Annotated in this window: 46 protein-coding genes and 1 riboswitch (1 of these 47 running past the window's edge); of the genes, 37 read left to right on the top strand and 9 right to left on the bottom strand. The window is 58.6% G+C overall.

Annotated features, from left to right (window positions below; all coding sequences use genetic code 11):
* Positions 1 to 2,298, bottom strand: the 5' portion of a protein-coding gene (aceE, locus tag KDX37_RS15535) for a pyruvate dehydrogenase (acetyl-transferring), homodimeric type (RefSeq protein ID WP_231653567.1). 348 nt of this gene lie to the left of the window's left edge; 2,298 of the gene's 2,646 nt are visible here — the first part of the coding sequence; the start codon lies at positions 2,296 to 2,298; its stop codon lies beyond the left edge, outside the window.
* A gap of 384 nt (positions 2,299 to 2,682) precedes the next feature.
* Between aceE and glnE the strand changes: the two genes are divergently transcribed.
* The 8 genes from glnE to KDX37_RS15495 all read left to right on the top strand — a co-directional run bounded on the left by glnE (position 2,683) and on the right by KDX37_RS15495 (position 12,798).
* On the top strand, positions 2,683 to 5,640 hold the full coding sequence (glnE, locus tag KDX37_RS15530; RefSeq protein WP_231653566.1) for a bifunctional [glutamate--ammonia ligase]-adenylyl-L-tyrosine phosphorylase/[glutamate--ammonia-ligase] adenylyltransferase: 2,958 nt from the start codon (positions 2,683 to 2,685) through the stop codon (positions 5,638 to 5,640).
* Between the two features lie 174 nt (positions 5,641 to 5,814).
* On the top strand, positions 5,815 to 6,849 hold the full coding sequence (waaF, locus tag KDX37_RS15525) for a lipopolysaccharide heptosyltransferase II (RefSeq protein WP_231653565.1): 1,035 nt from the start codon (positions 5,815 to 5,817) through the stop codon (positions 6,847 to 6,849).
* A 2-nt stretch (positions 6,850 to 6,851) separates the two neighbouring features.
* Positions 6,852 to 7,916, top strand: coding sequence for a lipopolysaccharide heptosyltransferase I (gene waaC, locus KDX37_RS15520; protein ID WP_231653564.1), 1,065 nt, complete (start codon positions 6,852 to 6,854; stop codon positions 7,914 to 7,916).
* Positions 7,916 to 9,040, top strand: coding sequence for a glycosyltransferase family 4 protein (locus KDX37_RS15515; RefSeq protein ID WP_231653563.1), 1,125 nt, complete (start codon positions 7,916 to 7,918; stop codon positions 9,038 to 9,040). Before waaC ends, KDX37_RS15515 begins: the two co-directional genes overlap by 1 nt.
* Positions 9,037 to 9,843, top strand: coding sequence for a lipopolysaccharide core heptose(I) kinase RfaP (gene rfaP, locus KDX37_RS15510; RefSeq protein ID WP_231653562.1), 807 nt, complete (start codon positions 9,037 to 9,039; stop codon positions 9,841 to 9,843). The genes KDX37_RS15515 and rfaP overlap by 4 nt, the downstream gene beginning before the upstream one ends.
* Positions 9,843 to 10,577: a lipopolysaccharide kinase InaA family protein gene (locus KDX37_RS15505; protein ID WP_231653561.1), complete on the top strand. Its 735-nt coding sequence runs from the start codon at positions 9,843 to 9,845 to the stop codon at positions 10,575 to 10,577. The genes rfaP and KDX37_RS15505 overlap by 1 nt, the downstream gene beginning before the upstream one ends.
* Positions 10,574 to 11,353: a lipopolysaccharide kinase InaA family protein gene (locus KDX37_RS15500; RefSeq protein WP_231653560.1), complete on the top strand. Its 780-nt coding sequence runs from the start codon at positions 10,574 to 10,576 to the stop codon at positions 11,351 to 11,353. Before KDX37_RS15505 ends, KDX37_RS15500 begins: the two co-directional genes overlap by 4 nt.
* Positions 11,353 to 12,798: a lipopolysaccharide kinase InaA family protein gene (locus KDX37_RS15495; RefSeq protein WP_231653559.1), complete on the top strand. Its 1,446-nt coding sequence runs from the start codon at positions 11,353 to 11,355 to the stop codon at positions 12,796 to 12,798. Before KDX37_RS15500 ends, KDX37_RS15495 begins: the two co-directional genes overlap by 1 nt.
* Positions 12,799 to 12,832: 34 nt before the next feature.
* Here the strand turns inward: KDX37_RS15495 and KDX37_RS15490 are convergent, their stop codons facing one another.
* Positions 12,833 to 18,940, bottom strand: coding sequence for a membrane-targeted effector domain-containing toxin (locus KDX37_RS15490; RefSeq protein WP_231653558.1), 6,108 nt, complete (start codon positions 18,938 to 18,940; stop codon positions 12,833 to 12,835).
* Positions 18,941 to 19,261: 321 nt separating this feature from the next.
* On the opposite strand from KDX37_RS15490, the gene KDX37_RS15485 reads away from it, so the two are divergent.
* The 7 genes from KDX37_RS15485 to KDX37_RS15455 are packed head-to-tail and all read left to right on the top strand — an operon-like array spanning position 19,262 to position 27,388.
* Positions 19,262 to 21,019, top strand: a complete 1,758-nt coding sequence (locus KDX37_RS15485) for a carbamoyltransferase family protein (RefSeq protein WP_231653557.1) — start codon at positions 19,262 to 19,264, stop codon at positions 21,017 to 21,019.
* Positions 21,003 to 22,133, top strand: coding sequence for a glycosyltransferase (locus KDX37_RS15480; RefSeq protein ID WP_231653556.1), 1,131 nt, complete (start codon positions 21,003 to 21,005; stop codon positions 22,131 to 22,133). The genes KDX37_RS15485 and KDX37_RS15480 overlap by 17 nt, the downstream gene beginning before the upstream one ends.
* A complete protein-coding gene (locus tag KDX37_RS15475; RefSeq protein WP_231653555.1) occupies positions 22,133 to 23,029 on the top strand; it encodes an antimicrobial resistance protein Mig-14 in 897 nt (298 codons plus the stop codon). The genes KDX37_RS15480 and KDX37_RS15475 overlap by 1 nt, the downstream gene beginning before the upstream one ends.
* The gene (locus KDX37_RS15470) at positions 23,026 to 24,435 is read left to right on the top strand and encodes a PIG-L deacetylase family protein (protein ID WP_231653554.1); all 1,410 of its coding nucleotides are present in this window, start codon (positions 23,026 to 23,028) and stop codon (positions 24,433 to 24,435) included. The genes KDX37_RS15475 and KDX37_RS15470 overlap by 4 nt, the downstream gene beginning before the upstream one ends.
* A gap of 30 nt (positions 24,436 to 24,465) precedes the next feature.
* Entirely contained in the window at positions 24,466 to 25,422 is a 957-nt protein-coding gene (locus KDX37_RS15465; RefSeq protein ID WP_231653553.1) for a glycosyltransferase, read from the top strand.
* Positions 25,423 to 25,452: 30 nt separating this feature from the next.
* The gene (locus KDX37_RS15460; RefSeq protein ID WP_231653552.1) at positions 25,453 to 26,226 is read left to right on the top strand and encodes a glycosyltransferase family 2 protein; all 774 of its coding nucleotides are present in this window, start codon (positions 25,453 to 25,455) and stop codon (positions 26,224 to 26,226) included.
* Entirely contained in the window at positions 26,216 to 27,388 is a 1,173-nt protein-coding gene (locus tag KDX37_RS15455) for an O-antigen ligase family protein (RefSeq protein ID WP_231653551.1), read from the top strand. The genes KDX37_RS15460 and KDX37_RS15455 overlap by 11 nt, the downstream gene beginning before the upstream one ends.
* Before the next feature lie 66 nt (positions 27,389 to 27,454).
* On the opposite strand, the gene KDX37_RS15450 is transcribed toward KDX37_RS15455, so the two are convergent.
* Positions 27,455 to 28,093 (bottom strand): BUD32 family EKC/KEOPS complex subunit, encoded by a 639-nt coding sequence (locus tag KDX37_RS15450; RefSeq protein WP_231653550.1) that lies wholly within the window; start codon positions 28,091 to 28,093, stop codon positions 27,455 to 27,457.
* Positions 28,094 to 28,209: 116 nt separating this feature from the next.
* Here KDX37_RS15450 and msbA point away from each other — a divergent pair, with 116 nt between their 5' ends.
* Together msbA and hldE are read left to right on the top strand one after the other, a co-directional pair.
* The gene (gene msbA, locus KDX37_RS15445) at positions 28,210 to 30,012 is read left to right on the top strand and encodes a lipid A export permease/ATP-binding protein MsbA (protein WP_231653549.1); all 1,803 of its coding nucleotides are present in this window, start codon (positions 28,210 to 28,212) and stop codon (positions 30,010 to 30,012) included.
* A 197-nt stretch (positions 30,013 to 30,209) separates the two neighbouring features.
* The gene (gene hldE / locus KDX37_RS15440) at positions 30,210 to 31,631 is read left to right on the top strand and encodes a bifunctional D-glycero-beta-D-manno-heptose-7-phosphate kinase/D-glycero-beta-D-manno-heptose 1-phosphate adenylyltransferase HldE (RefSeq protein WP_231653548.1); all 1,422 of its coding nucleotides are present in this window, start codon (positions 30,210 to 30,212) and stop codon (positions 31,629 to 31,631) included.
* 75 nt (positions 31,632 to 31,706) lie between these two features.
* Here hldE and KDX37_RS15435 read toward each other — a convergent pair whose 3' ends face one another.
* The 4 genes from KDX37_RS15435 to KDX37_RS15420 are packed head-to-tail and all read right to left on the bottom strand — an operon-like array spanning position 31,707 to position 35,086.
* Entirely contained in the window at positions 31,707 to 32,669 is a 963-nt protein-coding gene (locus tag KDX37_RS15435) for a metal ABC transporter ATPase (RefSeq protein WP_231653547.1), read from the bottom strand.
* A gap of 36 nt (positions 32,670 to 32,705) precedes the next feature.
* Positions 32,706 to 33,521 carry an aldo/keto reductase gene (locus KDX37_RS15430; protein ID WP_231653546.1) on the bottom strand — a complete coding sequence of 272 codons (816 nt, stop codon included), beginning with the start codon at positions 33,519 to 33,521 and terminating at the stop codon, positions 32,706 to 32,708.
* Complete coding sequence (locus KDX37_RS15425; RefSeq protein WP_231653545.1) at positions 33,518 to 34,693, bottom strand: NAD(P)/FAD-dependent oxidoreductase; 1,176 nt, start codon at positions 34,691 to 34,693, stop codon at positions 33,518 to 33,520. Before KDX37_RS15425 ends, KDX37_RS15430 begins: the two co-directional genes overlap by 4 nt.
* A gap of 60 nt (positions 34,694 to 34,753) precedes the next feature.
* On the bottom strand, positions 34,754 to 35,086 hold the full coding sequence (locus KDX37_RS15420; protein ID WP_231653544.1) for an SMR family transporter: 333 nt from the start codon (positions 35,084 to 35,086) through the stop codon (positions 34,754 to 34,756).
* Between the two features lie 138 nt (positions 35,087 to 35,224).
* Here KDX37_RS15420 and waaA point away from each other — a divergent pair, with 138 nt between their 5' ends.
* The gene (waaA, locus tag KDX37_RS15415; RefSeq protein ID WP_231653543.1) at positions 35,225 to 36,496 is read left to right on the top strand and encodes a lipid IV(A) 3-deoxy-D-manno-octulosonic acid transferase; all 1,272 of its coding nucleotides are present in this window, start codon (positions 35,225 to 35,227) and stop codon (positions 36,494 to 36,496) included.
* Positions 36,497 to 36,533: 37 nt separating this feature from the next.
* On the opposite strand, the gene KDX37_RS15410 is transcribed toward waaA, so the two are convergent.
* The gene (locus KDX37_RS15410; RefSeq protein ID WP_231653542.1) at positions 36,534 to 37,973 is read right to left on the bottom strand and encodes a TolC family outer membrane protein; all 1,440 of its coding nucleotides are present in this window, start codon (positions 37,971 to 37,973) and stop codon (positions 36,534 to 36,536) included.
* A gap of 160 nt (positions 37,974 to 38,133) precedes the next feature.
* Positions 38,134 to 38,238: riboswitch (TPP riboswitch) on the top strand.
* Positions 38,239 to 38,399: 161 nt separating this feature from the next.
* Here KDX37_RS15410 and thiC point away from each other — a divergent pair.
* Positions 38,400 to 40,289, top strand: coding sequence for a phosphomethylpyrimidine synthase ThiC (gene thiC, locus KDX37_RS15405; protein ID WP_231653541.1), 1,890 nt, complete (start codon positions 38,400 to 38,402; stop codon positions 40,287 to 40,289).
* Positions 40,290 to 40,591: 302 nt separating this feature from the next.
* Entirely contained in the window at positions 40,592 to 41,881 is a 1,290-nt protein-coding gene (cytX, locus tag KDX37_RS15400) for a putative hydroxymethylpyrimidine transporter CytX (RefSeq protein WP_231653540.1), read from the top strand.
* Here the strand turns inward: cytX and KDX37_RS15395 are convergent.
* The gene (locus KDX37_RS15395; protein ID WP_231653539.1) at positions 41,850 to 42,596 is read right to left on the bottom strand and encodes an RsiV family protein; all 747 of its coding nucleotides are present in this window, start codon (positions 42,594 to 42,596) and stop codon (positions 41,850 to 41,852) included. The two genes, cytX and KDX37_RS15395, sit on opposite strands and share 32 nt — an antisense overlap.
* Before the next feature lie 208 nt (positions 42,597 to 42,804).
* On the opposite strand from KDX37_RS15395, the gene KDX37_RS15390 reads away from it, so the two are divergent.
* From KDX37_RS15390 to KDX37_RS15310, 17 genes are all read left to right on the top strand, one after another.
* The gene (locus KDX37_RS15390) at positions 42,805 to 43,422 is read left to right on the top strand and encodes an NUDIX domain-containing protein (RefSeq protein ID WP_231653538.1); all 618 of its coding nucleotides are present in this window, start codon (positions 42,805 to 42,807) and stop codon (positions 43,420 to 43,422) included.
* The gene (locus KDX37_RS15385) at positions 43,413 to 43,865 is read left to right on the top strand and encodes a DUF1249 domain-containing protein (RefSeq protein WP_231653537.1); all 453 of its coding nucleotides are present in this window, start codon (positions 43,413 to 43,415) and stop codon (positions 43,863 to 43,865) included. Before KDX37_RS15390 ends, KDX37_RS15385 begins: the two co-directional genes overlap by 10 nt.
* A gap of 594 nt (positions 43,866 to 44,459) precedes the next feature.
* The gene (locus KDX37_RS15380; protein ID WP_231653536.1) at positions 44,460 to 45,101 is read left to right on the top strand and encodes a hypothetical protein; all 642 of its coding nucleotides are present in this window, start codon (positions 44,460 to 44,462) and stop codon (positions 45,099 to 45,101) included.
* Between the two features lie 133 nt (positions 45,102 to 45,234).
* On the top strand, positions 45,235 to 45,558 hold the full coding sequence (locus KDX37_RS29765; protein ID WP_406642484.1) for a DUF6883 domain-containing protein: 324 nt from the start codon (positions 45,235 to 45,237) through the stop codon (positions 45,556 to 45,558).
* Between the two features lie 6 nt (positions 45,559 to 45,564).
* Positions 45,565 to 45,771: a DUF4926 domain-containing protein gene (locus KDX37_RS15375; protein WP_319941702.1), complete on the top strand. Its 207-nt coding sequence runs from the start codon at positions 45,565 to 45,567 to the stop codon at positions 45,769 to 45,771.
* A 718-nt stretch (positions 45,772 to 46,489) separates the two neighbouring features.
* On the top strand, positions 46,490 to 46,930 hold the full coding sequence (locus KDX37_RS15365) for a hypothetical protein (protein ID WP_231653534.1): 441 nt from the start codon (positions 46,490 to 46,492) through the stop codon (positions 46,928 to 46,930).
* 148 nt (positions 46,931 to 47,078) lie between these two features.
* On the top strand, positions 47,079 to 47,402 hold the full coding sequence (locus KDX37_RS15360) for a hypothetical protein (protein ID WP_231653533.1): 324 nt from the start codon (positions 47,079 to 47,081) through the stop codon (positions 47,400 to 47,402).
* Complete coding sequence (locus KDX37_RS15355; RefSeq protein WP_231653532.1) at positions 47,395 to 47,844, top strand: hypothetical protein; 450 nt, start codon at positions 47,395 to 47,397, stop codon at positions 47,842 to 47,844. Before KDX37_RS15360 ends, KDX37_RS15355 begins: the two co-directional genes overlap by 8 nt.
* A gap of 25 nt (positions 47,845 to 47,869) precedes the next feature.
* Positions 47,870 to 48,073 carry a DUF4926 domain-containing protein gene (locus KDX37_RS15350; RefSeq protein ID WP_231653531.1) on the top strand — a complete coding sequence of 68 codons (204 nt, stop codon included), beginning with the start codon at positions 47,870 to 47,872 and terminating at the stop codon, positions 48,071 to 48,073.
* 862 nt (positions 48,074 to 48,935) lie between these two features.
* Complete coding sequence (locus KDX37_RS15345; protein WP_231653530.1) at positions 48,936 to 49,313, top strand: hypothetical protein; 378 nt, start codon at positions 48,936 to 48,938, stop codon at positions 49,311 to 49,313.
* A 92-nt stretch (positions 49,314 to 49,405) separates the two neighbouring features.
* Positions 49,406 to 50,212 carry a 3',5'-cyclic-AMP phosphodiesterase gene (gene cpdA, locus KDX37_RS15340; RefSeq protein ID WP_231653529.1) on the top strand — a complete coding sequence of 269 codons (807 nt, stop codon included), beginning with the start codon at positions 49,406 to 49,408 and terminating at the stop codon, positions 50,210 to 50,212.
* An 88-nt stretch (positions 50,213 to 50,300) separates the two neighbouring features.
* Positions 50,301 to 50,918, top strand: a complete 618-nt coding sequence (locus tag KDX37_RS15335) for a YqiA/YcfP family alpha/beta fold hydrolase (protein WP_231653528.1) — start codon at positions 50,301 to 50,303, stop codon at positions 50,916 to 50,918.
* Between the two features lie 76 nt (positions 50,919 to 50,994).
* Positions 50,995 to 52,899: a DNA topoisomerase IV subunit B gene (gene parE, locus KDX37_RS15330; RefSeq protein WP_231653527.1), complete on the top strand. Its 1,905-nt coding sequence runs from the start codon at positions 50,995 to 50,997 to the stop codon at positions 52,897 to 52,899.
* Positions 52,896 to 53,882, top strand: a complete 987-nt coding sequence (locus tag KDX37_RS15325) for an esterase-like activity of phytase family protein (protein ID WP_231653526.1) — start codon at positions 52,896 to 52,898, stop codon at positions 53,880 to 53,882. Before parE ends, KDX37_RS15325 begins: the two co-directional genes overlap by 4 nt.
* On the top strand, positions 53,879 to 54,400 hold the full coding sequence (locus tag KDX37_RS15320) for a retropepsin-like aspartic protease family protein (RefSeq protein ID WP_231653525.1): 522 nt from the start codon (positions 53,879 to 53,881) through the stop codon (positions 54,398 to 54,400). Before KDX37_RS15325 ends, KDX37_RS15320 begins: the two co-directional genes overlap by 4 nt.
* Positions 54,401 to 54,410: 10 nt before the next feature.
* Complete coding sequence (gene parC / locus KDX37_RS15315) at positions 54,411 to 56,666, top strand: DNA topoisomerase IV subunit A (protein ID WP_231653524.1); 2,256 nt, start codon at positions 54,411 to 54,413, stop codon at positions 56,664 to 56,666.
* Positions 56,667 to 56,850: 184 nt separating this feature from the next.
* Complete coding sequence (locus tag KDX37_RS15310; protein WP_231653523.1) at positions 56,851 to 57,546, top strand: PqiC family protein; 696 nt, start codon at positions 56,851 to 56,853, stop codon at positions 57,544 to 57,546.
* Positions 57,547 to 57,671: the final 125 nt, after the last annotated feature.

Genomic DNA, 57,671 nt, shown 5'->3' with positions numbered 1-57,671 from the left:
GCGCTCTACGGCCAGACCGTCGCGACGCAGTTCGTTGAAGCTGGTAACGCTCCAGACGTCTGCACCGATGTTGAACTCGTCACGCAGGATCTTCGCCGCTTCGCGAACTTCACGCAGGATGGTGCCCGAGCCCAGCAACTGGACGTGGTGCGCCGCTTCCTTGGTGTCTTCTTCGAGCAGGTACATGCCCTTGATGATGCCTTCTTCCACGCCAGCCGGCATTGCAGGCTGAGCGTAGGACTCGTTCATCACGGTCAGGTAGTAGAAAACGTCCTGTTGTTCTTCGAACATCAGGCGCATGCCTTCGCGGATGATGACTGCCAGCTCGTAACCGTAAGTCGGGTCGAAGGTGCGGCAGTTCGGGATGGTCGAAGCCAGAATGTGGCTATGACCGTCTTCGTGCTGCAGACCTTCACCGTTCAGCGTGGTACGACCGGCGGTGCCGCCGACCAGGAAGCCACGGGTGCGGCTGTCGCCAGCGGCCCAGGCCAGGTCACCGATACGCTGGAAACCGAACATCGAGTAGAAGATGTAGAACGGAATCATCGGCTGGTTGTGGTTACTGTACGACGTACCGGCCGCGATGAAGGAGGACATGGCGCCTGCTTCGTTGATGCCTTCTTCGAGGATCTGGCCTTTCTTGTCTTCGCGATAGAACATCACTTGTTCTTTATCGACTGGCTCGTAGAGCTGGCCGACGGACGAGTAGATGCCCAACTGGCGGAACATGCCTTCCATACCGAAAGTACGGGCTTCGTCCGGAATGATCGGAACGATGCGCTGACCGATTTCCTTGTCCTTGACCAGTTGCGTCAGGATGCGCACGAACGCCATGGTGGTGGAGATTTCGCGGTCGCCTGAGCCATCCAGAATAGCCTTGAGGGTATCCAGTGGCGGAGTCGGCAGGCTGAAACTCTTCGCACGGCGCTGCGGCACGAAACCACCCAATGCGGCGCGACGCTCGCTCAGGTAACGGGCTTCTGCGCTGCCTTCTTCCGGCTTGTAGAACGGCAGGGCTTCGAGTTCGGCGTCCTTGATCGGGATGTCGAAACGGTCACGGAAGTGACGCAGGCTGTCGACGTCGACCTTCTTGGTGTTGTGCGCGGTGTTTTTCGCTTCACCGGCGCCAGTGCCATAACCCTTGATGGTCTTGGCCAGAACCACGGTCGGTTGACCCTTGTGGTTGACGGCTTCGTGGTACGCCGCGTAGACCTTGTACGGGTCGTGACCGCCACGGTTGAGCTTCCAGATCTCGTCGTCGGACAGATCGGCAACCATGGCCTTGAGTTCAGGCGAGTTGAAGAAGTGCTCGCGAACGAACGCGCCGTCTTTTGCCTTGTAGTTCTGGTATTCGCCGTCGATGACTTCGTCCATACGACGTTGCAGGATGCCGTCGACGTCCTTGGCCAGCAGTGGGTCCCAGAAACGGCCCCAGATGACTTTGGTCACATTCCACTGGGCGCCGCGGAACACGCCTTCCAGTTCCTGAATGATCTTGGCGTTGCCGCGAACCGGGCCGTCGAGGCGCTGCAGGTTGCAGTTGACGACGAAGATCAGGTTGTCGAGCTTCTCGCGACCGGCCAGAGCGATAGCGCCCAGGGATTCCGGCTCGTCGGTCTCGCCGTCACCCAGGAAGCACCAGACTTTCTGCTTGCCTTCCGGGATGTAACCGCGGTGCTCCAGGTACTTCATGAAGCGTGCCTGGTAGATCGCCTGGATCGGGCCAAGGCCCATGGACACAGTCGGGAACTGCCAGAAATCTTTCATCAGCCAAGGGTGTGGATAAGACGACAGGCCCTGGCCGTCGACTTCCTGACGGAAGTTGTTCATCTGGTCTTCAGTGATGCGGCCTTCGAGGAACGCACGGGCATAGACGCCTGGCGATGCGTGACCCTGGAAGTAGATCAGGTCGCCGCCGTGTTCGTCGGTCGGTGCCTGGAAGAAGTAGTTGAAACCGATGTCGTACAGCGTGGCACTGGAGGCAAAGCTCGAAATGTGACCGCCCAGATCCGGGTCGTTCAGGTTCGTTTTCACAACCATGGCCAACGCGTTCCAGCGTACCAGCGAGCGAATGCGGCGTTCCATGAACAGGTCGCCAGGCATGCGTGCTTCGTGGGTGACCGGAATCGTGTTGCGATAAGGCGTGGTGATGGCGTAAGGCAACTGTGAGCCACTGCGGGTGGCCAGTTCGCCCAGACGGGTCATCAGGTAGTGAGCACGGTCTTCGCCTTCTTTGTCGAGAACCGATTCCAGGGCGTCCAGCCATTCCTGGGTTTCGACGGGATCGAGGTCTTGCATGGCTTGCTCCAGGGCGGAAAGGCTTCCAGAATCGGTTGCCTGAGTTTGCGACTGGCCTTGTGGGCAGACGACATAAATTCTTGGATTACCGGAGGTGGTATTCCGGCGGCGTGTAGTTTTACTACAAATCGGCGACTATTTCAGCCCTCCGAGTGAGTGACCCAGTAGTAAAACTACAGCGAAGCGACCAAAACGCTCCTGTTGTGTTGTGAGATAAAACGTTACTGTTGATTGGTATCGAATGCGTTGCAGTGAAAAAGCAGATTTTTATGCTTCTAAATCGTTTTTTCCAGCAATTTATAACCTTTGTTCGACAAACGGCGGTGGCAGATGAATCTTGCAGTCATGGCGGGTAGCCCTTTGCACGCCGATCAAGGATAGACCATGAGCCTACCTTCACTGGCCGATTTCCCGGCCATCCTGCTGCCGCTTATTACCCGTGCACAACAGACATTTCGTACAGCGCTCGCCGACTTGTCTGCTGATGCAGTGGCCTCGTTCGAAGCCTGGCCCGAGCCGCGCCGCAAGGCCTTCGACCGGGTATGTGCTGCCAGCGACTTCGTCACCGAACAAGTATGTCGCGACCCGCAGATGCTGCTGCAGCTGGCCGAGTCAGGCGAGCTGGAGCGTAGCTTCTCGGTAGGAGAACTGCGCGAACAAATTGCCGATGCGCTACGCCCGGCTGCCACCGATGAGGAACTGGGGCGTAATCTACGTCGTCAACGGGCACGCCAGCAAGTACGGATTATCTGGCGAGACCTGACGCGTCAGGCAGACCTGATCGAGACCTGTCGCGACCTTTCGGAAATGGCCGATGGCTCCATTGATCTTGCGTATCACTGGTTGTACGAACGCCATTGTCAGCTGTTGGGCACGCCCACTGGCCGACGTACGGGCCAGCCTCAGCATATGGTCATCCTGGGGATGGGCAAACTGGGTGCCGTCGAGTTGAATCTTTCTTCTGATATCGACCTGATCTTCGGTTATCCGGAAGGCGGGGAAACAGTCGGGGTCAAGCGACCGCTGGATAACCAGGAGTTTTTCATCCGTCTGGGGCAGCGTCTGATCAAGGCGCTGGACCCGGTGACGGTCGACGGTTTTGTCTTTCGCGTCGACATGCGCCTGCGTCCGTACGGGTCTTCAGGTGCGCTGGTGCTGAGCTTCAATGCTCTGGAGCAGTATTACCAGGATCAGGGACGGGACTGGGAACGCTACGCGATGATCAAGGCGCGTGTGGTCGGTGGCGACCAGGTGGCAGGCGCAGAGCTTCTGGACATGCTGCGTCCGTTCGTCTATCGCCGCTACCTGGACTTTTCGGCCATCGAAGCGTTGCGCACGATGAAGCAGCTGATCCAGCATGAGGTCAAGCGCAAGGGTATGGCCGAGAACATCAAGCTCGGCGCGGGCGGTATCCGGGAAGTCGAGTTTATCGCGCAGGCCTTTCAACTGATTCACGGTGGGCGCGACCTGAGCCTTCAGCAGCGTCCTTTGTTCAAAGTACTCAAAACCCTCGAAGGGCAGGGTTACCTGCCAGCCGCCGTGACCGAAGAGCTGCGGGAAGGTTATGAGTTTCTGCGTTACACCGAGCACGCCATTCAGGCCATCGCCGACCGTCAGACGCAAATGCTCCCGGACAACGAGCAGGACCAGGCGCGTATTGCACTGATCATGGGCTTTGCGGACTGGGCAAGCTTCCACGAGCGACTCATGCACTGGCGCAGTCGAGTGTCGTGGCATTTCCGTCAGGTCATAGCCGATCCGGACTCTGACCCCGATGATGAGCAGGAAGACGACAGTGAAGTCATCGTGGGCGGCGAATGGCTGCCATTGTGGGAAGAGTCTCAGGATGAAGAAGCCGCAGAGCGCCAGTTGGTGCAAGCGGGGTTTGTCAATGCCGGTCAGGCGCTCAAGCAATTGGCCAGTCTGCGCAGTAGCCCCAACCTGCGTTCGATGCAGCGTCTGAGCCGCGAGCGGCTGGATGCTTTTATCCCGCGGTTGCTGGCCCAGGCGGTGGAGCATAAAAAACCTGATCTGGTGCTGGAGCGTGTGTTGCCGCTGGTGGAGGCGGTCGCTCGTCGTTCGGCCTATCTGGTGTTGCTCACGGAAAATCCGGATGCCCTGCGCAGGCTGCTGACCCTGTGCGCGGCCAGCCCGTGGATTGCCGAGCAGATCGCTCGCTTCCCGCTGCTGCTTGATGAACTGCTCAACGAAGGCCGGCTGTTCAACCCGCCGCTTGCGCCTGAATTGGCCGCTGAGCTGCGTGAGCGTTTGATCCGCATTCCCGAGGACGACCTGGAACAGCAGATGGAAGCGCTGCGGCATTTCAAGCTGGCCCATAGCCTGCGGGTGGCTGCGTCCGAGATTTCCGGCAGCCTGCCGTTGATGAAAGTCAGCGATTACCTGACCTGGCTGGCCGAAGCCATTCTGGAGCAGGTGCTGGCACTTGCCTGGCGCTACAGCGTGGCACGTCACGGCACGCCGTCACGTCCGGACGGCACACTGTGTGATCCGGGTTTTGTGATTGTCGGTTACGGCAAGGTCGGCGGCATAGAGCTGGGCCACGGCTCGGATCTGGACCTGGTTTTCATCCATGACGGTGATCTGCAGGCAGAAACCGACGGTGCGAAGCCAATCGACAGCGCGCAATTCTTCACCCGTTTGGGGCAACGCATCATCCATCTGCTGACGGCACAGACCAACTCCGGTCAGCTCTATGAAGTCGATATGCGCTTGCGTCCGTCCGGTGCGTCCGGGTTGCTGGTCAGTTCACTGGGTGCGTTTGCCCGCTATCAGGACAAGGAGGCCTGGACCTGGGAGCATCAGGCGCTGGTCCGTGCGCGCGTACTGACCGGCAGTGCCGATGTGGGGCAGGGGTTCGAGCGTGTACGCGCCGATGTACTGGGCCGTGAGCGGGATCTGGACACGCTTCGCGTCGAGGTCAGCGAGATGCGCGCCAAAATGCGCGACAACCTGGGCACCCGTCTCACAGCGGCCGGACGATCAGCCAATGCCTTCGAAGCCTCAATGCCGTTCGACCTCAAGCAGGACGCCGGTGGTATCGTCGATATCGAATTTATGGTGCAATACGCGGCCTTGGCATGGTCCCGAGAGCATCCGGTCCTGCTGCAGTACACCGATAACGTTCGTATTCTGGAAGGGCTGGAAGAGGCCGGATTGTTGCCTGATGCGGATGCCAGTCTGCTGCGCGAAGCCTATAAGGCGTACCGTTCGGCCGCGCACCGTCAGGCCTTGCAGAAGCAGGCAGGCGTTGTCAGTGGCGATCAGTTTCATGCTGAGCGGCGTGAGGTTATGCGAATCTGGGCGCAGATGGGGTTGAGTTGACGCGTTGCGACAAGGCATGCCGACTAGAGGTGCATTGTCGTGAGGCATGAAGCGCCCTGAAGGTGCTTCAGGTAACGCTATATAAAGCTATGACAGGGAGGCGACAGGTTGTGTGGGAACGTCACGCAACCTGATCGGCCTCCCTGATCGTTTCTGGTCGTTTTTGGATGGAACATGAATATTCTCATCGTTGGGCCTAGCTGGGTCGGTGACATGGTGATGGCGCAAACGCTGTTTCAGTGCCTGAAGCAGCGTCATCCCGAGTGCGAAATCGATGTGCTGGCCCCGGAATGGAGCCGTCCGTTGCTTGAACGGATGCCTGAAGTTCGTGCGGCACTCAGCTTCCCGCTGGGGCATGGCGCGCTTGAACTGGCAACCCGTCGCCGGATCGGCAAGTCGTTGGTCGGCCAGTACGATCAGGCCATTCTGCTGCCCAACTCGCTCAAGTCGGCGTTGGTGCCCTTCTTTGCGGGTATCGCCAAGCGTACCGGCTGGCGCGGCGAGTTCCGTTACGGTTTGCTCAACGATGTCCGTACGCTCGACAAGGATCGCTATCCGTTGATGATCGAGCGCTTCATGGCGCTGGCGTTCGACAAAGGTGCCGAGCTGCCGAGGCCCTATCCGAAGCCCAGTCTGCAGATCGACCCGACCACCCGCGACGCCGCGCTGAGCAAGTTTGGTCTGGCCCTGGATCGTCCGGTACTGGCGCTGTGCCCAGGAGCTGAATTTGGTGAGTCCAAGCGCTGGCCAGCCGAGCACTACGCTCAGGTCGCCGAGGCCAGGATTCGCCAAGGTTGGCAGGTCTGGCTGTTCGGCTCGCAGAAGGACCACCCGGTCGGTGAAAGCATCCGTGAATACCTGATCCCGGGCCTGCGTGAAGAGTCCACCAACCTCAGCGGGCAGACATCGCTCGCCGAAGCCATCGACCTGCTGTCGTGTGCCGACTCGGTCGTGTCCAATGATTCTGGCCTGATGCATGTGGCCGCTGCGCTGAATCGTCCGCTGGTGGCCGTCTATGGCTCCACATCGCCGGGCTTTACACCGCCGCTGGCAGACGAGGTCGAAATCGTTCAACTGGGCATCGAGTGCAGCCCGTGTTTCGATCGTACCTGCCGTTTTGGTCACTACAACTGCATGCGCCTGCTGGAGCCGAACACCGTGATTCAGGCGCTTGGTCGCTTGGGCAGCACGCCGGTCGAGGTCGTCTGATTTTGCGGGTACTGCTGATCAAGACGTCTTCGCTGGGCGACGTCATTCATGCCATGCCAGCCCTGACCGATGCAGCGCGCGCCTTGCCCGGCATCCGCTTCGATTGGGTGGTCGAGGAAGGTTTCGCCGAGATTCCTGCCTGGCATCCGGCGGTCGATACGGTCATCCCGGTGGCGATCCGGCGCTGGCGCAAGAACCTGTGGCAGACCTTCAGGTCCGGCGAATGGCGTCTTTTCAAACATCGCGTGCGCGAGCAGCGCTACGATCTGGTGATCGATGCCCAGGGCCTGTTCAAAAGTGCCTGGTTGACGCGCTATGTGGACGCTCCGGTCGCCGGACTGGACAGTGAGTCGGCCCGTGAGCCTGTCGCCAGCCGCTTTTATGATCAGCCTCATTCGGTGGCACGCGACCAGCATGCCGTCGAGCGATTGCGACAACTGTTTGCCAAAGCGCTGGATTATCCGCTGCCTTCCGGGATCGGCGACTATGGTCTGAACAAACCAGTCACTCACGACTCGACAGCCACCGCGCCGTATGTGCTGTTTCTGCATGGCACGACGTGGGCCACCAAACACTGGCCTGAACTGTACTGGCGCCAGTTGGCCGAACTCATGGCGGCACGTGGGCTTCAGGTCCGGCTGCCGTGGGGCAACCCCGCTGAGAAAGCCCGCGCCGAGCGCATTGCCGAGGGGCTGGACAACGCTCAGGTGCTGCCGAAGCTGAACCTGGCCGGGGTGGCCGGTGTACTGGCCAGTGCTCAGGCATGTGTGGCGGTGGACACCGGCATCGGTCATCTGGCTGCGGCGCTGGACGTTCCGACCATTTCGCTGTTCGGGCCGACCAATCCCGGCCTTACCGGCGCCTACGGCAAATCCCAGGTGCATCTGGCCAGCGATTACCCGAGCTGCGTGCCGTGTCTGCAAAAGAAATGCACCTACCAACCGACGGCTGAGGATCAGCGCCGGTTTGACCTGAAACGCGAGTGGCCTCCATGCTTCACTCGCTTGAATCCCGAGCGAGTAGCGGGCCAACTGGGCACGCTGTTGCTGGCAAAGGAACCTGGCTGATGCAACTGGCTTTCGTACTGTACAAATATTTCCCGTTTGGCGGCCTGCAGCGTGATTTCATGCGCATTGCGCTTGAGTGTCAGCAGCGCGGCCATCAGATTCGCGTCTACACCCTGATCTGGGAAGGCGATGTGCCGCCCGGCTTCGAGGTGCTGGTCGCGCCGGTCAAGGCATTCTTCAATCATCGCCGTAATGAAAAACTCAGCGCCTGGATGGAAGCCGACCTGGCCAAACGCCCGGTCGACCGTCTCATCGGCTTCAACAAGATGCCGGGTCTTGATGTGTATTACGCGGCCGACGGCTGCTTTGAAGACAAGGCTCAGAACCTGCGCAGCCCGCTGTACCGCAAATGGGGTCGTTATCGCCATTTTGCCGATTACGAGCGTGCTGTCTTCGCAAGAGATGCGAAAACCCAGGTACTGATGATCTCTGAAGTGCAGCAGCCCTTGTTCATCAAGCATTACGACACCCCACTGTCGCGCTTTCACTTGTTGCCACCGGGCATCTCGCCAGACCGTCGGGCACCACCCGATGCCGCCGACATCCGTGCGGGCTTTCGCAAAGAGTTCGGCCTGGCTGAAAACGACTTGTTATTGGTGCAGATTGGCTCTGGTTTCAAGACGAAGGGCGTGGATCGCAGCTTGAAAGCATTGGCGGCTTTGCCTGCTGAACTCAAGAAGCGTACACGCCTGTTTGTAATCGGTCAGGACGACCCCAAAGTATTCCAGTTACAGAGCGCGGCACTGGGCTTGGGCGATCAAGTGACCTTCATGAAAGGGCGCAGCGACATCCCGCGCTTTTTGCTGGGCGCCGACATGCTGATTCATCCGGCCTACAACGAAAACACCGGGACTGTCCTGCTCGAAGCATTGGTGGCGGGGTTGCCCGTCCTGGTCAGCGCTGTGTGTGGGTATGCCCATTACATTGCCGAAGCCGATTGCGGTCGTGTGCTGGATGAGCCGTTCGAACAGGCTCAGCTCAATCGCTACCTGACCAGCATGCTCCAGGACGATGCGGCACGCAGTGCGTGGGGCCGAAACGGTCTGGCGTTTGCCGATTCAGCGGACCTTTACAGCATGCCGCAACACGCTGCAGACGTAATTCTGGCGGAGCACTATCAATGAAGCTGTTCCTTGCTGAACCATTCAAAAGCCTATGGGCGGGTCGCGATGCGTTCGCCGAAGTCGAGGGCCTGAACGGTGAGGTCTACCGCGAACTCGAAGGGCGTCGCACCTTGCGCACCGAAGTGAATGGCCGTGGCTATTTCGTGAAAATTCACCGTGGCATCGGCTGGGGCGAAATCGCCAAGAACCTGGTGACTGCCAAACTGCCGGTACTGGGCGCGGGCAAGGAATGGGACGCGATTGAGCGGCTGCACCAAGTGGGCGTGCCTACCATGACCGCTGTGGCCTATGGCGAGCGTGGCAGCAACCCGGCTGCGCAACATTCTTTCATCGTGACCGAAGAACTCGCACCCACCACCAGCCTCGAAGACGTCAGCCTCAATTGGCGCAGTGAGCCTCCCGAGCCGCGTCTGAAGCGTGCCTACATCGCCGAAGTCGCACGCCTGGTCGGCATGATGCACCGGGCCGGGGTCAATCACCGTGACTGCTACATCTGCCACTTTCTGTTGCACACCGACAAACCGGTCACGCCTGACGATTTCAAACTGTCGGTCATCGACCTGCACCGTGCTCAGACACGTCGGGTGATCACGCCTCGCTGGCGTAACAAGGACCTGGCTGCGCTGTATTTTTCGGCACTGAACATCGGTCTGACCCGGCGCGACAAACTGCGGTTTCTGCAAGGCTACTTTCAGAAGCCGTTGCGAGAAATATTGACTCGGGAAGCCGCGCTGCTGAGTTGGCTGGATAAGAAGGCCGAAAAATTGTATCAGCGCAAATTGCGATATGGAGACGCGCTCTGATGGCGGGTTGGAATCTGGAGCCGGAGTATGCATTTCTAGCTGAGGACTTCGGTGATCTGGACGCAGTATTTGCCTTGCAGGGCGAGCGCCTGACACGTGACCCGCTGTCCGAAGTGATCAGGGTCGAGCGTGGCGGGATCAACTATTACGTCAAGCGTTACGTCGGTGCGGGCAAGGGCCTGCGTCGTTACCTGGGCAGGCCGAGGGTCAAGTCCGAGTGGCAGAACCTCAAGCGGTTTGCCAAGTGGGGCATACCGACCGCTGAAGTTGTGGCCTGGGGGCTGGAGCGCAAGGGCGCAGCCTACGATCGCGGCGCACTGATTACCCGCGAATTGCCATCGACCGAAGACATGTCGGCGTTGGCACTGCGCAAGGACCCGTTGCTGACGGACCGTGGCTGGGTAGACGGCATCAGCCGCCAGCTGGCGTCCTACACGCGGATCATGCACGACAACCACTTTGCGCATAACGATCTGAAGTGGCGCAACCTGCTGGTGGACGACCATGCGCAGCTATTCTTCATTGACTGCCCCAACGGTGCATTCTGGTGGGGCTTCATGCTGCGTTACCGGATCACCAAAGACCTGGCATGCCTGGACAAGGTTGCCAAATATCACCTGTCAGCCACACAGCGGCTGCGTTTTTATCTTCAGTACCGCCAGCGAGCGCGTCTGAACGCGTCTGATAAAAAACGCATTCGTCATGTAGTGAGCTTTTTCGAGGGGCGCGAATGAGCGTTTTCATCGCCAGCGCCGATCGGCCCTTGCTTGAGCGTCAGGGCCTGACTGATTTCGAGTCGCTGTGGAACTTGAACCTGGAAGCCGTCGACGAGCCCAATACCGGGCGCGGTGGCTGGAGCAGCGTATTTCGTCTCGACCTTGAAGGGCAGGGGTTTTACCTCAAGCGCCAGAGCAATTACCTGACCCACACGCTGCATCATCCGTTTGGCGAGCCTTCGTTCTCCCGTGAATTTCGTAATATCAGCCGCTATCAGAAACTCGGGATACCTGCGTTGCAGGCGGCGTTTTATGGCGAGCTGAAAGTCGACAGCGAACGTCGGGCCATTCTGATGACACGTGCCTTGGACGGCTGGACCGATCTGGACGAGCTGTTGCAGCACTGGGGCGATCTGGATGCCGGGCGGCGGATAGCCATTCTGCATGCCTGTGGTCGACTGGCGCGCACGCTGCACGGCGCGGGTCAGATTCATGGGTGTTTCTACCCCAAGCACATCTTTCTTCAGTCCGATCAGGACAGCTATCAGGCACAGCTGATTGATCTGGAGAAGACTCGCCCGGTCATCTTTGGTCAACGTGACCTGATCAAGGACCTGGAGCCTTTACTGCGCCGTGCGCGCATGTGGAGTGAAACCGAGCAGCGCGAGCTGCTGGCGGCCTACCTTCATACCAGTGCCGACAGCCCGCAGGTGGATGCCTGGAGCGCGCGTCTTGGCAAGCGAGGCCAGCATAAACGAGACCTTCAACACCGCGACCAGAAAGAGACCCGCTGATGCGTTTGTCTGAACTCAAGAACGCCGGACGCAAGCCCGAGCTGCCCATGAGCCTGACCCTGGCTGACGCAGCGGGCTCTGCCGAGCTGCAATTGCTGAACCTGCTGCGAGTGTTGCCAGGGCAGCGATACGTTGGCGCCGGCGTCTGGCGCGGCCGGCCGGTGCTGGCCAAATTGCTGGTTGGCAACAGGGCGCCCCGGCACTTTCAACGTGAACTGGCGGGTGTCCGTCTGCTGGCCGGGCAGGGCCTCAAAACGCCGCTGTTGCTGGCCGACGGTTTGCAGGACGGCGAAGGCGGCTGGCTGCTGTTTGAATTTCTTGAACACGCTCCGAGCCTGGGCGATGCCTGGACAGATCTGCAACATCTGCAACCGTTGGCTGACGAACAGCAAGCGGTGCTCGGCGAGGCGCTGTCTGCCATTGCCGGGTTGCACGCCAAAGGCCTTTGGCAGGAAGACCTTCACCTGGACAACCTGCTGCGCCACAACGGTCATCTGTACTTGATTGACGGTGCGGGCATCCGTGCCGAGCAGGCCGGGCAGCCGTTGTCGCGCCAGAAAGTGCTGGAAAACCTCGGCGTGTTCTTTGCCCAGTTGCCGCGTGCATTCGAACCGTTTACCGAAGAGCTGCTGGTGCATTACCTGATGAGCAACGCCGAGCATGGTTTGCCGCTGGAAGCGCTGCAAAAGCAGATCGACAAGGTGCGCGCGTGGCGTTTGAAGGACTTTCTGGACAAGACCGGGCGTGACTGCAGTCTGTTCAGTGTTCAGGACAAGGCGTCAGGGTTTACGGCGGTCCGTCGCGAAGAAGAGGCCGCTATGCTGCCGGTGCTGGAGCAGGCGGACGCGTTGCTGGATCGGGGGCATTTGTACAAGACCGGTGGTGCTGCCAGTGTCGGGCGTGTCGAGATCAATGGCCGTACGCTGGTGATCAAGCGCTACAATATCAAGGATTTCGCCCATTGGCTAAAGCGTTTCTGGCGGCCAAGCCGTGCCTGGCATTCATGGCGCGAGGCCAATCGTCTGATGTTTCTGGGCATTGCCACACCCAAGCCTCTGGCTGTGCAGGAGCAGCGTGTACTGGGTTTGCGCCGCAAGGCGTATCTGGTGACCGAATTTCTGCCGGGTCCTGACATCATTGAGCGCTTTGCGCCGTTCGTGGACAGCGCAGAGGTGCCTGAGGTCGAGCTGCAGGCACTGGACAGACTCTTCGAACAGTTGATCCATGAACGCATCAGTCACGGCGATTTCAAGGGGCACAATGTGTTCTGGCATACAGATCGTTGGGCATTGATCGATCTGGATGCCATGCAGCAGCACACGTCTCAGGCTTCGTTCATGGTCGCCTTTGCCCGCGATCGCGCACGTTTCATGCGTAACTGGCCGGTAGACAGTGCGCTGCACCGGATGCTTGAGCAGCGCCTGCCAAAGGGTGAGACGGCCTGAGTCCGTCGTCACCCGTCTCGTCAGCTCATGAGGCTCAGCCCATGAACGTCAACTTTATCCCCCGCAGCGCATCGATCAGGCCATCCGTGTCGTCATAGCGCGTACCGTGTACCGATGCCCAGGTCGGACGCTCGATAAATACCTTGCCTTTGGTATCGACGTGCACGGGTGTCGTGTGCATCCGCGTGTCTCGTGAGCGGTGCACGATGGATTGCGAGCCCTTGCTGTCCTGCTGAAGCAGAAACATGCCGGGACGTGACAGTCGCTCCGAGACAGGCAGTGACTCGAAGGGACGGTCCGCGACGGGCGGTCGGTAGACGCCCATCGACACCAGATAGTCGCCTTTCAGGCGCACTTTGCTTTTGCTCATGTCGACGGGCAGCCAGGCGCCCGGATCTTTTATCACGGTGGTTGGCTGACTCTGCTCGACATCAACCACACGCAGGCCAATGCCGCCCTCCAGTTCAGCGAGACCGGGCACAATCCTCTCGTACGTGTTGGAGTGGCTGTTGCCCACTAAGGCAATCCATTTATGCGAGCCCATGACGTCCTGATGCTTGCGGATGGTGCGTGATGCAAAGAAATTCATCATCTGCTGGCGGGTTGTGGGCTGGTCGTCCGCGATCCCCTTGATGTGATAACTCGCGGCGCAGTCGATGGCGCGAATCTCGATACCCTGCCGTTGTGCCTTGTTGACCAGTTGCTCGAAGGTATAGATCTTCTGCGGGTCGGTGTGGTGGCCCAGGTCCAGCGTTTGCAGGTCATGCAGCAGGGTTTTGCTCATTTGGCCCGTCTCGAAGAAGCGGTCCAGGTCTGCCTGATGCAGATCGGTCAACACATGTTCGAGGTACAGCGTCTTGACGTTGTGCTGCGCCAGCAAAGGCAGGTTGTCGATGATCAGCTTTTTGCTGGCGATCGAGGCATGCGCTTCGCCTACGACAATGGCGTCGGTGTGCTGAAAAAGAGTTTCCAGCAGGTCCGAAGTGGTGGTTCCAGGCGGCACCTCAGGTATTGACGGACGCGCCGGCAGCGATGCATCGATGACAATGCGAGCGTCCTGTTGCAGCTGTTTGCGCCGTTCGAAGAGTTTTTCACGCACGGCTCCCAATTCTTCATCCTGGAAAAAATAACGCTGATCCAGCCCGCGATGTTCAAAGCTGGCCAGGGTGTGCAGGGTCCCTCTGCTTTCGAAAGGCATGTCGTAGAACGTGTCTTCAAGGGACTGCTGGATGGCAGTCATCGGCGAGTTGGGTACCCAGTGTTCAGGTTCGGTGCGCTGCCAGCCGTGTGACTCGTCCCAGAGAAAAAGATAGTCACCGGCCCATTCGCCTTCGGCCTCGTCGAGCTGTCTGCTGCCCAGTCGTCGCAACAGTGTCTGGTCAAGCAATGTAGTGGGCTGCGCAGCGGTGCCGGGGCCGATCATCATGGGGTTAGAGAAGCGCACGGTGAAATCGCTGTGTGCGGCAGCACCCACCGTTGTCGAGCTTACCGGGTTGGCGATGACCCTCATTGGATAACCCGCTGCAATGTCTTCGATGTGAACACTGATCGCGCCTTCCAGTGCCGCAATGCCAGGGATGTCGTTGTGTGCCACCACCAGCTTCTGATCCAGCAAGGCCAGCCAGCGCCGGGATGGGTTGGCCGCTGCATCGGCGCTGATGACTGTGTGGCCGAAGAAGTTGCTCATTTTCATGGCAGCATCAGGGTCTGCCACTGCGGCGGCCACTGGAAGGTTGGCCGACCGATAGCTGGCTGAAGAGCTGTAAGGGCGGACTTCAATGCCGTTTTTATGGGCTGCTTTTATGAGGTGGTAGTAATCATATTTGTGAGGCTGGTCGCCAAGCTCTCCCGCACTCAGGTCTCGAAGGTGATGTTTGATTTCACGCGAGCCGGAGCGGGTTTTTCCACCCAACTGTCGATAGCGATCGAGTTTCACCTGGTGTTTGTCGGTGAACAAGTGCTGCACGTACAGAACTTCGACGCCTTGCTCGGCCAGCAGCGGCATGTTGAGAATCAGCAGGCGTTTACTGGCGATGGATTGCGGCGCTTCACCGATCACGACGCCGTTACTGTGGGCGAAAAGGTTCTCTATCAACGTATCCAGCCCGGTTTGCGGAGCCAGTGTTGGCAGCGCAGGGCGGGGCGGCAGCACTGGCGCCGCAAAAAACTGATTGGCATCCTGGTACAGCTTGTCCTGAACAGCAGCGAAGGTTTCACGCATTTGCGAATGATAGGCCTGAAAGTAGAACTCCATGCCCATACCCGTCGGGTCGAAGGGTTTGTTACTCAGCACCGCGTACATATAGGGCTGCATCGGCCCGGGCATCTCGTAATCGCTCAGCCCTGTGGCCGCTTCGCCTGCCGTGGCACCTTCTTCAGGCAGCGGCTTATAGCTTTCCGAACCGTCCAGGCCGCCGCCTCTGAGTTGCTGTCGGTCTATCTTCTGCCAGATGCCTTTTTCGTTCAGGCGCACAGGCTGTTTACCAAAAAAGGCGAACGGATTGGCCGGATCAATAATTTGCCAGCAACGCAGTCGGGCATCGAACTGCACGGCAAAGGTGCTGCCGGACAGGTCGATGTAATGCTTGCCGTTGACCGTGCAAACCCCTTCGCCATGGCCGCCCTTGTTGCGCGGCACGTTGTGCAACGAAACGTCCACCGCATAACCGGTACGGACGCCGGACGCGCCTTCTGATACCGGGCCCAGTGGCTGCCAGAGGCCGTCAGCCTGTCGTTTGACGAACTGTCCCGTTGCCTCGACCTTCGCTTGTGACGCGTCCAGTGTGTGAAACACTGGCATGTGTCCGTTGGCGTTCGGTTGCGCGATGAGGAAAGGTTGATCTTTGATGGTTACCGGGAACAGGTCTTCATAACGCGGTGGTGCCGATGGTTTCGGGACCGTGCGCAGCGCCACGGTTGACGACGAGCGTCGCTCAAGCCGGTGCACCACACCGCCGAAGCCTCTAAGGCCAGAGCTGATGTCACCCGCTGCGCCCAGACCATTGAGCAGCGCCGATATCACATACGTATTGGCGGTGTCGCCGTCACCCTCTGCCAGAGCCCGGAAGGCGTGGACGCTGTCATGCATGTACCAGAGTGTACCGACTGCAAAGCTGGCCGTTGGAAACGGCAAGGTCAGTGCCGTGGCAACGAGTTCGACGCTGATCCAGGCCATCCTGGTCAGCATGTCATTACGGCCAGTGGTGACGTCGTCTGTTTCACGCAGCTTGCGTTCTATGGGCTGGTTGAAGCAGGTATCGGCGAAGTCGGCAATGAACGCCCCGGGCAGGAACGGTGCCTTGCTTGCGTTGCCCTGCTGCATGTCTTTCAGGAAAAACGACAGGATCCGACCAGCCTGGAGTCGGCACCGGTCCTTGTAGTAGTCGATCATGTCAGCGGCGCTCAACGACGAAACGAAGTCGCTGAACAGCCGGAACTCGATGCCATCAGGGGCCTGCGGTGTATACAGCAGGGCCGATTGACGAGTGCGTGTCGGCAGTATTGCGATGCAGCCCAGAACTGTTTCGACGTGATTGCCGGGAACGATCAATTGGTCGAAGCCGGTCAGGCCAGAGCCGATCAATGGCTTGTCGATCTCCAGTTGCAGGGGGTAAAGCGGATACTGCTCCCGGGTCTGGGCGTCGCTCAGGTGGGCGTTTTCGATAGCGTCCCGTAGCCATTCATATTGATAGCCATCGACCTGGCCTTTGAGGTGGCTGCGCAGTGCGGCGACGCGCATCTGCAGTTGGGTGATCGCAACACTCGCCAGACGTCGGGATTCATAGCCCGGTTCGTCAGGGTTGAGCAGGGTGGCTCTGATCTTGGCGAGGTAGTCATCAGCAAGCCATTTGCCACGCACCGAACCGGTGACGGACTGAGGCGTCAGCATGCTGATATCAACGCCCTTTGGGCCATTGAATCGCGCGTGCAGGTCTGCGCTGCTGCTGAACGGGTCAAGGCTGTCGTCGTAGCCGTTGCGCAGCAGGTCGGTGTAAGTGAGGGTCTCGCGCTCGGTGGTGATTACAATCAGGTCAGGGTCAACCGAGGCGTAGGGCACGCCCAGCAGTTTGCTGATCTGCTGGGTGGCCCGTTCGTGAACGTACTCCTCGAAGGGCGGCACGCGGGTACCCGGCATGGCCTGGTAGTTGTACAGCGCTCCTGTTGCGGCGTCTTCGAGGGCAACCAACTGCTGGCGTTGTTCGGGTGTTGCGTTCAGGTACCACTCGGGCGTATGAAGCGCCTGCCGGGAAAGTGCGACGTCGGTGTGGCGTGCGGTGATGACCTGCAACGCTGTTTCGTAGTCGGGAGCATCGACCAGTTGAACATAATCGGCCTGTGGATAGGGCTTGAGGCGCAGTGCGGACAGCTGCTGTTCGAGCGCAGGGCGGGGCGAAAGGTCCACTTGTTGAAGCAGGTAATCGCACAGCTCGTCCGACATCGCCCAACTGACCAGCTCATGCAGCAACTGCTTTACGTTATCGAAAGCCCAGAACTGGTGCGGGTGAGGCGCGTCCATGGCGACCATGATCAGTCGATCCGGTCGACCCTGCTCGGTGTCTTTGCGAAACACCAGCAGCTTGCTCATCAGGTGGAGGCCGCCAAGCTTGATCTGTTGCACATGAAACCGTGGGTCAGTCGAGACCGCTTTCGGATTGGCAAGTGCTTCGACAATGTCGAAGTCCTGCGCTTGAATATGGCCCTGCATCTGGGCTGCATGGGCCAGCTCGGTTATCTGGGTGCGAGCCAGGGTGCGAATCAATGCCTGATTGTGTTCGTTCTGGTAGGCCGTGCGCTGAAAAGTACTGAATTTGCCGCGTACATCGAGCTCATCGATGAGACGCGCAAGGTAAGCCGTATCCAGTAACGCGTAGTCAGCGCCCAGTGGCGCACCTTTGTAGCTGAGTCGGGTTCGTTCAAGGAAGTCCGACCCGCTTGCGCTGTCACTGGGATGCAGACCATACAAGGCTGACTCCACCAGCGAACGCGTCACTGTGTAACTTTCGCCAGTCACGGGCAGATGTCGGTGGGTGCTGACGATGATGTCATCCGGCTCCAGCGCAAAGCCGAAATCGTCGGCCAACCGCATGCGCAGGTGGGCCCGGGCGAAATCCAGCGGGGAGGCTGCAGCTCCCAACACGCTGTGTACCGCCATTCGTGCCTGCTGGTGGTGTGCCATGTGTTCGGCATGGGTGTTCAGGTCTTGCCCGCTGGCGTTCTTGATCCAGTCCGGCAGGCTGCGAAGGTACTGGCTTTCGAGATGTTTCAGTTCGCGCAGCTCCAGCATGGCAGCGGGTCCGAACAGGCCGCGCATGTTGATCGCCTGTTGAATCAAGGCCCGCAGCTCGCTTCTCCCCTGGATGTCTTCGCGCAGACAGGCGTGGCGGATGTCCTCGCGCTGCTTGTTCAGCAGGCTGTCCATGGCATGGGCGAAGGGCGCGTCCGGGATCTGTTGCAACTGAATGTCGGTGAGCGCGAACGGTTCGTTGTACAGGTCCGGGTCATTGCTGGCCTGTGCCATCGGATCCTGATACTGCTGCTCAAGATTGCCCAGCAAGGCATGCTGCAGTGTCGGTGAGCCAAGCCACTGAACGAGCGTGTCGCACAAGTCTCTCTGGCTGTTGAAACCCTTGATGCCGACCCCCGGCAATGCCAGCAGCGTATGTCCCTGGGGATGCGTCATTACCAGCGCGCCTGCTATTTCTGCGGGCAGCTCGTCCTGCAGGTGAATGTGCAGGGAGAAGCAGGTCATGGATGCGTCAGTCGAACCCTGCGGCTGTGCAATGCTCGCATGCAAGCCAGTGGCGTGGGCGGGATCAAGATCGCCTTCATGCAGCTTGACGCTGATTTCGTCGTGCAGGGCCTGCTGCAGATTGGCCAGAAAACCCTGGTAGCGCGTCTCGCCATCCGTTGACGAGGCGCTCCAGTAATCATCGATCTGCTGGAGCAGCACCGAGGTCTCCGAGTCGCGCTCGGCAGTGGGGGCTTTGTGGATAATTGCATCCAGCAAGGGGCTGTGGGGGGCGGGCAACTGATTGAGTTCGGTGGCCGTCAACAGACTGAGTTCGCCCAGTCTTTTCAATGCTGCCGAGGCGGCAGGCGCTGTTTCAGCGGGCTTCAGAGATATGGGTGTGAGTGTATGCATTGAATTCGTTCGTCCTTGAATGCGCCGTGCGCACGTTTCGTCAACAGCCATGAGGCCGTTCGGGGTGTCGCCAAACTAATCAGAATCCTGGGGCGGCTGGGCGTAGATAGTTATTGCTTGCACAGATCGCGTTATTTTCAAAGACAGCCCTCTGGCACCGGGCTTGCGCCGGATCTTGCGGCCCAGGCTTTCAGCATCGAGCCAAAACGGCGGTCATTACGCTATAATCCCGCCCTTTAGCTGTCCCCAGCCCGCTGTGCGGGGGCACATTTTTACTCGGGCACCCTGCGCCCGTATGCAGACTAAAGAGGCTAGACCCCAGTGGCATTGACGATTCTTGGCCTGTCCGGCGCCCTTAGCCATGATCCTTCTGCTGCGCTTTATATCGACGGCAAGCTGATCGCAGCAGCCGAAGAAGAGCGCTTCGTTCGCGACAAACACGCAAAGAACCGCATGCCCTACGAGTCGGCGAAGTTCTGTCTTGAACAGGCCGGTATCAAGCCTTCCGACGTCGATGTGGTCGCGATTCCGTTCGCGCCAATCAGCCTGTTCGGCAAGGCACGCTGGCATTACGCCAAGCGTTACTGGTACGCGCCTGATCGTGCGCTCGATGCGCTGCTGATGGGCAATCGCCGTTACAAGCGCTACCGCAACAAGATCGTCTGGTGCCTTGAGCAACTGGGCTTTGATCCAAAAAAGATCAAGATCGAGCCGGTGGAGCACCACTTGGCCCACGCTTCCAGCGCATATCACTGCTCCGGTTTTACCGAAAAAACCGCGATCATGGGTATCGATGGCAAGGGTGAGTACGCCACGACTTTCTTCGGCTACGGCGAAAACGGCAAGATCCACAAGATCAAGGAATTCTTCGATCCAGACTCGCTGGGCGGCCTGTATGGCGCGATCACCGAGTTCCTGGGTTTCGAAATGCTGGATGGCGAATTCAAGGTCATGGGCATGGCGCCGTATGGCGACGCCAGCAAGTACGACTTTTCGCGATTGGCCACCTTTGAAAACGGCGAACTGATCATCAACACCGAGCTCGCTAACGTCATCGGTCTGCGTCGCTACAAGGAAAACGGCAAGGGCTTCTACTTCTCGCCGAAACTGATCGAATGGCTGGGCCCGAAACGCGTGGGTGACGTGGCAGACGAACCCTACATCCATTACGCCGCGAGCATGCAGGCGCTGTTTGAAAAGCTGGCGCTGCAGATGATGGATCACTATCTGGGCGACATCCTCAAGGAAACCGGCAAGATCGCCTTCGCCGGTGGCTGTGCTTTGAACGTCAAGTTGAACCAGCGCATCATCGCTCGCCCGGAAGTGAAGGAGCTGTTCGTTCAGCCGGCTTCCGGTGACGCCGGTACTGCGGTGGGTGCTGCGGCCTACGTGTCGCATGCCCGTGGCGTGCCGGTCGAGAAGATGGAGCACGTCTATCTCGGCCCTTCGTACAGCAACGAAGATGTGATCGCGGCCTGCGCCCGGCACCCGAGCAAGCCAGTCTGGCGCCAGATCGAAAACACCCCTGAGCGCATCGCCGAAATCATGGTCAGGGGCAACCCGGTTGCCTGGTTCCAGGGCCGCATGGAATTTGGTCCGCGCGCATTGGGCGGCCGTTCGATCATCGGTTGCCCGAGCGTGGCTGGCGTCGCCGACCGTATCAACCACCAGATCAAGTTCCGCGAGCGCTGGAGGCCTTTCTGCCCCTCGATGCTCGACACCGTTGCACCGCAGATGATCAAGATCGATCACCCGGCGCCGTTCATGACTTTCACCTTTGAAGTGGCTGAAGAGTGGAAAACCCGCGTGCCGGAAGTCGTCCACGAAGACGGCACATCGCGTGCTCAGGTACTCAAACGCGAATACAACCCGCGCTACTACGACATGATGAAAGCGCTGGAAAACCTGACGGGCAATGGTGTGTCACTCAACACCTCGCTCAATCGCCGTGGTGAGCCGATGATCTGCTCGCCGACCGATGCGCTGAACATGTTCTTCGGCTCGGACCTTGAGTATTTGATCATGGAAGACATTCTGGTGATCAAAGAAGGCGTCGAGGCTCATGACACGCTCGGCTGAACGTCACGTATTGCAGTTCTGTCACGGCTATGACGGGCCGTTTCTGGACTGCGCACGTCAATACGCCAGCCTGTTCGCCGGCAAGGGCTACCGTGTGACCACGGTATTTCTGACCGGCGCTGCAGACCCGGATGTGGTGGCAGACTGCGGTTCGGACGAAGTACTGTTCATGGAGTACAGCTCCAGCGCCATTCGTGGCCTCAAGCTGGGTGCCATTCGTGATCTGCGCAAAATCGCCGCGACCCGTAACTTCAGCTTCTGCATCGCGCATCGATTCAAACCTGTCTATATCGCCTTGCTCGCCACACGCTTGCAGGTGATCGGTGTGCATCATGCGTTCGGTGACTATCAGCGCCGCAGTCGCAAGCTGTTCGCCAATCTGTTTCGCAAGCGCTTGAGTTTGCTGGGTGTCTCTGACGCAGTGCGGGACGATATCCGTAGCAGCCTGCCCAAGTGGCCCGCTGAGCGTATTCAGACCCTCTACAACCGTATTGACATCGAGCAGCTGCAAGGCAGCCAGTTCAGCGCGGAGGATGCCCGGGTCGAGCTGGGTCTTTCGTCCTCGGCATGGGTGGTCGGCAATGTTGGTCGTCTGCACCCGGACAAGGATCAGGCCACGCTGCTGCGCGGTTTTGCCGAAGCCTTGCCGAGCCTGCCGGAAAACAGTCAGCTGGTGATTCTGGGCAAGGGCCGTCTTGAGGAAACGCTCAAGGACCTGGCACGGGAACTCGGCATCGGCGCACATGTGCTGTTTCTCGGTCAGGTTGCCGATGCTCGCCGCTATTTCAAGGCGTTTGATGTGTTTGCCCTGAGTTCCGACCACGAACCCTTCGGCATGGTGTTGCTTGAGGCGATGGTCGCAGGCGTGCCGCTGGTGGCGACATCGTGTGGCGGTGCCAAGGAAGTCGTCGAGGATGTCGGCCTGTTGTTCCCGCTGGGCGATGTACACAGCCTTGCCCAGGGCTTGATCCACATGTCCCGACTGGACGCCGATCAACGTCAGGACTGCGCCGAGCGCATGCTTTCTCGCTTGCGCGAGCGTTTTTGCGACCATGCGGTACGCGATGTCTTCTGGCGTTTGCCGCACGTCATCCGCCTGACAGCGGAGTCCTGATGCTCAACCGACTCAAAAGCTGGCGCGAGCGCGGCTGGACCCCGATTGACGCAGCGACTTATGCACAGGCATGGCATCGTTTCGGCGGAAGTGTGGCGACTCACCCTCAGGTGGTCGAGCGCTTGTCAGGGCTGGCCGGTATCGCCGTGCGCTACCTGGCATGGGAGCAGGGCGGCGAGGTAAAGGCCGCGATTGCGACCTGGGGGCGTTCACTGGCGTTGTCCAAGGACGAGCTCAAGCGTCACGGCAAGAAAGGGCTGTTTGACCTGGGTAATGCCGAGCTGATTCTGCCCATTGCCGATGATGCACAGGTGCCTGTGCGTCATCGCGCACGTTATGTCTCTTCGCTCAACGAAGGGCGGGTCAGCACGTTCAAACCTCAAGCCGAATCGCTGGCCATGGCGCGCACCCCCGAGGACCTGTCCAAGAAATTCCGTTACAACCAGCGCCGCGAGCTGCGCTTGCTCGAAGAGGCGGGCGGTACGCTGCGTCCGGCCAGTGAGTTCACCAGCGCCGAATTCGCCCGCATCTACTGCGATCTTTTTCAGCGCCGCTGGGGTTTCGAGGCCACTGGAGCACGGCACAAGGCCGAGGTCATCGAGTTGCTGCGCGAGTGGCAGGTCGGCTCGGTGGTGTTTCTCAATGATGCGCCGGTTGCCATTCAACTGGTGTACCGCGTCCAGGCTCCGCAGTGGGTCAGCATTGAATATGTCAACGGCGGGGTTGATCCTGAAACCCGCGACTTCAGCCCCGGCAGTGTGCTGAGCTTCGTCAACACCCAAAGCGCCTGGGAAGATGCGCGGGCGCTGGGCAAGGCACTGCGTTTTTCGTTCGGTCGCGCTGACCGCGAGTATAAGGATCGCTGGTGCAATCCTGTGCCGGTGTTCCAGATTTGAGCCGCAAACAGCAGTTGCTCAAGCGCCATCGCCGTAACAAGCGCCTGGTGCTGATCGCTGGCCTGTTGTTGCTGATCGCCATCGGTGTGCTTGTGGCCTGGTGGTGGGTGCCGGTGTTGGCCGTGGCTGTATGGGTCGCTCACGAAGCCTGGTTTGCCGACCACCTGTTCTACTCGCCAAGCGACGACTATCAGTACAACTTCCCCGCCGAGAACGAAGTAGCAGGCGTGCGCCTGGACGCTGGCCGGCTGCGGGTCGATACGCCGCTGCAGCTGTCGGGTGATGAAACGCTCGTACTCGCGGTAACGATCAAAAGTGGCTTGCTCGGACGTTTGCTGGATCCGGTCGTCCAGTTGCGGGGTTCGGAACTCGTCGACAGTCAGGCTTTCGAGCGGGGCGTTGATGGCGTGCGTTATCTGAACCTGACCGGGTTTGCACCTGCAGTGGTGGCAGGCAACCTGAGCATCGAAGGGCGTCGTTGTGCTATCCGGGGTACGCCGCGTCTGTGGGTGTTCCGTCAGCCTGATCCGCGTCAGCAGCGGGTAATGATCATTGCCCCGCATGCCGATGATGCCGAGCTGGCCGCGTTCGGCTTGTACAGCCAGGCCCAGGAAGCCTGGGTCGTGACGCTGACGGCCGGTGAAATCGAAGCAGAACATTATCAACAGATGGGCATGTCGCCCGCTGAAGCCGCCCGCATGAAGGGCAGGCTGCGCGCCTGGGACAGTGTTGCCGTGGCGCGCTGGGGCGGTGTGCCCGAGTCGCAGTGCGTGCAGCTTGGCTATTTCTGTCTGCAGCTACCCGCCATGCAAGCTGCGCCAGACACGCCGGTCGGCTCGCGGGAGGCTGATCTGATGGATACCCGGCTGTTCCGCCAGTTCAACCCGTTTGCCTTGCCCGGCGATGACGGTCAGCCGACCTGGAACAACCTGTTGGCAGACCTGCGGGCGCTTCTGCTCAAGGCCCGACCTCAGGTCGTGGTCATGCCGCATCCAGCCATTGACCCGCATCCCGATCACATCTGTGCTCAGGCAGCAGTGCGCGAGGCGCTGGCCGGGCTTGAGTGGCAGCCAGAAGTCGTACTCGGTTACGCAAACCACTTGCACGACAATGATCGATGGCCAATGGGCGATGCCTACACCGGGATCAGCCTGCCGCCGGTATTCGACGCTCACCTGTCGCTGGTGCCTTACAGCCTGCCATTGTCAGTGTCGACGCAGCGGGACAAGGCGATGGCGCTGGGCATGATGCACGACTTGCAGCCGCCGATGCCTTTCAAGCGTCGTGTGCGTCGATGGTTGCAACGGTTGCTGGCGGGGCGCCGTTGGCCAGCCGAAGGCGAAAACGAATTTTTCCGTAAAGCGGTGCGTCGACACGAGTTGTTCTGGCGCAGCCGTGATATCTGATCAAGCAGTCGCAGTACTGCAAGGAAAACAATGAAAGTCCTACTTCTGGTCCAGAAAGAGCAACGCGCGATTCTGGATCGTCTTTACGACGGTATCGCCGCTCACTGCGAATGCGAGGTGCGCTGGCTGGACTCCGCGCAGCAGCGCAACCTGCGTGGCTATTTCCAGCGTGAAGTCGACGTCGCCCGTTATGACCGAATTGTCTTTTTTCTACGGTTCAAACAGGAAGTCCGGCAGGTCGGCTTCATCCGCACGATCCCCAATCTGGTCATTCTCGAACACGATGCCTACCAGAACTACATCGCCTGCAAGTACACAGGTAAATTCAGTGCGCACTATCGCAATCTACCGTGGGCGCGGGTGATCTGCTCCGGGTTCATGGTCAGCGAGCGCCTGCGTGGTGAAGGCTTCGATGCGGTGTTTGTCCCCAAAGGCTACGACCAGACCTTGTTGCAGTGGCAGGATCGCGAGCGTGACATCGAGATGGCGTTCGTGGGCAGCACCAATAGCGTGGCCTACAGCGGTCGCAAAGCGCTGCTCGATGAGCTGGGTCGTGTTGAGCCCTTGCTGGTGACCCGGACCAAGTCGGGTAAAGAGTATTGCGACACGCTGAACCGTATCCGTTTCTTTGTCAGCGCGGATGTCGGCATGGGCGAATACATGATCAAGAACTTCGAGGCCATGGCCTGCGGATGCGTGTTGTTTGCCTTCGACCAGGGCGCCGACGAAAATCGTGCCCTCGGTTTTGTCGACATGCACAACATCGTGCTTTATCGGGATATCCCTGAACTTCGTCAAAAACTGGACCAATTGCGCAAGGATGATGCACTTGCGGCCGACATATCACGCAACGGACAAATTCTGGTCGAGGAGCGGTTTACCTTTCATGCTCTGGGCCGATCAATTGTCGAGCACATGGTAGCGCCGTTGCGGCCCATGCCTGCAGCACGCTGGATTGATCGTATTCGGTCTCGTTGGGCGTGGTAATGCCCTTGAACCCTTAAAGATTGGGAATACATGATGGTATTCAGTGAAAACAGTGAGATCACGCTGGTTGTCACCAGTTGCGGTCGATTTGACCTGTTGAAAAGCACTCTGGAAACATTTGATCGTTTCAATACGGCACCCATACGCCATGTTCTGATCACCGAAGATTCCGGCGATGCACAGGTTCAGGACTGCATCCCCGAGCACTGGCGCGTGCATACCCGGTTCATCATCAACAATCCCAAACTGGGCCAGATGCGCTCGGTCGATGCCGCGTACGCACTTATCGAGACGTCGTGGGTGTTTCATTGCGAAGACGACTGGGATTTCTACCGCCCTAATTTCATCGAAGAGTCCATGACTCTGCTGAAAAACGATCCGCAGGCATTGCAGGTCTGGCTGCGCAGCTACAATCATGATCTACGTACACACAGCCCTTACGTTTACCTGAATGAGCGTGAGGTTGTTGAGGGAATCCCTTTCTACAAGCTGGGATCGCACAAGGCGGAGTGGCAGGGTTTCTCTTTCAATCCGGGGCTGCGCCGTCTTTCAGACTACAAAAAGCACGCGCCCTACGCAGAACACGGCGGAGAGAAAAAACTTTCACAATTGTTTGCCTCAGAAAACCGGTACGCTCTGATTCTGGAGAACGATGCTGTGCTGCACACCGGTTTCGGTGAGCATGTGGTGGTACCGCAGGAGCGGCTGGACAAAGAGCGTCGCAAGCGTCGGGATCGCCTCAAGCTGATCGCTGCCGTGATCATAGGAACAGGAATAGGTTGGTTGCTCAATAATGTCAGTTGACCAGGCTGGTATCGCAAACAGTAAGGTTCAGATCTACTTTGGTGCAGTACTTGCCGTCTTTATCCTCAGCTTCATGCTGGGGACGTCCTCCAAGGCGACCAACAATCTGTTTTACGCCTTCATGGCCTTGCCTGCGCTTTACGTGCTGGTCAAGCACCGTGGCGCCGGGATTTTCGCGCAGCCATTAGGCATCGCCTGGGCAGTGTTCATGGCCTGGTTCTTCGTTCCCGCCGTCTATTCGCAGGACTTCCAGTTCTACAAGCATATTGTCTACGTCAGCCTGTTTGTTTTTGCCATCGGCGGGCTGGTAAACAGCCAGTTTCTGCATAAGGCAGGAGTGGCGCGCGGGCTGTTCTGGGTCATCTGCTTATATGTGCTGGTCTCCAGCGTTCACAGTTGGGTGACAGGGCAGTTCGAGTTTGGCAAGCGCGTGGAAATACTGCCTGCACGCATGGCCAACGTGATTTACACCAGCGCCTGGCTGGTCGGTGCTCTTGGCCTGGCATTGCCTGTCTGGTTGAAGGAGCGCCGTTGGGTCGAGGGCGCCAGTGCAATTGTGCTCACGCTGGTAATTGCAGCGCTCATTGTGCAGACCCGCACAGCGCTGGTGGGCGCGGCCTTTCTGTTTGGTATATGCACCCTGTATTCGCTGTATCGCTTCCCCAAACCCACCCTGGTCACATTGTTGGTGCTGGCAGTAGCCGCGGGCATCGCCTTCTGGGTGGTCAAGGACGAGCAATGGGTCAAGTTGCTGATGGTCAGGGGTGATTCCTACCGCATCGAACTGTTCGAGATCATGACAGGCGAGTGGCGCAACTGTGGCTGGTTCTTGGGCTGTGGCGTGGATTTCGTGACCACCAAGACGCTCACGGGCGGGATGGCGATCCAGCATCCGCATAACATCTTCGTCTCGTTGGGTGTCTACACTGGGGCCATGTCGCTGGTGCTGTTTATCGTGGTCATGGCGATGACACTCTGGAGCGCCCTGCGTCTGCGCAGCCCATGGGGACTGTATCTGGCGGCCTCGCTGGTGATGCTCAACTTCGACGGCAGCAAGCTGGTTGGCAATCCGGATGAACTCTGGGTGCTGGTGCTGTTGCCTGCTGCGGCGATTCTGGCGCGCGTGGTGCAGGAGCGTCATAAGCATCGCCTGATGCGCTGATTGATCAATGAAAACAGAGAGGCCGCCTTGCAGGCGGCCTCTCTGTTTGTGCTCAATCCGTTTGGCCTACTTGATGGCCTGCGTCAGCTCCACCGGCGTACACATCGATTGGGCGCTCAGATACCCCATGAAGAACGCCGGGTTTGCGTTACCCAGCAACCACTGCCGGTCTTGCGGGTAGCGCAGCATGTGCTTGAAGTTACGCAGGCGCATGGTCTTGCGCAACGCCCGCCGGTAAGTACGCATGTCGGCGATGTCGATCAGGCCCAGAGTGCCTTCAGGGGTAAGAATGACATTGCCAAGGTGCGCGGAGCGAAAGTACACGCCTTTTTCGTGCAGGCTGGCGATGAAGCGTCCCAGTTGCATGCGCAGGTCATCATCCTCGGCGGCGGTGTCCAGCAGTTGGCGCAGCGTGTTGCCAGCCAGCGGATTGTAATGAACGGCATCGCGCGCGATCTCGGCAATCCGGTAAACCGTGCGGACCTGCGGGCAGGGGATCGAGCGCTCGGCCAGCGTGACACAGTTGTCGGCAAAGCGTTGCGCGTAGGGGTACCAGGCAGCCGAACTGATGAATCTTTTGCGTCGAAACAGTTTGAGCATTGAACCGTCACTCAAACGTAGTACTTTGTCGCCCGTGCCGTCGGCTTCAAGCACTTCGGCACCTTGAACCAGGGCAAGGTAGTGGGCGTGGTCGAGCGCTTGCATCAATACTCCGGATTCTACGCCGCAAGGGCTGGACGGGCCGCCTATGTTACCGCAGCAGGCCGTCGCGAAAACCGCTTGTGATACAATTCGCCTTCTTTTTAATACGACGGATTCTCATGACAACCTCCGAATCGTCCGCCACTTCAAGCGTGAAAATCTACTTCCGTTTGTTGTCTTACGTGCGTCCGTATGTGGGCATTTTCCTGCTCAGTATCCTTGGTTTCGTGATTTTTGCTTCGACCCAGCCGATGCTGGCGGGGATTCTCAAATACTTTGTCGACGGCCTGAGCAATCCTGAGGCGGTTCTGTTTCCCAACGTTCCTTACCTGAGAGACCTGCAGTTGCTGCAGGCCGTGCCGCTGCTGATCGTCCTGATCGCTGCGTGGCAGGGGCTGGGTTCGTTTCTGGGTAACTATTTTCTGGCCAAGGTCTCGCTGGGGCTGGTGCACGACCTGCGTGTCGAGCTCTTCAATAAATTGCTGGTATTGCCCAATCGCTATTTCGATACCACCAATTCGGGCCATCTGATCTCGCGCATTACTTTCAACGTCACCATGGTCACCGGCGCGGCAACCGACGCCATCAAGGTGGTGATACGTGAAGGGCTGACCGTTGTTTTCCTGTTCATCTATCTGCTGTGGATGAACTGGCAACTGACCCTGGTGATGCTGGCGATTCTGCCGGTGATTGCAATCATGGTGGGCAGTGCCAGCAAGAAATTCCGCAAACAGAGCAAGAAGATCCAGGTGGCGATGGGAGACGTGACACATGTGGCGTCTGAAACCATCCAGGGCTATCGCGTGGTTCGCAGCTTCGGCGGTGAAGAGTACGAACAGAAGCGCTTTGCCAGGGCCAGTGAGAGCAACACCAACAAGCAACTGCGGATGACCAAGACCGGCGCTATCTATACGCCGATGTTGCAACTGGTCATCTATACCGCCATGGCGGTGCTCATGTTTCTGGTGCTGTTCCTGCGCGGTGACGCGACGGCTGGCGATCTGGTTGCCTACATCACTGCGGCCGGCCTGTTGCCCAAGCCGATCCGTCAGCTTTCTGAGGTCAGCTCGACCATTCAGAAAGGCGTTGCAGGTGCGGAAAGTATCTTCGAGCAGCTGGACGTCGAGCAGGAAGTCGATACCGGTAGCATTGAGCGTGATCGCGTTTCGGGCCGTCTGGAAGTGAAAAACCTGAGCTTCTTCTACCCACAGACCGAGCGTCAGGTACTGAACGACATCAGTTTCTCGGCAGAACCAGGGCAGATGATCGCACTGGTCGGGCGTTCGGGCAGTGGCAAGTCCACGCTGGCCAATCTGATCCCGCGCTTCTACGTGCACGAAACCGGCCAAATCCTGTTGGATGACGTAGAAATCAACGACTATCGCCTGCGTAACCTGCGCAAGCACATTGCTCAGGTCAATCAGAACGTCACACTGTTCAATGACACCATTGCCAATAACATTGCCTATGGCGATCTGGCCGGTGCGCCGCGAGCCGATATCGAAGCCGCTGCCGCTGACGCCTACGCCAAGGAGTTCATTGATCAACTGCCGCAAGGCTTTGACACTCAGGTCGGTGAGAACGGCGTCCTGCTTTCCGGTGGTCAGCGTCAGCGTCTGGCGATTGCCCGCGCCCTGCTCAAAAACGCGCCACTGCTGATCCTCGACGAGGCGACTTCTGCACTCGACACCGAGTCGGAGCGCCATATTCAGGCTGCGCTGGATCAAGTGATGAAAGGGCGCACGACGCTGGTGATTGCTCACCGCCTGTCGACTATCGAAAAAGCCGACATGATCCTGGTCATGGATGCGGGCAAGATCGTCGAGCGCGGTACCCATTCCCAGTTGCTTGCGCAGAACGGTTATTACGCCCGGTTGCATGCCATGGGCCTGGACGAGCCGGCCCCGGTCGGGGCCATCTGAGCCCCGGCCTTTCCGCGCGCTGACGCAGGCTGCGTAAACCGTCGCCTGCGAAGGCGCAATTACGAGCCTGCGCGAGTCTGAATCGCGCAATGCAGCTTTCGGCCCCCTGCACAGTTTGCCTGTCCTGAACAGCCTGCCTGTTGCAAACCCCTGTGCTAAGATTCCGCCCCTGTCCATTTTCTAGTACGGGTTGTTCGATGAAGTTATCCATGCCGCGCTTTGATCAGGCCCCCGTCCTGGTGGTTGGCGATGTCATGCTCGACAGATACTGGCATGGTGGTACCTCGCGTATTTCCCCGGAAGCGCCAGTGCCCGTGGTCAAGGTCGATCAGATCGAGGACCGCCCCGGCGGTGCCGCCAACGTTGCCTTGAACATCGCTGCTCTTGGCGCACCGGCCTCGCTGGTTGGCGTTACCGGTGAAGACGAGGCGGCAGACAGCCTGACCAACAGCTTGAAAGCAGCCGGTGTGCGTGCGCGCTTTCAGCGTATTGCCCATCAGCCGACCATCGTCAAATTGCGCGTCATGAGTCGTCACCAGCAATTGCTGCGTATCGACTTCGAAGAACCTTTTGCCACCGATGCCGCTGCATTGAGTGCCGAAGTCGACGACCTGCTCGACGGCATCAAGGTGCTGGTACTGTCCGATTACGGCAAGGGTGCGCTGAAAAACCATCAGGCGCTTATTCAGGCCGCCAGCAAGCGTGGCATTCCCGTGCTGGCCGACCCCAAGGGCAAGGATTTCGCAATCTATCGCGGCGCCAGCCTCATTACTCCTAACCTGAGTGAGTTCGAGGCGATTGTCGGCCACTGTGCGGACGAGACCGAGCTGGTCGCCAAAGGCGCGCAGTTGATGAGTGACCTGGACCTGGGCGCGCTGCTGGTCACCCGTGGCGAGCATGGCATGACCCTTCTTCGTCCTGATCATCCCGCGCTGCACCTGCCTGCCCGCGCTCGCGAAGTGTTCGATGTGACCGGTGCGGGCGACACGGTGATTTCCACTCTTGCCGCCGCTATTGCCGCGGGTGAAGAGCTGCCTCACGCCGTTGCGCTGGCCAATCTGGCGGCCGGGATCGTAGTCGGCAAGCTGGGCACCGCCGCAATCAGCGCTCCAGAGTTGCGTCGCGCCATTCAGCGTGAAGAAGGTTCCGAGCGCGGCGTGCTTGGCCTTGAGCAGTTGCTGCTGGCGGTCGACGATGCACGTGCCCACAACGAACGCATTGTGTTCACCAACGGATGTTTCGACATCCTGCATGCGGGCCATGTGACCTATCTGGAGCAGGCGCGGGCGCAGGGTGATCGCTTGATCGTCGCGGTCAACGATGACGCCTCTGTCAGCCGTCTCAAAGGGCCGGGTCGTCCGATCAACAGTGTTGACCGTCGCATGGCCGTGCTGGCCGGTCTGGGCGCTGTGGACTGGGTAATCAGCTTTGCGGAAGGTACCCCTGAAAACCTGCTGGCCCACGTCAAGCCGGATGTTCTGGTGAAGGGCGGCGATTACGGGATCGATCAAGTGGTCGGCGCCGACATCGTGCAAGCGTACGGCGGCGAAGTACGGGTGCTGGGGCTGGTGGAAAACAGCTCAACCACGGCCATTGTCGAGAAAATTCGCGGGCAGTAAACCTGCTGCATCAGGCGCGAACTGACCGGTTCGCGCTGCTGGCCCGGCAGGATGAATGCCTGCCGGGCAAGTGAATCATTTGCTGAGACTGCTGCGTGCCAGTTGCAGCAGTTCCCGGGCTCTGCCAGTCAGGCGTTTGAGGCCGGTCTTTTTCGCCGGCGGGGTCATACCTTGCTGCCGCAACCAATCCTTCCAGCGGATGCGCTCCTCGCGTACCACCCAGCCGTCCTGGGCGGCGAAGCTTTCTGCCAGATACAGGCCACGAGTACCCGCTGGCACCAGCTTGTCGCGCTTGAGCGTGTAGAGCTCAGGCAGCGGTGCTCCGTTTTCCAGAGGCATCAGGTACAGGTCGGGCTTGCTTCGGTTAAGGCGGGCGACCAGTTGATCGTTTTCGAGTACTTCATCGACATGAAACAGGCTGATGGGACGTGCCTCCTTGGGGATTTCCAGGCGCATGTCATAGATCAGCTGTAACGAGGCGGTGGGCAGATGCACGTAGGCTCTAGGGCGTTCGAGCAGCGGCAGGTTGCCGTTGCGCACCGGCCGGGCCGCCCCGGAAAGCGGGCTCAGGCGAAACGGCATCGCCTCTCGGTAATGCAATGCGGCGGCGTAAGGGGCAGGCAGCCAGGTCTCCTTGAACAGCCCGCTGAGCCAGCCTTGTGGTGTTTCAATCAAGCACTCTTCTGCTACTTCCTGAATGGCGGTGTGCAGCGGCAAAGCCAGTCCATGCGCGGGTACGTAACCGGAGATCAGCTTGAGCACCACATCGCCCCGGTCCTGGCGGCGTTGTCGGACCAGCACCCAGTAATCACGATTCTGCCAACTTATCGTCAGCCTGATGGACACTCCGAGATTGGCCAGTTCGGTGTCGAATCGCTCTGTGTCCGGCACCTCGATCTTGCGTCGACGCTGCAGGGTCTGGGCAAAGTTCATCGGCATGCCGACGCTCTGATAGGTCAGGCCTTCGGGCGTGGCTTCGACGAATAACGGCAGCGTTTTGAAGTTGCTCGGATTCTTGCGAATCAGCGTGCGCGGCATATCGGCTCCTTCTTGCGTTGGGGTCGGCCGCCCAAATCAGGCTTGACGGCAAATCACTGCAGCGGCGGTTGCAACGTTGTGAGCCAGATGCAGAGGGTTAATGGTCCCGACAATAGCACTGGCCACGCCCGGATGCTCAAACAGCAGCTGGAAACTCGCGTGTACCGGGTCGATGCCTGGCGTCAGGCAGACATGGCCGCTGGCCAGCGCCTTTTTCACCAGAATGCCTTTACCGTGCGCAGCAGCGTAGTCCAGAACCGGCTTTTCACCCTGTTGATCAAGGTTGTAAGTAACCATGGCGCAATCGCCTTCGCGCAGGGCCAGCAAGCCACCCTCGACGGTCTTGCCGGAAAAGCCGAAGCCACGGATCTTGCCTTCGCGCTTGAGCTCGGCAAGCGTCTGATAAACCTCGGCATCGTTGAGAATGGCCAGATCGTTGCCGTCCGAGTGCACCAGTACCAGGTCCAGAAAATCGGTTTCAAGGCGTTTCAGGCTGCGCTCTACCGAGCGGCGTGTGTGTTCAGCACTGAAGTCGTGACGCGACTCACCGTTCTCGAACTCTTCACCCACCTTGCTGACGATCACCCAATCCTGACGTTGCCCCCGCAGCAGCGGCCCTAGACGTTCCTCACTGGTGCCGTAGGCCGGGGCCGTGTCGATGAGGTTGATGCCCATGTCACGCGCCATCCTGAGCAGCATCTGCGCCTGCTGATCGTCAGGGATCTTGAAACCGCTGGGGTATTTGACGCCCTGATCGCGGCCTAGCTTGACCGTGCCCAGGCCAAGCGGTGAGACATTGAGGCCGGTACTGCCCAGCGGGCGATGCAAGTTGTGCAGGGTTTTCAGGCTCATGGCAGCAGTTGATCCCAGACAGGTATGGCCACTGGCGGCTTGGGCACATCCACCAACGGTGGTTGCGGCGTAGGGTGGATGCCCTCTTTGGACAGCGTGGCCAGCAAGCGATCAGCGAAGTCGGGTGCCAGTGCCAGCTTGGTCGGCCAACCCACCATCAGGCGCTGCTGGCTGTCGAGAAAGGCGTTGTCCGGGCGTACCAGGCCAGATTGCGCCGGCTCCGCTCGATCAACACGCAACGTCGCCCACTGCGCCTGGCTCAGGTCGACCCAGGGCAGCAGCGATTCCAGCTCTTTGCGGGCGGTGGCAATCTGTGCGGCCGGCGCGCGCGCGACCCCGTCCGCTTCTGCGAGCTCGCCACCCAGGTACCAGACGCATTGGCCATCGGCCGCCGGGTGCGTGGTTACGGTGATACGTGGCTTGGTGCCGCCGCCCAGGCAGTGAGCGAACAGCGGCTTGAGGGTCGGGCCCTTGACCAGCACCATGTGCAACGGACGGCGCTGCATTTGCGGTTGCGACACGCCGAGTGCGTTCAGCAGGTCGGCATTGCCGCCGCCAGCGCTGAGCACGATGCGTTGTGCATGAATGTCCCGGCCGTCGACCCGCAGGCCGATCAGCTCATCGCCTTCGTGCAGCGGCTCGATCTGCTGGCCCGCCAGCAAGCTGTCTTCAGCCAGTGCCGCGAGACGGTCGATCAGGCTGGGCACATCGACTACCAGCTCGGCCAGCCGATACACCTTACCTTTGAATTTCGGGTTTTGCAGTGCGGGCGGTAGTTGTTCGCCTTTGACCTGATCCACACGCCCGCGCACCGCCTTGCTGGCAAAGAAGCTGGTCAGATTGCCGGCCAGCGTGCCGGGCGACCAGAGATAATGCGCTTCGGACAGCAGGCGCACGCCGGTCAGATCCAGCTCGCCCTTGCCTTCGAGCGCTTCACGCCAGCGGCGTGGCATGTCGGCAATGGCCTCGGATGCTCCCGATAATGCGCCATGCAAGGCGTACTTGGCCCCGCCATGGATGATCCCCTGAGACTTCAGGCTTTGTCCGCCACCCAGGCTTGCGCTTTCTACCAGGACTGTCGAGAACCCTTGACGGCGCAACCGTGCATTGAGCCAGAGACCGGCTACGCCTGCCCCGACAATCAGGACGTCAGTGGAAATAACAGATGGCATGAGCACCTCAGTGGGTAAAGAATCCGGCCATTATAGGGGATCGGCTTTTCAATTCCCCGCTCAATGCCCTGCGGTTTTCGAGAACAGCTGAATAACCACTACACCGGCAACGATCATGCCCATGCCGAGCAGCGCGGGCAGGTCGAGCTTTTGCCCGTAGACGAAGAACGCCGCGATGCTGACCATGACGATACCCATGCCTGACCAGATGGCGTAGGTGATGCCGACCGGAATCGTGCGCATCACCAGAATCAGCATCCAGAACGCTACCGCGTAGCCAGCGATAACCAGCACCAGTGGCAGCGGCGTGCTCAGGCCTTTGACGGCCTTCATGGAGGTGGTGGCGATGACTTCGGCGCAGATGGCGACGGCCAACAGGTAATAAGGGTTCATGGTGTTTTCCTTGTGGTCAGGCTGCGCATTCTAACGGTTTGCAATGACAGGCCGGATGCGTCACACGGCTCCGGCAATCGTGTTCGCGTCTTCATGCAGTTGTGGCATTGCGAGGGCCTGCTGATAAACTCCGCGCCCATGAATAGAACCCTCTATACCCTGCTGTTTCATCTCGGTCTGCCGCTGGTTGCCCTGCGGTTATGGTTGCGTGCGCGCAAGGCTCCGGCTTATCGCCAACGCATCGGCGAGCGTTTCGCCATCGGTTTGCCCGCGATGCAGCGTGGCGGCCTCTGGGTGCATGCCGTTTCGGTTGGAGAAAGCATTGCTGCCGCGCCCATGATCCGAGCGTTGCTGGCGCAGTATCCACAATTGCCGATCACTGTGACTTGCATGACGCCCACAGGTTCGGAGCGAATCAAAGCAATGTTCGCCAACGAGCCGCGCATTCAGCACTGTTATCTGCCGTATGACCTGCCTTGGGCCGCCGGGCGCTTTCTCGATCGTGTGCAGCCGCAGTTGGGTATCATCATGGAAACCGAGCTGTGGCCCAACCACATCCACCAATGCGCCAGGCGCGCCATCCCGGTGGTCTTGGCCAATGCCCGGTTGTCCGAGCGCTCGGCGCGGGGTTATGCACGCTTTGACCGGCTGACCCGACCGATGTTGGCGGAGATGGCGCTGTTCGCCGTGCAGACCGAAACCGAAGCGCAGCGTTTCCGCGAGCTGGGCGCGCGCCCAGAGTGTGTCACGGTAACCGGCTCGATCAAGTTTGACCTGAGCATCGACCCGCAATTGCTCGAGCGCGCCGCCCAGTTGCGCCAGCAGTGGCAGGCGACGCAACGGCCTGTATGGATCGCTGCCAGCACTCATGCCGGGGAAGACGAAAGCGTGCTCTCGGCTCATCGTGCGTTGTTGGCGAGCCATCCGGATGCGTTGTTGATTCTGGTGCCGCGTCATCCCGAGCGTTTCGACAGCGTGCATGGATTGTGTGAGCAGCAGGGCTTCACGACCGTGCGCCGCTCGACAGCGCAGGCGGTCACGGCCGAGGTGTCAGTGCTGCTGGGCGACACGATGGGCGAGTTGCTGTTTTTGTATGCGCTGGCAGACAGCGCCTTTGTCGGCGGCAGTCTGGTGCCCAATGGCGGGCACAATCTGCTGGAGCCAGCGGCATTGGCCAAGCCTGTCCTCAGCGGTCCGCATCTGTTCAATTTTCTGGAAATCGCCGCCCTGTTGCACAGCGCTGGCGCGCTGGAGGAAGTGGCTGACGCCGCTGCACTGGCCGTTGCCGTTCAACGTCTGTTCGACCAGCCGCAACTTGCCCGCACCATGGCGGATGCGGGGCTGGACGTCATGAAGGCGAATCAGGGCGCGTTGCAGCGGCTACTGGACGGGATCAAGCGGCTGATCTGAAGTCAGCGCCTGAACCCTTGTGGGTGACCGCTGATCTTCAGCGCTGTGCCGGTCTTTCGAAGTTTTTCTGTGCGGCCGTTGCCAGGTCTGGCGGCAGGAAGTCCTTGTCCGGGTTGTAGTCCGGTTTCAGGTAGCGCGACAGATCCTGCAGGTCACCGGGGTTCAAGGTTCCCGCTGCCTGCTTGAGCCGCAGGTTGTCGAGAATATAGTCATAACGGGTGTTGTTGTAGTCGCGAACCGACGCGTACAACTGACGCTGCGCATCCAGCACATCGACGATGTTGCGCGTGCCGACCTGATAGCCGATTTCAGTCGCTTCCAGCGCGCTCTGGTTGGAAATGATTGATTGCTTGCGCGCCTGAACCTGTTCCACGTCAGTGTTGACCGCACGGTGCAGGTTACGCGTGTTTTCCACCACTTGACGGCGCAGGCCTTCGCGGCGCTGCTCGCTTTGGCTCAGGCGCGAGTAGGCTTCCCGAACCTGCGAGCTGGTCAGGCCGCCGCTGTAGATCGGAATATTCAACTGAACGCCAATCGTGCGTTGCTCGACGTCGCCGCTGTAGTTCTGGCCCGTGTAATTGGGATTGTTGAAGCCCAGCGCATCATTGTCGCCACGCTGGTAGGTCGCAACGGCGTCCAGCGTTGGCGCGTGGCCGGCCTTGCGCTGACGCAGGGTTTCTTCGGCGGCGTTGACCGCGTAGTTGCTGGCCAGCAGGTTGAGGTTCTGTTGCGCTGCGGTGTCGACCCAGGCTTTGGCGTCGTTTGGCATCGGCGCGAGAATCGGCAAGGTGTGTACGATGCCCTCGATGGAGTTGTATTCACGGTTGGTCAGCGTCACCAGTGCCTGAAACGCGTCGTCAACCTGGCGACGAGCAATGATCCGATTGGCGCGGGACGTGTCGTAACTGGCTTGTGCCTGCAGCACGTCGGTCTTGTCCGAAAGGCCGACATCGAAGCGTTCATTGGCTTGATCCAGCTGACGCTTGAATGCTGACTCTTCGGCTTTGGTTGCGGCCAGATTGTCCTGCGCGCGCAGCACGCTGAAGTAGTTTTGCGCCGACTGCAGGATCAGATTCTGTTCGGTGGCCGACAACTCGAGCGCAGCCTGTTCGTTGACGGCTTCGGCGGCCTGCAACTGGAACCAGCGATCGGCTCGGAAGATCGGTTGGCTCAGGGTCGCCTGGTAAACCGTACCGCTGCGTGTCGCTGTAATGCGAGGCTGGTCAATGCTGGTGCGGGTGTTATTGGACTGGGCGCTGCCGGAGATATTCGGCAGCAGCCCCGCACGCGCCTGCGGTACGGCCTCTTTGCGAGCCGCGTAATCGGCACGGGCAGCGGCAAGGTCGGCGTTGTTGTCCACGGCCTGCTCGTACACGTTCACCAGACCGGTCTTGGTCGGCAGCGGCACATCGGCCGCCCAGACCAATCCGTTGGACGCAAACGAAACAGCCACGGCCAACGAAAGTTTGCGCAACATGAGGCGTTCCCTGTTCATGAAGAAGTAATCACAGTTTGATGAAAACCGGGTTAGCGAGTGTAGAGCCAGACGCAACGGGCAACAATCGGCGATTTCAGCCATTTATCGAGCCCGGTGCAAATTGGCTGGCGTTCTGGCTGCACGCCAGCATAGACTGAGCCCGTTCTTGTCGGGGTGCCTTGCTATGAGGCTGAGATCGGTTAAACCGGATCCCGTTGAACCTGATCAGGTTAGCGCCTGCGTAGGGAACAAGATTTCTCGTCTCCCGGCGAGTCCTCTTGAGTGTCGTCCGGGGTCGATCGTTCAATATCATGAACCGTTTCGCCTCCTTTCGTTGCTCAGCACTCTTTCTTGCAGGGTGCATCCGTCCGTTCTGATCAGGTCACTCCGACAATAAATCCGCAACTGGATGTCTGGAGAGCCGTGATGAGTACAAAACCAAAAAACGCAGCCCATTTGAGCGAGTCGGCACAGGTCGATTCCGGATCGGTGAAGCCGTTTACCCGTTCGCAGAAAATCTACGTTCAGGGCTCTCGCCCGGACATCCGCGTGCCGATGCGTGAAATCACGCTCGACGTGACGCCGACCGACTTTGGTGGCGAAATCAACGCCCCGGTCACCGTCTACGACACCTCCGGCCCTTACACCGACCCCAACGTCATCATTGATGTGCGCAAAGGCCTGGCCGACGTGCGTTCGCCCTGGATCGACTCGCGCAACGACACCGAGCGCCTTGCCGGTCTGAGCTCGCATTTCGGCCAGCAGCGCCTTGGCGATGCCGAACTGACCGCACTGCGTTTTGCCCACGTGCGCAATCCGCGCCGCGCCAAGGCCGGTGCCAACGTCAGCCAGATGCACTATGCGCGTCAGGGCATCATTACCGCCGAGATGGAATACGTCGCCATCCGCGAAAACATGAAGCTTCAGGAAGCGCGCGCCGCTGGCCTGTTGAATCAGCAGCACCCAGGCCACAGCTTCGGCGCGAGCATCCCCAAGGAAATCACCGCCGAATTCGTACGCGAAGAAATCGCTCGTGGTCGTGCAATCATCCCCGCCAGCATCAATCACGTTGAGCTGGAACCGATGATCATCGGCCGCAACTTCCTGGTGAAGATCAACGGCAACATCGGTAACAGTGCGCTGGGCTCGTCCATCGAAGAAGAGGTCGCCAAACTGACCTGGGGTATTCGCTGGGGCTCGGACACGGTCATGGACCTGTCGACCGGTAAACACATTCACGAAACCCGCGAGTGGATCATCCGCAACTCGCCCGTACCGATTGGCACCGTGCCAATCTATCAGGCGCTGGAAAAAGTCGGCGGTGCAGCCGAAGACCTGACCTGGGAGCTGTTCCGTGACACGCTGATCGAGCAGGCGGAGCAGGGCGTTGACTACTTCACCATCCACGCGGGCGTGCTGTTGCGCTACGTGCCATTGACCGCCAAGCGCGTCACCGGCATCGTCAGCCGTGGCGGCTCGATCATGGCCAAGTGGTGCCTGGCGCATCACAAGGAAAACTTCCTTTACACCCATTTCGAAGACATCTGCGAAATCATGAAGGCCTACGACGTCAGCTTCTCGCTGGGCGACGGCCTGCGTCCAGGCTCGATTGCCGATGCCAACGATGCTGCGCAGTTCGGCGAGCTGGAAACCCTGGGCGAGCTGACCAAGATCGCCTGGAAACATGATGTGCAGACCATGATCGAAGGTCCTGGCCATGTGCCTATGCAACTGATCAAAGAGAACATGGACAAGCAGCTGGAATGCTGCGACGAAGCACCGTTTTACACCCTCGGCCCACTGACCACGGACATTGCGCCGGGCTATGACCACATCACTTCCGGCATCGGTGCGGCCATGATCGGCTGGTTCGGTTGCGCGATGCTGTGCTACGTCACGCCCAAGGAGCATCTGGGGCTGCCGAACAAGGATGACGTCAAGACCGGCATCATCACTTACAAGATTGCGGCTCACGCCGCTGACCTGGCCAAAGGGCATCCGGGCGCGCAGATCCGCGATAACGCCTTGAGCAAGGCGCGCTTCGAGTTCCGCTGGGAAGACCAGTTCAACCTCGGGCTGGATCCGGACACTGCACGCTCGTACCACGACGAAACCTTGCCGAAAGACTCAGCCAAGGTCGCGCATTTCTGCTCCATGTGCGGGCCGAAATTCTGCTCGATGAAAATCACTCAGGAAGTGCGCGAGTACGCTGCCAATCAGCGAATTGAAGCCGTGGATGTGGATGTTGCCAAAGGCCTTGCAGAACAGGCCGAACGCTTCAAGCAGGAAGGCAGCCAGCTGTACAAAAAAGTCTGAGGCTGATCAATGGCTTCACTCTGCCAAGAGTGAAGCCATTGGCGCGAGCCGGGACATGCTGTCTTGCTCGCGCAGGCTGTCGAGCAGTCGATGAAGCTTTATTGAATGTGAGGGCCTCTTCGCCAGCAAACGGAACGCCGCCCGGCTGACTCCCGCAGGTGGACTCAGTTGGATGCGCACTTGTGGGAGTGAGCGTGCTCGCGAAGGCTGCTGAACAGGCGATGAAGCTTGAGTGTCAGGCGTCGCGCAATCTGTTTGCGAAATTTTGAAACATCCTTAAAACGTCCTCAAGAGACATCAAAGTGAACACACCTGGCACTTATTCACCTGACTCACCCGTTCCCGCCAGTAAGCGGGTCTTTGGCGGGCGAGATCTGTTTTCGCTGTGGTTCTCGCTCGGTATTGGCCTGATGGTGTTGCAGACCGGCGCCTTGCTGGCGCCTGGGCTCGGCATGTCGGGATCGTTGCTGGCGATTTTTCTGGGCACATTGGTCGGCGTGATGTTGCTGGCCAGTGTCGGTGTGATCGGCAGTGACACTGGGCTGTCGTCCATGGCAGCGCTGAAGCTGAGTCTTGGCACTCAGGGCGCTTCGTTGCCCGCCGTATTGAACCTGCTGCAACTGATTGGCTGGGGCTCATTTGAAATCATCGTGATGCGTGACGCGGCCAGTCTGCTGGGCGGTCGCGCCTTTGCAGAAGGCAGCCCGTGGGCGAATCCTCTGCTCTGGACACTGTTTTTCGGTGCGCTGGCGACATTGCTGGCTGTCAGCGGCCCGTTGACCTTCGTTCGCCGAGTCCTGCGTAAATGGGGCATCTGGCTGTTGTTGGCGGCCTGCGTCTGGCTGACCTGGAACCTGTGGGCCAAAGCAGACCTGGCCGCGCTCTGGTCGCGTGGCGGTGATGGCTCGATGCCGTTTGCAGTGGGTTTCGACATCGCTATCGCGATGCCGCTTTCATGGTTGCCGTTGATCGCCGACTACTCACGTTTCGGCAAGCGCGCCAAAAACGTGTTTGGCGGCACGGCGGTGGGGTTTTTCATCGGTAACTTCTGGCTGATGAGCCTGGGCGTCGCCTACACGCTGGCATTTGCACCCAGCGGCGAAACCAACGCGTTGTTGTTGGCGCTGGCGGGCGCAGGGCTGGGCATTCCGCTGCTGTTGATTCTGCTCGATGAAACCGAAAACGCCTTTGCTGACATTCACTCGGCGGCTGTTTCCAGCGCCATGCTGTCACGGGTCAAGGTTGAGCATCTGGCGTTGGCAATAGGCATCATCTGCACATTGATCGCCTGTCTGGCGCCGCTCGCGCAGTATCAGAACTTCCTGCTGTTGATTGGCTCGGTGTTTGCGCCGCTGTTCGGCGTAGTGCTGGTGGATCACTTCATTCTGCGCCGTCGCAGTGGTCAGGCTGCGGCTGTCGGCTTGCGCTGGATGAGTCTCCTGGCGTGGCTGGGCGGTGTCAGCACGTATCACGTACTGGCCAATCTCTACCCGGATGTTGGCGCAACACTGCCAGCGCTGATCTTCGCTGGCGTGTTGCAACTGCTGATCGGCGGGGCGATCACCCGCGGCCGGGGAACAGTTCCGGCTTGAGGATGCCGTTGAGCTGAGGATAAGGAATCTTCAGCTCGATATGGCCCATGGAGTACGGGGCAATAGTCTCGACTGGATATTTCAGGATGACCGCGCCGTACGTCAGCGCAATGTGCGGCGTGCGCTTGAACGGCCAGGTTTTGACGAACTCGCCGTCTTCGCCCATCTTGCTCGATACCAGCCAGCCCTGATGGGCCAGTTCGGCTTTCTGCCAGAATTCGCTTTCCTTGCCCGGAATCACCATGTCCGCCAGCGTCAAAACCTTCTGCTGCTGACGCGAGTAGTTGATGAAAGCGCGGCCCGGATTGCCGTGGGTGCCGCCGTTGTCCAGGTAGCTGGACAGCTCGACCACCACGATACCGTCATGCTGTTCGCGTACCTTGGCTTGCAGGTAGCTGCTGTTGCGGCCCTGCGCCTGGTTCAGGAACTGCTCCTGATAGGCCTTGAGCGAAGGCGCGACCGGAGCACTCGAGTCTGAGCGGGTCAATTGCAGCAACGTCTTCTGAACAATGGCGTCCAGACGCTGCTCGTCAGGGAAATGCACGGTGTCGATGTTCACCAGCGGGCAATCCGCAGTGGTGCAGCCGGGCTTGATCAGCTCGGATGCATCGCGCTGGACTTGCAGCGGTGTGCGCATGTTGGGCGTGAAGAGGCTTTGGCAGGCGCCCAGCAACAGGGCCAGGCAAGCCAGTGAAGTGATCCTCAATAACGACATGTTGATCCTTGGCAGTGTCAGTAAAGGCGGTTGCGTTGTGCGTATGCAGGCTGGTTGGACTGTCAATCGCGTCTTCGGTTCGCCACTGGGCGGATTAGAATTGTTTTAACCACTGGCCGTCTACCCTGCATCTTCAAGGGGGCTGCATCGAGTGGTCGATGCGCGTTAGGATGACCCGATGTCAAAGATGGCGGCAAGTGAGAAACCTATGACCCAGACCACCCGATCCGTACCCACGGCTTTTGAGATCACCCGGCGGGAAAACTGCTTCAAGGGGTTCTATAAGCTGGACAAATTATATGTACGCCACGAGCTGTTCGACGGCGGCACCAGCAAGGAGATCAGCCGCGAACTGTTCGTCCGTCACGACGCCGTGTGCGTGCTGCCTTATGACGCAAGACGTGATGAAGTGGTCCTGATCGAGCAGTTTCGCGTTGGCGCGGTCGAGAAGGCCGGCAACCCCTGGCTGATCGAACTGGTTGCCGGGTTGATCGACAAGGATGAGCAGCCGGAAGAAGTTGCTCATCGCGAGGCAGAGGAGGAAGCTGGGCTTGTATTCGGTGCGCTATGGCCGATCACCAAATATTTCCCTTCGCCGGGCGGCAGTGACGAATACGTGCATTTGTTTCTGGGCAAGTGCGACAGTGAGGGGGCAGGCGGGCTGCATGGGCTTGAGTCCGAAGGCGAAGACATCCGCGTCACAGTCTGGTCGTTTGACGACGCAATGCAGGCCGTGGCTGACGGACGAGTCATGAACGCGGCGACCATCATTGCCTTGCAATGGCTGGCGTTGAACCGCGTTGAAATAAGGGGGTTATGGTCGTGAATCTATTGCGCGAGCGCTACCGTGTTGACCTTGCCGGGCTTCAGGCTGCGTGCGAAGCCAACTACGCGCGCTTGATGCGTCTGCTGCCGGACATGCGCAACGAACAACGTTCGCGGCGTGTGGCCGTCACCCAGGGTGATCAAATGCTGGGCGTCCTGGCGGTCGAAGTCTTGCTCGACTGCCCGTACACCACCACCCTGCAGGTACGCCAGGAGCACAGCTTGCCCTGGCTGCCGGTTCCAAAGCTTGAAGTTCAGGTCTACCACGACGCACGCATGGCCGAAGTCATCGGCGCCGAACATGCCCGTCGCTTCCGGGGGATTTATCCGTACCCCAACGCCGACATGCACCAGCCAGACGAAAAAGCCCAGCTCAACCTGTTTCTGGGGGAATGGCTGAGTCACTGCCTCGCGTGCGGGCATGAGTTCGAATCGGTTCGTTGATTCATCTTTCGATACTTTTTGACACGCTCTGCTGATAGATGCCGCTATTCATGGGCGGCATTCTGCTGAATACGTTTCAGCCTTCGTTCCCGAAATTTCCCGATACTTTTTGACGCTGGACGACCTCGCGCCAGCGCTTAAACTCGCCGGCTGTTTTTCATCTGCTTACGTTCAGCCAGGGTTTCACGACCGACTGAACTGCACCGCCCCAGCGCATGGACGCGTGATCATTGGTACAAGGAGTTCACCGCCATGGGTGTTTACGACACCAGAGGCAACTATTCGCCGACGCCGGGTGTTTGCCGGCCGACCGGACCTGCCAAATCCCCGCCGGAGCCACCGCCACCCGAATACACTTGGGAAAATCAGCCCCCACGTACGTTCTACAGGGAAGAAGCCAAAGCCAGCTGTCTGGTGGGGGTTTGATTTCCTTGGACTAACGGTGAGTGTCTGGTTGGCTGTCCTTGAGGGCTTATTCAGGAAGACGGTCAGGTCATTCGGGGCACGCTGGATTCCAAGGGTTTTCTCAGTCAGGTCATCGAGGGGCGTGCACATCGGATTCGGCTCAATCCGCAGTTCGATCCGAAAGCGCAGTTGGGTGGCATTCGAGCAGAACTGCAAGAGATCCCGCACGAAATCCTGGCTGCCGAGCGAGTCGAAGCCGACCGTCTGACAGCGATCCAGGCGCAGCGCAGCGCGGTTGCCAATGGCTTTTATGCCCAGATCGCGCTGGGACGGGGATTTTTGTACGGCGCCTGGGGGCTGGTTGAGTCAGGCCTTGAATTCGCTGATCTGGCCAACCCCTTTGATGAGCTTGCGCAGGCGTCAGTGGCGGCCTGGAAGGCCGAGCCGGAACCCGGAAAAGGCTGGCTGGATTCATTTCTGGAGCAATACACGGCGGCTCAATACCGCGACCTGGCTGCTGCACTTGGTTTTGATCCCGCGACCATCAGCCGAGAAAAAATGGCGCAGGCCTATGAGGCTGCGAACTACATCTTCGAGGATGCAGCCAGCAAGCGTGTACTCCGAGACTTTGCCGCAGAATACGTCAGTCTCCAGAACCACGAATCCATTCTCCAGTTCACCGGGGGGAAGGGTTTTCGAGATCGTACTGGCAGCCTTGCTGGTCTTTCTGACCGGCGGCACCGGCCTCGCAGCCCGCGCTTCAGTCGCATCCACACGATTGACGCCACTGCTCACACGGTTAGGCGAGACACTGGGCAAGCTGGGCGCTAATCTCAAGAAAGCCAGGGTTAACGAGGCAGGGGTTGCTGAAGGCAAAGGGAGCGGATCGCAGACGGTTGTGATTCCGCAGGCGAACGGTATCACACCTGCAAGAGTTTCCAAGCCGCCTACCGCAGGCATTCTTATGGGGGCTGCTAATGCCTTGATTGACCCTAGAAAGATAACGGGTTACGCGCTAAACAAGGACCATATTTCAGGAGGGCCAAAAGCACGAGTGTTTGAGTCTGCTCTTGGTTTTACTTTAAAGAATGCAGACGACCTGATAAGGCAGCTTCATCATGGCGTCCGTACAACAGGCTCAACACCTGGAGTGGTAAATGATATGGGGGCTCGCTTCAGAGTCGATATTCTGGTTAAGGGTCCAAAGCGAGAGGGGGTCGTGCGCACAGGTTGGATCTACGATCCAGGTTCATCGACCCCGCGGTTGACAACATTATTTGTAAGGTAGAGTTTTATGAGAATGACAATAAATGATGTCGTGAGGCTCGATGTAGATATTCCTGAAGAAGGATTGTTTGTAGGTGATATTGGAACTGTGGTTCACGAGTGCATAGGGCCAAGAACTGCGTACGAAATTGAATTTACGGATGAGCATGGCCGAACGGTTGTGCAACTAACTTTATTACCTTCTCAGATATCTTTGGCAATGGACGTTGGATAAAAAGTGACTCATTGCCCAGAAGAATCGCAGATTACAGCGTAATAGTGCCAGTTTTTCGAGGCAGAAGGGCGAAACGAAATACTTCTGAAAAACCATCAGTCGCCCATGGTCGTGATGGGGTCGGACGAAGCCTTGATTGGGTAGTGAAGGATTCGCACCGGAAAGTTACCTATGTCGAACTTTGAGAGTTATATACGAGCTCTATGTGCTGGATAGGTATTCAACTGGAAAGCGCTACGCTTTTCTGCAGATGGGTTTGGCTGGTGTGGCGTCGGTTGTTTTGATTATGTACGCGATTGGCAGCGCTTGAGCCAAGAGCCAACGTATCTAATCTCAAGAAAACCAAGGTTTACGAAGCGGGAGTTGCTGAAGGCAAAGGGAGCGGATCGCAGACGGTTGTGATTCCGTAGGCGAAGGCGGTTGTGCCGGAGCCAGTAGCTGCGCCGCCGCGGAAGAAAAAATCTCGAAACAAGCCGCCGCCGCCGCTGGACGAGGCTGAAGGAAGATCGCACACCATTGTAGAGAGGCCCGGACGTGAGGGACAGTACACAACGCATTATGAAAATGGCACGTTCAAGCAATATCGGGGAAGCGGTAAGCCTCATGGTAAATATGCGCGACCAAATATTAAATTTAATAAGATCAATACTCATCCCGGTGGCGTGAGTTCTGCCAGTGGCCCGATTGTAAGATATCCAACAGATGACGAGTATCCAAAATGAGTGGCTCCGTATCCAAAGATAGTTATTCAGATTATCTGTCTGTTAATGAAGAAGGTCTTTCACGGTTTGACTATTTTTATATGGTTAGAGAAAAGAAGGATTTATGCAGTGACTTCATCATCAGCTTCGCTGCCTTACTTAATCCCACGCTGTTTTATAACGGGGAAGGTTATTTTGTTGGGGGGAATTATACAGAGTTAAAATATCAGGAGTTCCTGCGGAGTGGTGTCCTTGATGTTTCTTACTGGGTCAACATGGTTGAGATTACCAGTTTGTTGGGAGATATCAGTTATGAAGATGCGGCTGAACTAGGTGCGGTAATATGTAAATGCTGGAATGATAAGCTTGTCCAGCAGTTTCCAGCGTCCGGCTCAGAAGCCGTACTTCTGCTGGAAGATGATCTGGATGAGGTCTGGGTGACTTTATGCAGGCGCTAGTTTTTCGTAGGGGTGGGCGGCGTAAAACTGGGCATAGGAAGAAGCTGTTTTGAAATCGCTACAGATATCGGCATCGCCAAGACTGAGGTGTATAGCCAATCTCAAGCATGTCACAGCGCTTGTACCCGAAAACAAATGGATCTGGGCAGTGCTTGAGTTTTATGGTTTCGGCATCGCTCCGGCGGGGTTGGCTATGCCTGACTTTGAGGAGCATCTGCGAGTCCTCGAAAAAGGATGGGTGTTCAGTTGGGAGGAACTACGCCTATTCGCTAATGATATCGAGCAGGTTTTCGACTGTTTTATCGTCGCCGTGGATTCTGTCGACAAGATCAGGAAACCCATCGAGGTGGATGAGGCGCCGCAGAATTGTTTTATCGCGCTTGAGGCCTTTGACAGTCATGAGTGGAATATATGGAGTGATGCTCCTGAACTGCTGAATCCGTTTTCGGCGTTGCGTGAGTTAAATGGCTGAGCTTGAAAATTTTGATTTTGCGTCGTTCCGAGCCGATAACGCTCATCATCCCGTCTCGGGCTTCGATTACATCCATGCGGTTCATTACACGCAGCGGCTGCCGGCAGACTTCGCGCTCTGTATGGCAAAGCTGTACTGGCCCGACTTCATACGTGTGGATGGTTGGGTTTTTGTTAAGGAAAATTTTGATGAGACTTATTACCGCTCGCTCTTGGAATCGGATAGTTCGCCAGCCAAAAATCAGTTCTGGATGAATCTGCTCGAGGTGACGGGGCTTTTTGAGAATCTTTCGTTGCCTGAAGCGACGGTTGTCGCGAATGCATTGGCAGGAAGTTGGAACGCCAAGCTTGCCTCTGAATTCGGCCCGTCTTTTGCCCAAGCCAGAGCGATTGTCGATGATGAGGGTTGCGAGGTATTTGTGACGATTGGCTTTTCGGATTAACGCTTGAAGGGTTTTGGCTGTGCCAATGGATTTTACGTTGCTCGATGTGGTCAGGCTTGAAGTGAATGTTCCTGAAGCAGGTTTGGTCAAGGGGGCAATGGGGACGATTGTGCATGAGTTCTTTGTTCCGGACATTGCGTACGAGGTCGAGTTTGCCGATTCGCAAGGCAGAACGACGGCGCAGTTGACATTGCTTCCTTCGCAGTTGTCTCTTTTGGCGCGGATATGATGAGCTTAAAAGTAGTTAAACGACTCAAGGGGCTCTTTCGGTCGGAGTCTTCAAGCAGGGATGATGTGCCGATCATATATCCTTATGCGGATTATGTGGTGGGGGGGTAGGACCAATACATAAAAGTTCTGCTATCTGTACATGAATCTGTCGCGTCTGGATTTCCCGGCGGACTTCATCGAAAGCTTCGCCGCGCTCTTCAACCCCACGATCATTGTTCGTGAAGGCGGGTACTTCGTTGAGCCGTTTTGACTGATTGCGGTGTGGTTGCTGTTTGTGTGCGGGCAAGAATAAGTAAAAGATTAAATATTAAAGGATTTAAGTTTTGGTCAGGCTCTTCTGTCAGAAGTTTTCCTTGGTGCGCGTAGGTGAATTCTGGTTTTTTGAAAAGTCAGGTTTTCAGCTTGAATGTAGAGTATTTCGTGAAATAAATTCCCCTTGTTTTTTCAGGCTGGGGAGTGGAGATGAGCTATTTGGGAACGCATTTGGATTTTTGCAGGGTTGTACCCTTTAATTGGTATGACACTGGGCTGATAGTGGTTAGTGGCGACGGGCCAAATATTTGTGGGCATGCTCTACTAAGGGCGGGCATATTCTATTTTCACATTGCGGGGTTGGTGGCTCGGCCTTATTACATGGACGAGTCTGGCTACAGACGCTACCTTGCGGAGTCATCCAAAACAGAGCTGTTTCGTCGAAACGTCAGACTCACGAATCCCGAGGCCGCTCAACGAAAGCTGGAGGAGTTGAGCATAAAGCCGTGGCATTGGTTCGGGATTCCCAATAACTGCGTATCTTACGTCGAGGAGGTTTTCAATGCGGGAGGATCCTCTGAAGCGCTGCTTTCCAATTGTCCGGTGAGATGGCGATGATCATCATCCGGGTTTCATTGGCGTGCCTGACCTGGGTCGTCTTCTGTATGCTTGTCATGGCATGCATTTCATTATTTTGGAGCGAGCGCTTGAGCCCAAATCAATATGGGGTTGCTGCCGCTTCAGGCTTGATAATGGGCTTGTCGTCATTTCGGCGGATATTACCCAGCATTTTTCTGGCGGCGTTGTCAGGCATAGCCCTGGGCATGGTTCTGACAATACTGATCATCGGTCAATACTGGCCTGAATTGCCTTACGAGCAAGCGTTGAACTACCTGCTGTGTGCCGGGCTGGCGGGTATGGTGTCGGGTGCGTTGATTGCACAAGCATTTGGCAAAACTCGAGCCAAGAGCCGACGTATCCCCTGACAACCAGCAAATGTGACACACACCCACATTCCGGGTTTACCCGTATCGCTCGCCGTCACATAATCGCGCTGAATGCCTTCCAGGAGACAGCCTTGCCGAGCGCAGCCCCTTCATCGTCAGTTTTGCTGGTCCAGCTATCCGACAGCCACCTGTTTGCCGAGGCGGACGGCGCGTTGCTGGGCATGAATACCCGTGACAGCCTGGAAAAGGTGGTCGAGCGGGTGCTGGCCGAACAGTCGGATATTGATGTGGTGATCGCCAGTGGGGATATTTCCCAGGATGGTAGCGTGGAGTCGTATGAGGCGTTTCGTCGGCTCAGCGGGCAGATAGACGCACCTGCGCGCTGGTTCGCAGGCAATCATGACGAATTGCCGCAGATGGAACAGGTCGCTCAGGGCGCAGGTCTGCTGGACCCGATCGTAGACATCGGCCAGTGGCGGATAACGCTGCTGGATTCGGCAGTGCCCGGTTCAGTGCCTGGCCTGCTGGCGTCGCAGCAGTTGCAGATCCTGGAGCGCTCGTTGAGTGAGGCGCCCGACCGGCATCATCTGGTTTGCCTGCATCACCACCCAGTGGACATTGGCTGTGAATGGATGGCCCCCATCGGTTTGCGCAACGCCGAGGCGTTCTTCGCGGTTATTGATCGGTTTCCTCAAGTGCGTGCTGTGCTCTGGGGGCATGTGCACCAGGAATTCGACCAGATGCGCAGTGGCGTGCGGCTGCTTGCTTCGCCGTCGACCTGCATTCAGTTTGCACCAGGCAGCATCGATTTCAAGCTGGACACGGCCGCGCCCGGCTATCGCTGGCTGCGACTGCATGACGACGGGCAGCTTGAAACGGGTGTTTCCAGAGTGGTCGGCATGGTGTTCGAGGCCGATTATGGCGGCACTGGTTACTGATTCATCAGGCTGAATCGTTTCCAGTGAGGTGTTGCGGCGCGGGTCCCTGTAAACTACGCGGCTTTGCTTGGCTCTCGGGAGCGACAGCGTGACCAGCGATACACCTTCATTGCTGTACATTCATGGCCTGAACAGTTCGGCCCAGTCCAAAAAGGCCTGTCAGTTGATTGCGCTGATGGATTCCCTCGGGCTGGCAGAACGTTTGCAGGTTCCCGAATTACATCATCATCCCCGTCAGGCGATGGCCCAACTGGAGTCGGCGATACAGGCGCTTGGGCGGCCATTACTGGTCGGCAGCTCCCTCGGCGGCTACTATGCGACTCATTTGGCGCAGCGCCACGGCCTCAAGGCAGTGCTGATCAACCCTGCCGTCAACCCGCACCAGCTGTTCGACGGGTTTCTCGGCATGCAGCAGAACCTGTACACCGGTGAGCAATGGCAGTTGACCCAGGACCACATTCACGCGTTGGCCGAACTGGAAGTGCCTGCTCCGCAGGATCCCCAGCAGATCCAGGTGTGGCTGCAGACGGGTGACGAAACGCTGGATTACCGGCGTGCCGAGAGGTTTTACAGGGCCTGTGCGTTGCGCATCCAGGCCGGTGGCGATCACAGCTATCAGGGTTTCGCCGGGCAACTGCCAGCACTGCTGAGTTTTGCCGGTTTTGCCCCGAGCCTGTTGCAAACGATTGATCTGTCCGTGTTGTAAGTGATCGACGCCCGGTCATATGGATGCAAGAACATTGAACCCCCGAAATTTCATGAACGATTGAAAACGAGAACCCATGGCCAATCCCAGCGCTAGCTCTTATAACGCAGACGCCATCGAAGTCCTCTCGGGCCTCGATCCGGTTCGCAAACGTCCGGGCATGTACACCGACACCTCGCGCCCCAATCACCTGGCGCAGGAAGTCATTGACAACAGTGTCGACGAAGCCCTGGCCGGTCACGCCCGGTCGGTACAAGTCATTCTCCACGCGGACAACTCGCTGGAAGTGTCCGACGACGGACGCGGCATGCCCGTGGACATCCACCCTGAAGAGGGCGTTTCCGGTGTCGAGCTTATTCTGACCAAGCTCCACGCAGGCGGTAAATTCTCCAACAAGAACTACCAGTTCTCCGGCGGCCTGCACGGCGTGGGTATTTCGGTGGTCAACGCGCTCTCCAATCAGGTCCGGGTGCGGGTCAAGCGTGACGGCAACGAATACGAGATGACTTTCGCCGATGGCTTCAAGGCCACGGAGCTGGCGGTCATCGGTACGGTAGGCAAGCGCAACACCGGGACCAGCGTCTATTTCGCGCCCGATCCCAAATACTTTGATACCCCCAAGTTTTCCGTCAGCCGTCTCAAGCATGTGCTCAAGGCGAAAGCCGTACTGTGCCCGGGTCTGCTGGTCAGCTTTGAAGACAAGTCCACCGGCGAGAAAGTCGAGTGGCATTACGAAGACGGACTGCGTTCTTATCTGCAGGACTCTGTCACCGAATTCCTGCGTCTGCCGGACGAACCGTTCTGTGGCAGTTTTGCCGGTAACAAGGAAGCCGTCGACTGGGCGCTGCTGTGGCTGCCGGAAGGCGGCGACAGCGTTCAGGAAAGCTACGTCAACCTGATCCCGACCGCGCAGGGCGGCACCCACGTCAACGGTTTGCGTCAGGGTTTGCTGGATGCAATGCGTGAGTTCTGCGAATTCCGCAACCTGCTGCCGCGCGGTGTGAAACTGGCGCCGGAAGACGTGTGGGAGCGGATCGCGTTCGTGCTGTCGATGAAGATGCAGGAGCCGCAATTCTCCGGTCAGACCAAAGAGCGTCTGTCGTCCCGTGAGGCGGCCGCGTTCGTATCAGGCGTGGTCAAGGATGCATTCAGCCTGTGGCTCAATACGCACTCGGAACTGGGCCTGCAACTGGCCGATCTGGCGATCAACAACGCCGGTCGTCGTCTCAAGGCCAGCAAGAAGGTCGAGCGCAAACGCATCACGCAAGGCCCCGCGTTGCCAGGCAAGCTTGCCGATTGCGCGGGTCAGGACCCGGCACGTTCCGAGCTGTTTCTGGTCGAGGGTGACTCCGCTGGCGGTTCGGCCAAGCAGGCGCGTGACAAGGAGTTCCAGGCCATCCTGCCCCTGCGCGGCAAGATTCTGAACACATGGGAAGTGGACGGCGGTGAAGTGCTTGCCAGCCAGGAAGTGCACAATATTGCCGTCGCCATCGGTGTCGACCCGGGTGTTGCCGACATCAGTCAACTGCGCTACGGCAAGATCTGCATCCTGGCCGACGCCGACTCCGACGGGCTGCATATTGCCACGCTGCTCTGCGCGCTGTTCGTCCAGCATTTCCGTCCGTTGGTGGATGCTGGGCACGTCTATGTCGCCATGCCACCGTTGTATCGCATCGACCTTGGCAAGGAAATCTACTACGCGCTGGACGAAAGCGAGCGCGACGGGATTCTGGATCGTCTGGTTGCCGAGAAAAAGCGCGGCAAGCCCCAGGTCACGCGATTCAAGGGGCTGGGTGAAATGAACCCGCCACAATTGCGCGAAACCACCATGGACCCGAATACGCGGCGTCTGGTGCAGCTCACGCTGGATGACTACGCTGCGACATCGGAAATGATGGATATGTTGCTGGCCAAGAAACGCGCCGGCGATCGCAAGTCCTGGCTCGAATCGAAGGGCAACCTGGCCGAGGTCCTGATTTGATCCGAGCCTGGCTCGCTGCCTTGGCCATGGTGGTTGCTCCGGCTTTTGCCATGCAGCCTCTTGAGGGCCTTGAATTGCAATCCGAGCATCCGGTCGACGGCATGGTCGGTGGCAATCTGTCGGGTCTGGCCATGTGCAATGGCCAATTGTGGACGGTGTCGGACCGCGATGACACTTTGCTGTACAGCCTGGACGTGTCGGATCAGGTCTGGAAGGCCGAGCCGCATGTCCTGGACGTGCCAGCACCGAAAAGCTATCTGCCACTGAATTTGCGTTCGCTGGCCAACCTGTCGTCGGTCGTGCGCGGTGGCAATCTGGATTTTGAAGGCGTGAGCTGTGACGCGGCCGGCAATCGCTATCTGGTCAGTGAAGCATACGGCACAGTCTTGAAGGTTCCGGTCAGCGGCGCCCCCTTCTGGCTGGCGCTGCCCAAAGAGATGATCGAGCAGGCGCGTGCCCAAGGGATGCTGCAGCATTTCAACGCCATTTTCGAAGGCATTGCGGTTGATGCTGCGGGCGACCGGATCTGGCTGGCGGCCGAGCGCGAGAAGCGTGGCCTGCTGCTGGTTCAGCGCGACAGTGGAAAGGATCAATGGGGCTGTGGCAAGAGCTGCGTCCTGCTGTCGGAAGCAGGCAAGGACTCGCTGCCCCCCGAGCAGGCACGCAGAAAGGTTTCTACTGATTTTTCCGATATTTCGCTGTTCAACGGCAAACTGTTCACGCTGGAACGTTCGGTTTACCGCATTTGTCGACGAGACTTGGAAGATGGCCAGATCGAGCGCTGCTGGTCGTTCGCTAAAGAGGCGATGCTGCCATCACGCCGCTACGATCAGCCCTATGGCCTGACCGAAGCGCTGGTGGTGGATGAGACGGGTGCCTGGATCGGTATCGACAACAATTTCGGAGCCCGTGCCGACGGCGAAAAACGCCCGATTGTATGGCGTTTTGCGGCGCCAAGGCTGGGCTGGAGTTCTGGACAATGAGCCAGGCGCCGCCCGGCAGGCGTGCTGGCAAGATTCTCATGATTCTTGCCTGGGCTGCCGGGCTGTTTCTGGCAACGCGCTTTTTCGGCGATTGGGAGGACAAGCAACAGAACCCCAACGCTGTCGTCACTTCGCAACACGGTGACGGCTATGTCGAAGTGCAACTGGTGGGCAACCGTCAGGGGCATTTCGTCAGCAGCGGCCAGATCAACGGTCGCGCTGTAGAGTTCATGATCGACACCGGGGCCACGGATGTGGCGATCCCCGGTGAACTGGCCGACGACCTGGGCTTGAAGCGAGGGCTGCCGGTGACGGTAAGCACGGCTAATGGTATGAGCCAGGGTTTTCGGACCACGCTTGACCGGCTGCAACTGGGTGACATCGTCCTGACCAATGTCCGCGCGCTGGTAGCACCGGGTTTTGAGGGGCGACAGGTATTGCTGGGCATGAGCGCAATGAAACAACTCGAATTCACACAGCGTGGCGGCAATTTGCTGCTGCGCCAGTCAACGAAATAATGAGGCCCGCATGAGCGACTCCCTTGACCTCAGCCTGGATGGCGTAGAACGCCGATCACTGGCTGACTTCACCGAACAGGCCTACCTCAACTACTCCATGTACGTGATCATGGACCGTGCCTTGCCGCATATCGGCGACGGTCTGAAGCCCGTACAGCGCCGCATCATCTATGCGATGAGCGAGCTGGGCCTGGGTGCGGACGCCAAGCACAAGAAGTCGGCGCGTACCGTCGGCGACGTGCTCGGCAAGTTCCACCCGCACGGCGACTCGGCCTGCTACGAAGCCATGGTGCTGATGGCTCAGCCGTTCAGCTACCGTTACACGCTGGTGGACGGGCAGGGCAACTGGGGTGCGCCGGATGATCCCAAGTCGTTTGCGGCCATGCGCTACACCGAAGCACGTCTGTCGCGTTATTCCGAAGTCCTGCTCAGTGAGCTGGGGCAGGGCACTGCCGACTGGGTTCCGAACTTCGATGGCACCCTCGACGAACCCGCAGCGTTGCCTGCACGTTTGCCGAATATCCTGCTCAACGGCACCACCGGCATCGCCGTAGGCATGGCCACCGACGTTCCGCCGCACAACCTGCGCGAAGTCGCTAGCGCCTGCGTACATTTGCTCGACGATCCCAAGGCGACGATTCAGGAATTGTGCGAGCACATCCTGGGCCCGGACTATCCGACCGAAGCCGAGATCATCACCCCGCGTTCCGACCTGCTGAAAATCTACGAGACCGGTCGCGGTTCGGTGCGCATGCGTGCTGTCTATCGCATCGAAGATGGCGACATCGTGGTCACGTCGCTGCCACATCAGGTCTCTGGCGCCAAGGTGCTGGAGCAGATTGCCGCACAGATGCAGGCCAAGAAGCTGCCAATGGTTGCTGACCTGCGTGACGAGTCGGACCATGAAAACCCTTGCCGGATCGTGATCATTCCGCGCTCCAACCGGGTTGAACTCGACGAGCTGATGCAGCACTTGTTCGCCACTACCGAGCTGGAATCCAGTTACCGGGTGAACATCAACATCATCGGTCTGGACGGCAAGCCGCAGCTCAAGAACCTCAAGACACTGCTCAGTGAGTGGCTGACCTTCCGCATCGGCACCGTACGCCGGCGTCTGCAGTTCCGTCTGGACAAGGTCGAGCATCGTTTGCACCTGTTGGACGGTTTGCTCACCGCGTATCTCAATCTGGATGAAGTGATTCACATCATCCGTACTGCCGAGCACCCCAAGGCCGAGCTGATTGCACGGTTCGACCTCTCGGAAATCCAGGCTGACTACATTCTCGATACTCGCCTGCGCCAGTTGGCACGTCTTGAAGAAATGAAGCTGCGCAGCGAGCAGGATGCATTGCGCAAGGAGCAGGCCAAGCTTCAGGCCCTGCTGGGCAGTGAAACCAAGCTGCGCAAGCTGGTTCGTGCCGAACTGATTGCCGATGCTGAAACCTATGGCGATGACCGTCGCTCGCCCATCGTGGCGCGTGCAGAGGCCAAGGCCCTGTCCGAAAACGAGCTGATGCCGACTGAGCCGGTTACGGTGGTGCTTTCCGAGAAAGGCTGGGTGCGTTGCGCCAAAGGCCATGACATTGATGCCACGGGTCTTTCCTACAAGGCCGGGGATGGTTTCAAGACCTCCTCGACTGGTCGTTCCAATCAATTTGCCGTGTTCATCGACTCGACCGGCCGCAGTTATTCGGTCGCCGCGCACACCTTGCCGTCGGCTCGCGGTCAGGGTGAGCCATTGACGGGCAAGCTGCAGCCGCCGCCAGGCGCCACGTTCGAGTGCGTTCTGCTGCCTGAAGACGACTCGCTGTATGTCATCGCTTCGGATGCGGGCTACGGCTTTGTCGTCAAAGGTGAAGATCTGCAGGCCAAGAACAAGGCGGGCAAGGCGTTGCTGAGCCTGCCTGCGGGGGCAAAGGTCATTCTGCCGCGCCCAGTATCCGACCGGGAACAGAACTGGCTGGCTGCCGTAACCACAGAAGGGCGCTTGCTGGTGTTCAAGATCAGCGATCTGCCGCAATTGGGCAAAGGCAAGGGCAACAAGATCATCGGTATTCCCGGCGAACGTGTGGCCAGTCGCGAAGAGTACGTGACCGATCTTGCAGTGATCGCGCAAGGCGCTACGCTGGTTCTGCAGGCTGGCAAGCGCACGCTTTCGCTCAAGCCAGAAGATCTCGAACATTACAAGGGGGAACGTGGTCGTCGGGGTAACAAGCTCCCGAGAGGCTTCCAGCGCGTTGACGCCTTATTGGTGGAAAACAGCTGAAAATATTGATCTGGCGCCAGTGTTCTTCATTTTGCCATGAAGGACGACGCATAATCGCTGGAGTCATGGCGCATATTCACGGATGATATGGGGTCTTGGGGCGCAAGCGTGGCTGATCGCCTGCATGGGTCTGGAAAGTACTTAGACTGTGGCTTCCCCGTGGGGCAGCCACCTGGATGGGATGATGAATCTTCTACGCCTTCCTCTCGTCTTGCTGATCACTGGCGTTTTGGGTCTGGCAGGGTGCAGTGTGCACCAGCCGACCGCGCTGTATCAGCTCGACAGCGGTGAGCCGGGTCAACCGAAACAGAGTAGTGGTCTGGCTGTATTGCTGGGTCCTGTTTCGGTGGCCGACTATCTGCAACGCGAAACCCTTCTACAACGCCAACCCGACGGTACGTTGACTGCTTCCAGCGATGGACGCTGGGCGGGCAATCTGTCCTCGGACATCGACCAGTTGCTGTTGCGGCAACTGGCCTGGAAGCTGGACAGTCAGCGTGTCGTACTGGCGCCTGCGGTTGCCAACTTCACACCCGACGTACAAGTCGTTCTGTCCATTACTCGCCTTGATTCCGGTGCCAAGCAGCCTGCTGTTCTGGATGCGCAATGGCGACTGCTTGACCGCAAGGGCCATGTCCGCGACAGCCGACTGGTGCATCTTGAGCAAGTCCACGCTGGCAGTTCTGCCGATCAGGTGAAAGCACAGGGTCTGCTGCTGCAGCGCTTGGCAGACCAAGTCAGTACGGCCATCAAACCGATTTCCTGGCAGCCCGTCGAAGAACCCAAAAAGGCACCTGTCGCCCGCGCCAAGGAGCCGGAAAAGCCAAGGATCCCGATGGCCTCACCGATACGCACCGACCTTGAAGTGTTCCGCTTCTAAGTCACCTGTCTAGTCCTGAAATAGGTTTACACCTATTTCAGTCTCAAAGCGCCCGATGCACCGCATCGGGCGTTTTGTATTTCAAGGACAGATGCGGCCGCTCCCTGTTGTAGATCAGCACCGAT

The organism is Pseudomonas californiensis, from assembly GCF_021147775.1.
Lineage (GTDB): Bacteria > Pseudomonadota > Gammaproteobacteria > Pseudomonadales > Pseudomonadaceae > Aquipseudomonas > Aquipseudomonas californiensis.
The sequence above is the reverse complement of the archived record's forward strand: the minus strand, read 5'-3'. Positions and strand labels throughout refer to the sequence as shown.

Coding starts and splice junctions, on each gene's coding strand:
- glnE (WP_231653566.1), top strand. CDS start 2,683: ATGAGCCTACCTTCACTGGCCGATTTCCCGGCCATCCTGCTGCCGCTT.
- waaF (WP_231653565.1), top strand. CDS start 5,815: ATGAATATTCTCATCGTTGGGCCTAGCTGGGTCGGTGACATGGTGATG.
- KDX37_RS15515 (WP_231653563.1), top strand. CDS start 7,916: ATGCAACTGGCTTTCGTACTGTACAAATATTTCCCGTTTGGCGGCCTG.
- rfaP (WP_231653562.1), top strand. CDS start 9,037: ATGAAGCTGTTCCTTGCTGAACCATTCAAAAGCCTATGGGCGGGTCGC.
- KDX37_RS15505 (WP_231653561.1), top strand. CDS start 9,843: ATGGCGGGTTGGAATCTGGAGCCGGAGTATGCATTTCTAGCTGAGGAC.
- KDX37_RS15500 (WP_231653560.1), top strand. CDS start 10,574: ATGAGCGTTTTCATCGCCAGCGCCGATCGGCCCTTGCTTGAGCGTCAG.
- KDX37_RS15495 (WP_231653559.1), top strand. CDS start 11,353: ATGCGTTTGTCTGAACTCAAGAACGCCGGACGCAAGCCCGAGCTGCCC.
- KDX37_RS15490 (WP_231653558.1), bottom strand. CDS start 18,940: ATGCATACACTCACACCCATATCTCTGAAGCCCGCTGAAACAGCGCCT.
- KDX37_RS15480 (WP_231653556.1), top strand. CDS start 21,003: ATGACACGCTCGGCTGAACGTCACGTATTGCAGTTCTGTCACGGCTAT.
- KDX37_RS15475 (WP_231653555.1), top strand. CDS start 22,133: ATGCTCAACCGACTCAAAAGCTGGCGCGAGCGCGGCTGGACCCCGATT.
- KDX37_RS15465 (WP_231653553.1), top strand. CDS start 24,466: ATGAAAGTCCTACTTCTGGTCCAGAAAGAGCAACGCGCGATTCTGGAT.
- KDX37_RS15460 (WP_231653552.1), top strand. CDS start 25,453: ATGATGGTATTCAGTGAAAACAGTGAGATCACGCTGGTTGTCACCAGT.
- KDX37_RS15455 (WP_231653551.1), top strand. CDS start 26,216: ATGTCAGTTGACCAGGCTGGTATCGCAAACAGTAAGGTTCAGATCTAC.
- KDX37_RS15450 (WP_231653550.1), bottom strand. CDS start 28,093: ATGCAAGCGCTCGACCACGCCCACTACCTTGCCCTGGTTCAAGGTGCC.
- msbA (WP_231653549.1), top strand. CDS start 28,210: ATGACAACCTCCGAATCGTCCGCCACTTCAAGCGTGAAAATCTACTTC.
- hldE (WP_231653548.1), top strand. CDS start 30,210: ATGAAGTTATCCATGCCGCGCTTTGATCAGGCCCCCGTCCTGGTGGTT.
- KDX37_RS15435 (WP_231653547.1), bottom strand. CDS start 32,669: ATGCCGCGCACGCTGATTCGCAAGAATCCGAGCAACTTCAAAACGCTG.
- KDX37_RS15430 (WP_231653546.1), bottom strand. CDS start 33,521: ATGAGCCTGAAAACCCTGCACAACTTGCATCGCCCGCTGGGCAGTACC.
- KDX37_RS15425 (WP_231653545.1), bottom strand. CDS start 34,693: ATGCCATCTGTTATTTCCACTGACGTCCTGATTGTCGGGGCAGGCGTA.
- KDX37_RS15420 (WP_231653544.1), bottom strand. CDS start 35,086: ATGAACCCTTATTACCTGTTGGCCGTCGCCATCTGCGCCGAAGTCATC.
- waaA (WP_231653543.1), top strand. CDS start 35,225: ATGAATAGAACCCTCTATACCCTGCTGTTTCATCTCGGTCTGCCGCTG.
- KDX37_RS15410 (WP_231653542.1), bottom strand. CDS start 37,973: ATGTTGCGCAAACTTTCGTTGGCCGTGGCTGTTTCGTTTGCGTCCAAC.
- thiC (WP_231653541.1), top strand. CDS start 38,400: ATGAGTACAAAACCAAAAAACGCAGCCCATTTGAGCGAGTCGGCACAG.
- KDX37_RS15395 (WP_231653539.1), bottom strand. CDS start 42,596: ATGTCGTTATTGAGGATCACTTCACTGGCTTGCCTGGCCCTGTTGCTG.
- KDX37_RS15390 (WP_231653538.1), top strand. CDS start 42,805: ATGACCCAGACCACCCGATCCGTACCCACGGCTTTTGAGATCACCCGG.
- KDX37_RS15385 (WP_231653537.1), top strand. CDS start 43,413: ATGGTCGTGAATCTATTGCGCGAGCGCTACCGTGTTGACCTTGCCGGG.
- KDX37_RS29765 (WP_406642484.1), top strand. CDS start 45,235: ATGGGGGCTGCTAATGCCTTGATTGACCCTAGAAAGATAACGGGTTAC.
- KDX37_RS15375 (WP_319941702.1), top strand. CDS start 45,565: ATGAGAATGACAATAAATGATGTCGTGAGGCTCGATGTAGATATTCCT.
- KDX37_RS15365 (WP_231653534.1), top strand. CDS start 46,490: ATGAGTGGCTCCGTATCCAAAGATAGTTATTCAGATTATCTGTCTGTT.
- KDX37_RS15355 (WP_231653532.1), top strand. CDS start 47,395: ATGGCTGAGCTTGAAAATTTTGATTTTGCGTCGTTCCGAGCCGATAAC.
- KDX37_RS15350 (WP_231653531.1), top strand. CDS start 47,870: ATGGATTTTACGTTGCTCGATGTGGTCAGGCTTGAAGTGAATGTTCCT.
- KDX37_RS15345 (WP_231653530.1), top strand. CDS start 48,936: ATGGCGATGATCATCATCCGGGTTTCATTGGCGTGCCTGACCTGGGTC.
- parE (WP_231653527.1), top strand. CDS start 50,995: ATGGCCAATCCCAGCGCTAGCTCTTATAACGCAGACGCCATCGAAGTC.
- KDX37_RS15320 (WP_231653525.1), top strand. CDS start 53,879: ATGAGCCAGGCGCCGCCCGGCAGGCGTGCTGGCAAGATTCTCATGATT.
- parC (WP_231653524.1), top strand. CDS start 54,411: ATGAGCGACTCCCTTGACCTCAGCCTGGATGGCGTAGAACGCCGATCA.
- KDX37_RS15310 (WP_231653523.1), top strand. CDS start 56,851: ATGAATCTTCTACGCCTTCCTCTCGTCTTGCTGATCACTGGCGTTTTG.